Origin of the sequence: Paenibacillus brasilensis (genome assembly GCF_009363115.1) — a bacterium.
Taxonomy (GTDB): Bacteria; Bacillota; Bacilli; order Paenibacillales; family Paenibacillaceae; genus Paenibacillus; species Paenibacillus brasilensis.
Genome location: NZ_CP045298.1, coordinates 5,401,760 through 5,459,430 on the forward strand (window position 1 = coordinate 5,401,760; position 57,671 = coordinate 5,459,430).

A 57,671-nucleotide genomic window follows, 5' to 3' on the forward strand; every position below is an offset into this window, starting at 1 on the left:
GCAAATAGTGCAGATGATGATCAAAACGAACATCAATGCTGGAAAAGGCCTTATCCACCGCAGAATTACCGGAACGGTAATGTCTCATTCCGCCCTTTATTAATGCATAGACGGGGAAAGAGCTTTCCACAGCAGTTACCTGTCCTGAACTTCCGGTTCCAATTGAAAACAGAAGGGAATCCGTTCCAAGTCCTGCGGTGCAATCCAGCACAGTATCGCCCGGAACGAGCCTGGCGGCAGTCAACATCGGGTCAGGCTCACCTTTTAATACCCGTTTAGCACGAATGAAGCCCATACTCGGGTGAAAAGCCATCGGTGGCTGTTCCGGGCCAATCAGCCTCACTCCGCCCTGCACCAGTACCAGAGCCTGATGGACTCTATGTGCAGCGATTAGCTTAGCTACCGATATGCCACGGCGGGGGGCGTAGAGCACCCCCAGCTCGGCTGCAAGCAGCTCCGCTCGATGCACAACCTCAGCCGAGGGAGAATCTCCCGTCGTCACCAGTAATTCAGCTTGCTTCTCACGAAGCCTCGTCTGCTTCTCTTCTTCACGGTTTTCCCAATCCTGCAACATATTTATACTCCCTTACATTACTCTTTTAAACAATTTCTCCAAATCATACGTGGAAAAGGAAACGACGATAGGACGCCCATGAGGGCAAGTGTATGGCTGTTTGCACGCTGCCAAACGCTCTAGCAGAACGACGGCCTGTCGATCGGTCAGCTTCTGGTTGGCTTTAATCGAAGCTCTGCAAGAGCACATAACTGAAGCTGCCTCGCGCAGCTTGGCAAGATCAATGGCCTTTTCCTCCAGTACCCATCCGGCCATTTCCTCAATGACATCCGCTTCCTCCCCTTTGGGAAGCCAGTATGGATAAGAGGTGACACGGAAGGTTTGACCGCCAAAATGCTCCAAATACACTCCCGCCTGTTCAAACCAGTGTAGCCTCGTTTTCAGCTTTTCCGTCTCGGAAGGCGTAAAATCCAGTGTAATCGGCAGGAGTAGCTCCTGCGATACAGATTCGGGATTGCCGAATTTTTCATAATAAAACTCGTAATTGACCCGCTCATGCGCAGCATGCTGATCAATTAAATACAAGCCCTGATCGTTCTGCGCGATAAGATAAGTTCCGTGATGCTGACCGATCAAATTCAGCTCAGGAAAAGCGGGCAGCTCGGGAGCTTCACCAGACACCGCTGCCAACTGCTCAGCATTCAGCCGTGACTGAGGCTTCTGGTCGGCAAAATGGCGTGAATCCAGAGCGTTTCCCGCACTTGGAGACACAGAAGCATGATAGGCAGCAGAAGCAGCCGTTTCCTGAACGCCTCCGCTGTATTCTGAAGATGTGCCCATTACAGCCCCATCGCCTTGCATCTCTTGAGCACCGGGAGACTGCATAGCAGAATCAGGAAGTGACACGCCCCCGCTTCCATTGTTTTCATCCACAAAATCTGCATCCAGCTCTTCATCGCTGACATTTGTCCCTGAAAGAGCCTTTGCCCGATCAATAGCAGGAGCGCCATCCCTGTAAGGACGCTGTTCACGATCCGGGCTAACTCTGCGGCTCTCTTCATTTCCACTCAAGCGATTGGATTGACGCGGGTCCTGTCCCTTTTGCGAGGCCCCGGAAAGCGGCTGTGCCTGCCCCCGGTCTTCCCCGGAAGAAGCAGAATCTTCCGGATTATTTCCCGTGCCGTATCCAGTACCATGTCCAGTACCATGTACCTTCGAGAAATGGAACTGCTCTTGTACAAACGAGCCACTATCCTTGCCGCCGATTTCGCGTTTGACAGCCTTAGGAATCAGCACCTGTTGGCCTAAAACAGCTTTTACCGAATCCTCAACCAGCTGAAACAGTTCGGCTTCCTTGCTGAACCTCACCTCCAGCTTGGCGGGGTGAACGTTGACATCCACCAATGAGGGGTGCATCTCCAGCTGGATCACAGCCAGCGGATAACGATTGATTGGCAACAAGGTATGATAAGCCTTCAACAACGCCTGATTGAGCCCGTAGCTGCGGACAAACCGCCCATTCACTACGGTTGAAATCGCATTCCGATTCGATCTGGTCCACTCCGGACGGCTGACAAAGCCGCTTATACGGTAATCGAGGCTCTCTCCTTCCAGCAGCAGCATGGACTTGGCCGCAGAAGTTCCGTAAATCGCGGCAATCACCTGCAGCAGATCACCATTGCCCAGCGTTTGCAGCAATGTATTGCCGTTATGTCGCAAGGTAAAGGCCACTTCCGGGTGCGAGAGTGCCATTCGGTACAGTACATCCGAAATGTGACCAAGCTCTGTCTGGATCGTTTTCATATATTTCAGCCGTGCCGGCGTATTATAAAACAGCTCCCGAACGGTAAAATCCGTCCCTTTGCGGGCGGCTGCATCCTCGTGCAGTACCAGCTTGCCGCCCTCGATCACCAATTTACGCGCGCGCCCGTCATCTCCGGCTGCCGTAAGCAGCTCCACTTTCGATACAGCGGCGATACTCGGCAGCGCTTCGCCCCGAAAGCCCAGACTCGTAATCTGAAACAGGTCGCGGCCATGTCCGATTTTGCTGGTCGCATGGCGATAAAACGCCGTTTCCACGTCTTCAGGCTCAATGCCACTGCCGTTATCCGTAACCCGGATACTTTGCAATCCGCCTTCCTCTACCCACACGTCCACACGTGTACCGCCTGCATCAATCGCATTTTCCACCAGCTCCTTCACGACGGAGGACGGACGTTCCACGACCTCTCCAGCAGCAATCTGGTTCGCAATATGCTCATCCAGTACCCGAATTTTTGACATCCTCTGAACTCCTCCTGACTTTAAAGTGTGATGAAAAAAATTTAAACTGCTCAATTTTTTTACTACAGGCCGTTGGCCTTGTTTTTCAAGTCATTTAACAGCTGCATCGCCTGCAAGGGAGTCATGTTCATGACATCAGCATTTTTCACCTTGCGTAAAATTTGGCGCACAACCGGATTAGTCTCAGCCGTATCTGACTGCGACTTAACCGGGGCAAGCTCCTGCTCTCCGAAAATAGACAGCTGTATCACTCCGTTTGCTCCCTGCTCTAATGCGCTGAAATCTTCCGTAGCCTGCGCAGTATCCTCTTTTACAAGGGTGGCCTGCTGCGATAGAGACTCAGTCTGTGATACAACCGCTCCCTTTTCACGCAAAGTCTGGGCTGCATTGTCCCTGTTCACAGACGAAACAGCCTCTGTCCCAGCGAGTGTACGATGAGCTGTACCATCCTTCGCTCCCGCTATGGTCTCAGTGCCCGCCGTTACTTGAGCTGCAGCTTGCTCAAAGCCATGCAACAACCCATTTGCACGCTCAATAATGTTACTTGGCAAACCTGCCAGCCGGGCACAATAAATGCCGTAGCTGCTGCTAGCTGCTCCCTGTATGAGCTTACGCAGGAAGTTCACCTTGTCGCCGCTTTCCTGTACGGCCATGGAGTAATTCCGCAGCGAAGACAGACTTTGCTCCAAATGAGCCAGCTCATGAAAATGCGTAGACACCAGCGCTTTACAGCCAATGGTGTCATGGACAAATTCGATGACCGCCTGTGCAATCGCCATCCCCTCACTGGTGGACGTACCGCGTCCAAGTTCATCAATGATGATCAAGCTTCGTGGAGTGGCCTTCTCCGTCATCACTTGGATATCAGCCATTTCCACCATAAACGTACTTTGCCCGCCGATGAGATCATCCGCTGCGCCGATACGTGTGAAAATACGATCCAGCATCGGCACTTTAGCATGTGCAGCCGGGACGAAGCAACCAATTTGAGCCATAATTGCAATAAGTGCGACCTGACGCATATACGTACTTTTACCAGCCATGTTCGGACCGGTGATCAGTAAAATATGGGCATCCGCTTCCTCCAGTGCGGTACCGTTGGCAATAAAACTGCCATCCTTCATTACAGCCTCCACGACGGGATGCCGTCCCTGCTCAACCACGAAATCGTAACCCGTTGTCAGCTCAGGTTTCACGAAGCCGCGCTCCGCGCTCACGGATGCCATCGACTGATATACGTCAATTTCAGCTACCTGCTCTGCCAGCTTTTGCAGACGGGGGATTTCCGCGTTCAGCTTACTGCGAAGCTCGGAGAAAAGCGTGTACTCCAGGTCGACCATTTTATCCTCGGCTTCCAAAATCAATGATTCCTTTTCCTTCAGCTCTGGTGTAATATATCGTTCCGCATTCGCCAGCGTCTGTTTGCGTTCATACCGACCTTCCGGTAATGAAGCCAAATTGGATTTGGTCACCTCGATATAATAACCGAACACTTTGTTGTATCCGATCTTGAGCGACCGGATGCCAGTTGCTGCACGTTCCTTGGCCTCCAGTTCGGCGATCCAGCGCTTGCCATTCACACTCGCCTCACGCAGCTCATCCAGACGCTGATGGTAGCCTTCCTTAATGATTCCACCGTCCCTCACGGAGATTGGCGGCTCATCCGCGACCGCCTCCTCAATCAACGCACATAGATCTGTACAGCTATCCAGCGTTTGCGCTATCCTTCTCAGCGTCTGTGAGGGCGATTCAGCGCACAGCTCGCGCAATGCCGGAATCCGGGCCAGCGACAGCTTAAGCGCGACCAGATCGCGTGCATTAGCACTACCAAAGGCAATACGTCCAACCAAGCGCTCCAGATCGTAAATCTCTTTGAGCTGATCACGCACATCCTCACGGAAAATGAACTGGTGGTATAGCTTGTCCACCGCCTCCAGCCGTTCCTCGATCATATGGCTGTTCAGCAGCGGCTTGTCGATCCAACGGCGCAGCAGACGCGCTCCCATTGATGTCTCCGTCCGATCCAGCAGCCACAGCAGCGAGCCTTTCTTGGAGCGCTCGCGGACCGTCTCCACCAGCTCCAGGTTGCGACGGGTAAATGGATCCAGGATCATAAAGTGATTCGGCTCATACACTGAGATTTGGGTCAATTGGCCTAACGATCTTTTTTGCGTTTCATTCAAATAAGCAATCAGACGTGATACACACTGTCTGCGTTCTTCCGTAAGCCTTGCCCACGTGGCTTCGCCGAATTGGTCCCGCACAAGATCGTCCTTGGATTTGTCCCAAGCCGTATAGACAACTCGCCGTCCAACGGGTGACAGACGGGACGTCACGAAATCGAGCAGGTGACCATCCCCTAACATCTCGGACGGCTCGTAAATGTTAATTTCATCCAGTAACCATTCTTTTGAATCCGGCACGGAGGTTACATACAGCTCACCTGTTGACAAGTCGCACGCTGCCAATGCCAGCATCCCGTCCGTCTCCGTAACACATACCATGTAGTTGTTGGACTTGTCGCCCAGTGCCTTGCCTTCCATTACTGTACCCGGAGTCACAACGCGGACGATATCCCGCCGCACCATCCCCTTTGTAGCTGAGGCTTCCTCCATTTGTTCACAGATGGCTACCTTGTAGCCCTTCTCAATAAGGCGCTGTATGTAATTTTCCGCCGAATGATAAGGCACGCCGCACATCGGAATTTTTTCCGCGGCGCCACCCTCACGGCCGGTAAGTGTAATTTCCAGCTCTTTCGATGCAAGAATGGCATCATCAAAAAACATCTCGTAAAAATCTCCCAGGCGGAAAAACAAAAATGCATCTTTGGCCTGCTCTTTTATAGATAAATATTGCTCAATCATCGGTGTATATTTGGACATCGTTTGCTAACCCCCACACTTTGTTCCGTCTAAACGAGTAATAACTTTCATTATAGCAAAAATGACAGTCGATAACATGAAAGCATCCCGGTCGTCGTCGGCTACTTTTATGAAAGCTTCCAAAATGGGCGCAGATCCCGCGACTCATCCCATTGCTTTCCCTTGCGGAGGCTATCCAGCAAAGGCTCGATATAAGCTTCATATTGCGGATATACCTCTAGTGAAACGATATCGGGAATAAGAGGCTCCATATACTCTTTAAGTAAAATCTGGTTTCCTTCATAAAAGGCTCGATGAGCCTCCTCCTCCCCCAGCGGTTTACGCTGCAGACGCGGATATTGAGATGCGATGAGAAAAGCCATTCCTATCACGCCTTTTGCCAGCTGAGGTGAAACAAGAAAGCTGGGCAAGGTTCGATATTCAAACCCCCCATACGATTGACGGCGAAAATCGCCCAAATTGCCATAATGAGGCCTGCGACGGGTTGCACGCTTGTCTTCCAGCAGCGCCAAAGGCAATGCCAAATAGTTATCCAGCGTCCGCAACAGCGCCCCGTTCAGCGGAACTCCGCTGAAATGCAGATGTCCGCCGAGCGGAAAGCCCGGTTGTGGCATCCCCCCTGCCTGCCAGATGAGCGTTCGGTCGGCAATGCGCCTGGCTGCTGTTGCAAAAGCTTGACGCAGATGCTTCAGCAGAAGAGTCGGATCGCCACTCGGGGCAGGACGAAGTTCAGCCACTGGATATAGCGTCCGTCCTCGGCGTGATACGGCATCGCAACCTGCCACGCCAGTACGGCTCAAATACCTTGAGGCCGGAACAATCCGCCCCTCTGGCATTCGGACCAGCAAAAATTCGGGGTCCATGCCGATCAGCAGTCGATTTGTCCCGCTTTCTGCTAGAAAGCCCTCCTCCTGAACCTTTTCTTCACGCGCTGCAGCTTCATAAAGCGCATCCAACCGTTTATCGTTCAGCCATGGCTGTGCCGTAACATCACGCACCTGACAGCTGCGCTCCCCCAGCAGCGTCAGCACCACCTCGCCGCTGTCCAAACCAAGCGTGTACAGCGCACGCACTGCCAGTCGCTCCATCCGAATGTGTAGCTGTGAATTACGATCTAGCGCAGACGGATCATATGCGTGGACTTCGGAACGTCCTTCAATGGTACGTCTTCGAATTTCCAGCACCTGCAACTGATGGATCTGCACTGCATAGCCTATTGTAAAATCTGCTGTGCTGCCATCCAGCCAACGAACCGAAATTCCCGAACGCTCCAATCTACCCTTTTTTTCATCATTCGGCATTTGTCTAAAGCGTCTGAGCGCCTGCCCCGGCTGCTGCATCGTGCTCCCTCCCTACGGCTCATATATGGCTTACGTATGTATTATGTCTGCACAACAACAAAAAGGAGGGCCTTTGCCCCCTGCGCAGATTCAGCCGGCGCAAAGAGTAAAGCGGCCCTCTTTTTGTTTACCTCCGTCAGAGCTCGTCGTCAATGAGGTCGGGGTCGAGCTCCTCATAGTCCCCTTCTTCCGCTCCAAAATCATAATCCTTCTCAAAATCATCACTGCTGCCATTCGGGAATACTTCCACAACAATCTTCGTTTCCGCCACCAGCTCCACCGCAAATTCCCGCTCGACCCGGATCATTACGCTGCCGCCCCCGGAAGATACACTGGCCTCAACACAGCTCGGCTCCTGTGTAGCTTCGGCGGATACTTCCACTGTTGAAGCCCGATGCTTCGGATCAAGATACGAAAGCGGCACATTTTCCACGTACGACACCGTTTCCTTAGCCACATCGGTCTGCGAGTTTCTATCGTATGAGTACCAAATATTGATGTCATACGTCCCGACGACCTCAATGCCGTCCCCAGCCGCCACAGCTTCATACTGGTGGTTAATAATCCATGCCCCCAAAATGCTGGTCGGATTATTGGGCGGAGTTACGGTATGGGTTACGGTAGAGAATCTGCGACCTTTTCCACAGATCGCTTTAGTAATAATCTCTCTACGATTTTTATGACTCAATGCCATTCTTGAACCTCCTCCATACAATCAATCATTCCATACATATGTATGCAGGTTGTGGGCGAATGTTGAGTGAATAGGCGAAAAGGAAAAAATATTATTTGTATAAGCTTATGCCGCGATGGCTTGAACTCATGCACGCCAATGTGCTACATGCTGCTCTACGATCTGTAAAAATTCGCTGAGAGCCGGGGATTTCCACTTTTTCGTGTGATAAGCGACCTGGGTAGCCACCTGTTGCTCACTGTCATCCCACGCCAAGCGTGCCATTTTACCTTCACGCAGCTCATTTTGTACCGTAACGAGCGGAAGCAGCGCAATCCCCAAGCCTGCCATGACACACTGCTTGATGGCTTCAATGCTCCAAAACTCCAGACTCGGATCCGCAAAAATACCGTGTCTATTCAAATACTGCTCAAAAAGAATACGGTACGTACAGCCAGACTCCGTATGTAAAATGGTTTCATCCTTCAAATCGCCAGGCTCTACCCTTGTATAAGTAGCCAGCGAATGCTTAAGTGGCGCGACCAATGCCATCGGCTCGTGGATGAGGGTAGTTACATGCAGCTCCCTGTCCTCCGTCTCAGGCTGAAGCAAAAAAGCCAAATCCAGCTCGCCGGAGCGGACCATGTCGCGTAATTCCCAGCATTCGCCGGGTTTAAGTACGATTTTAACCCTCGAATATCTCTCCCTGTACTCACGAATCAGGCCCGGTAACCGAAAAGCAGCCAGCGACTCTGGCGCTCCGATTTTCAGCGTGCCCGTTAGCTCCGTTTCTGAACAAAGCGCATCCTTGGCCATGGCATGCATCTTGGAAATCTCCTGCGCATAGGGCAACAGACGCCGTCCAGCATCCGTCAGCATGATTTTCTTGCCAATACGGTCAAACAGTGGCGTACCCAGCTCGGTTTCCAGCGTTTGGATTTGAGCAGTGATACTTGACTGTGCATAATCCAATATACGCGCCGCTCGTGTAAAACTGCCGGCTTCAACTACATTTAAAAACGTAAACAAATGGCGCGATTCCATAATCCGCTCCTTCAATCGATTTTTCCGATGCAATCTATCATTATATTCCGTTTTTCCGATAGATTGATTATCTGATAAGCTGAAGGAAATGACAAGAGAAAGAAGGATTTTTTTGCATGTCAAATGAACACAAACTGCAATCCACCATTGGTCTTCCGCAGGCCATTGCGCTCTATATCGGAGCTGTGCTGGGTTCGGGGATATTGATTGTACCCGGTCTTGCCGCCCAAATGGCGGGGCCGGCATCACTGCTGGCATGGGGCTTTATGACCCTGCTCATCCTGCCTATGGCACTGTCTATGGGTCTTCTATCCGCCAAATTCCCGAATGCAGGAGGGGTATCGCATTTTGTCACGCTGGCCTTTTCACCACGTGCCGGTGCCTATATTGGATGGTTTTTTCTCATGTCCGTTCCGATTGGGGCACCAGTTGCCGCGCTCACCGGAGCTGGCTATATGACCGCTGCCATGGGCTGGGGAGAGGAAAGCCGCATTTTGCTGGCCACTGCCATGCTGACTGTGGGGCTGGTGATCAACTGGATCGGCATGAAGGTCGCCGGACGCATTCAGATTGCTGTCGTCATTGCTATCGTAGCTGTCCTGATATTCGCCATTGCCGCAGCACTTCCACAAATGAAAACCGTACACTTCATACCCTTCGCTCCTCATGGCTGGCTCCCTGTCGGTCAGGCGGCCGCGATTTTGTTCTGGTGCTTCATCGGCTGGGAGGCCGTCTCCCATATGTCAGAGGAATTCGCCAATCCCCAGCGGGCCGCTGTTAAAGGTGTAACCATTGCAGCCGTTATCGTCGGGCTGTTTTATTTTCTGACCGCACTGGCTACAGTCGGGACACAAAGCTATCTTGCCGGAGGCTCAGATGCTTCCCTTGTATGGGTGATCAGCCGGGCTATCGGTCCATGGGGCGCGGTAATCGCGGGCTTGACAGGTATCTTTATTTGTACGGCTACTATTATCGCTTATGCTGGTGCCGCATCACGCGTTGCGTTTGCTTTATCCCGGCAAGGACACGCCTTCCGCTGGATGGGCATGTTATCCCGACGTTTCCATACCCCTATCGGGGGCATCGCTTTTCTTACCGTTTGCTTCGTGATCATTATGTCACTGTACAGTAGTGGCGCCATTTCACTTACCAGCCTCATCCAGTTCCCGAATGCTACCTTCATTCTGACCTACCTAGGTGGCTGTGCAGCGGGAATTAAGCTTCTACGGGGCAGTCGCTGGGGTGTCGCCATCAGCTCAGTGTCATTCATCTCAACAGCGGTTGTTTTTCCCTTTGTCGGGTGGGCCATGCTGTACCCTTGCCTGATCAGCATGGCCTTATGGATCACAGGACGTATTCGGCGCAAACGCACCCTGTCGATTACAGCCTCTGCCATTACTGAACAAGAAAAGGCCACTGTCCATCATTAGACAGTAGCCGTTCAAGGCCTTTACTCTAATTTTTCACCGGAGTAGGGGCCTTGTCCTTTTTGGCGATTTTCAAATACTGATCCAGCTCATGCGTGAGCTGCAATAGTGCCGAACGAATCTCGAACTCCTCCCGTGTCGCGGGAAGCTCCATTTCTTTAAATTCCCCACGAACCTGTTGCAGCAGCTTCTCAGTCTGCCCCGTATAATGACCGGCCAAAACGTCATGGCTAAGCTGGTCGAACAGCTCGGCCAAAAGCTTGGCCTGCGGCATGTGCTGATACATTTGCGCGATCAGCTGCATCATGTTCTGAATCGAATCCAGCTGCTCCCTGCGCATATAAAAATACACATTCCAGCCCTCTTGGGGACGAAGCATCTGATTTTCCAATGAACGCCCCGCCTCAGTTACCCCTTTGGCGATGACGCTGTTCGCTTCAATAACTTCCTTGCCATCCCATATGTATGCCGGATTGCGCAGCGTATTGGCCATATTTGTGAATATCACGGAAAACTTCCGATCAACCTCCTGCCGAATTTGCTGCATCGTGTTATCTGAACGCGGCATATAGGCCAAATTGACGACCATGGCTGAGCCCAGTCCTATTACCAGCAAGGCCAGTTGGGTCAGAAGCACCTCCATATCAATCACACCGCCGCTGAATACACGGAAAACGACAACTGATCCCGTGACAATACCTTCCTTAAAACCTACTCGTACAATGACCGGGAACGCCGTCAAAATATATAATGCCAGAACCCAATCATGGAATCCGAAAACAACAAATAAAACACAAGCAAAAAGAAGCCCCACAACGGATGCAAAAAATCTCGCCGAAATGGTACGGAGGCTTCTCTTGCGTGTGACATCCACCCCCAAAATAGCCAAAAGACCTGCCGATGTAGCTCCATGAATGCCAAAACCATCCGCAATGAGTACTGCCATTAATGCGGCAATAGCCGTTTTAATTGTACGAAAGCCCATGAAAAAATTCTGTCCTCTCTAGTTGAAATCTGTTTTCATAAAATTTTAGTATTTTCATTTTCATGGTACTTTATTTTCACGTTTTACACAAATGTTCAGAAATTTTATTTTACCGGTGAGGACGACCGGACAACAGACGATGCTCCACATATACAACCGCCTGATACATCAGTGTAGCTACGATGGCAATGATCAGTAGACTGGACATCACGAGCGTAAAATTGAATACCTGAAAACCATAAATGATCAAATAGCCCAGCCCGTTTTTGGCGACCAGAAATTCACCAACAATCACACCAACCCATGCCATACCGACATTCACTTTCAGCGTAGAGACGATAGCGGGGAAGGATGCAGGTAAAATCACCTTTTGGAACGTATCGCGCCGCGATCCCCCAAACGTACGAACGACTTTGATCAAATTCGAATCGACTTCCTGAAAGCTGTTATACACGACCAAGGTTGTAATTATGACGGTAATGGAAAGAGTCGTCATGAGGATCGCCGTAAATCCCGCCCCAAACATGACGATAAAAATCGGTCCCAGCGCCACCTTGGGCATACTATTGAACACAACCATATAGGGGTCCAGTACCTTTGACAAAAAAGGTGACCACCAAATAAGCACAGCCAGCAGTGTGCCTAACAGCGTTCCGAGTAAAAAACCTGCCATGGTCTCTCCCACCGTAACACCGACATGCCCCCATAGTTCACCGCTGACCGCATCCTTGCCAATCTGAGAGAAGATTTTGCTTGGGTAGCTGAACAACAGTACATCAATCCACTTCATCCGGCCCGCGATTTCCCATAGTACAAATAAAAACAATAAAATAGCTGTCTGTACACCTGTCACCAGTCGCCGCTGCGAACGTCTGCCACGCCGATACTCATGATGCAGTTCTTGAATCCAGCGCCGCTCATCAAGCCGATCCGCTTCATCCCTCATGGTTTAACTCACTCCTTTGCTCCCGAAGCCTCCAGTTCACCCCATATTTCATGAAAAAGCTCATTAAAGCCCGGCTGCTCGCGTGCATAAAAAGGTTGAGCTTCTCGAATGGATTGCGGAATTTCGAAAGTACGCCGAATGTGGCCTGGGTTGCGGCCCAGCACAATAATTCGGTCGCTGACCGCAATCGCCTCAGCCAAATCGTGTGTAACCAAAATAGCCGTCTTTCTCCGCTCACGCAAGGTTTCGGCAATCAGGTCTTCCAGCTCCAGCTTGGTCTGATAATCCAACGCAGAAAACGGCTCATCCAGCAGCAGGAGTCCTGGATTGGTCGCCAGCGTTCTCACCAGCGCCACACGCTGACGCATTCCTCCAGACAGCTGAGACGGATGCAGATGCTCCTTACCTTCCAGGCCCATGCTCTTCAGCAGCAGCTGTGTCCGCTCGCGCGAAGCCTCATCAACCCTCTTGCCCAGCTCCAAACCCAACAAGGCGTTATCCATAATCGTCCGCCACGGAAACAGATAGTCCTGCTGCAGCATATAGCCGACCTCTTGGCTCGGGCCGCTTACCGGCTGTCCTTGCAGCAGCACCTGGCCTGCTGCTGGACGAAGCAGCCCGGCGATCATGGACAGAATCGTCGTTTTGCCACAACCGCTCGGACCGACCAAACTGACGAACTCCCCTGTCGCTACGGAAAAATCGATATGCTCAACCGCCAGCGAAGCTTCTCGATCCGTTACATACACATGTGTTACTTGCTCCAGCCTCACCATCGGAATTGTTACACTCGAAGGAGGAGTACTTCGGTCCCCGATCATGGCGAACCTCCAGTGTCGGCATCTGCATCCGCAGCTTCGGTCGTGCTCACTTTCGCAGACGAACCGTTGTTTTCAATTGCCTGCCGTGCAAAGCTCGAATTCACCAGCTTATCGAGTGCAACGGGACTTTTCAACTCTCCCGCCGAGGCCATGACATCCTGTAGATTCTTCCATTCCTTTTCCTCAATGATTGGGTTCAAAGCATAGGTACCTTGTTCCTTGTAACGCTTGATACTGCTCGTCAGAACCGCCAATTCTGTATCCTTGAAATAGGGGGTAATCGCCTCGGCAATCTGTCCAGGTGAATGTGTAGCAATCCACTGCTGTGCCCGGTATACAGCGTTTGTAAATTTTTGCGCGGTCTCGGCATTTGTGTTCAGATAGCTTTGTTTAGCCATATATACCGTATACGGCAGTTCACCACTCTCCACACCGATAGAGGCAACTACCCGCCCACGGCCTTCCTTTTCAAAAATAGATGCCTGTGGCTCAAACAACTGCACATAATCCCCTGTACCAGAGCCAAATGCAGTAGCCACGTTGGCAAAATCAATATTTTGAATCAGCTTCAGATCCTGATGAGGATCAATGCCGTGCTTGCGCAGCGTAAATTCCAGCGACATTTGTGGCATTCCGCCCTTGCGTTGCCCCAGAAAATTTTGTTTTCTCAGCTTTTCCCAGTTAAAGCTACCCTGCGTTTGACGAGCAAACAAAAACGTCCCGTCCTTCTGTGTCAGTTGGGCAAAGTTAATAACGGGGTCCTCTGCCCCTTGCTGATACACATAAATGGATGTTTCCGCGCCGATCAGCGCGATATCGGCCTGATTGGACAGCAGCGCCGTCATCGCCTTATCCCCACCTGGAATGGTCGCTAATTGGACATCCAGTCCCTCCTGAGCAAACATCCCCTGACTCAAGGCTACATACTGCGGCGCATAAAAGACCGTGCGGGCTACCTCACCCAGTCTAATCTCAATCGTCTGCTCCCCCTTGGGTGCGCACCCGCTGAGCAGCAGCAATCCGAGCAGTGCCGCAGCCACCACAGCTTTGCAACGAGCGCCGGTTTTCATCCTTGTTCCCTCCCCACCTTTTACATCGTTGATTTCATATATTGTTATGCAACTGTCTATATAATGGTTAATCGCATACAAAAACCCCGCGTTCGCCCAGGAACACGGGGTAGATGCATATCGGATCACATTAGAGCTCGTATATGGATGTATATTTTTCTTCCAGATAGTCGGCAAGATAATCCGGGTTCAGATCCTCACCCGTAATGGCTACGATCAGCTCAGACGGCGTCCGGCTCTTGCCATAACGGTATATCCGTTCGGTCAGCCATTGCTTGATCGGCTCAAGCTCTCCAGCAGCAACCAGTTCATCCAGGTTTGGCAGTTCCTTACGCAACGTCGCCAAAATTTGCGCCGCATACATATTGCCAAGCGAGTAAGAGGCAAAATAGCCGAAATCACCGCCGGACCAATGAACGTCCTGAAGTACGCCCAGCCCGTCATTGGGTGGGAGAAGCCCCAGATACTCCTTATATTTCGCATTCCACACCTCTGGAAGGCGCTTCACATCCAGCTTTTCATTAAACAACATCTTTTCAATTTCATAGCGGATAATGATATGTAAATTATATGTCAGCTCATCCGCTTCAATCCGAATTAATGAATTTTCCACACGGTTAACGGCCCGGTAGAATTGCTCTGCCGTAACCTTCGCCAAGCGATCAGGAAAATGCTTTTGCAAGTCTTCGTAATATCGATCCCAGAAAGCGCGACTGCGTCCGATTTTATTTTCCCACAACCGGGACTGGGATTCATGAATCCCCATGGAGGTTCCTCCGGACAGAAGCGAGCCTGCCAGCTCAGGGGCAATATTTTGCTCATACAGCGCATGACCGCCTTCATGCAATGAGCTAAAGATAGCACTGGTCACATCATCTTGCAGATAATGTGTTGTTATGCGTACATCACCCGGGTTTAATCCTGTTGCAAAAGGATGTACACTTTCATCCAAACGACCTGCGTCAAAATCATAACCCATCTGCCCCAAAATAAACAGGCTGAACTTCTCTTGCTGCTTGACATCAAACACACCGTCCAGAAAGCTCTTATCTGGCTGGTTGGGTGAAGCCTGGATTTTGGACAATAGCGGTACAAGACGCTTTTTAAGCCGATCAAACACGGCATCCAGCTTCTCTACTGTCATATCCGGCTCATATTGATCCAAGAGCGTATCATATTCCGTGTCCTTGATTCCCCAGTAACCGATGAATTCACGCTTCATATCAACGATTTTCGACAGATACGGTTCGAATCCGGCAAAATCGCTATGTTCCTTGGCTTCCTCCCATTTGCTCTCTGCCTGCGCAGCAAGAATGCTGTATTCCCGGTAACGGTCTGCCGGAACTGAACGATTCAGATCATAATTTTTACGGCATTCCTCTACCAATCTGCGATCATTGTCCTCCAATTGCTCCAGCTTGTCCTCTGCGGCAAAAAATTGCAGCAATTGTCCCATTTCATCCGAAATCATCAGCTTGAACATTTCAGTGGACAGCATACCCAGCGTTTCCGAACGAATGTCAACACCTTTACGTGGAGCACCTGTGCGCAAATCCCAGTGCAGCAGCCCTACAGCCTCGCCATAACTACTGATTTTGTGGGAAAGCTCCTTTAATGCCGTCAATTGATCCAACGTCTGTTGCTCCATCATTGAGTCACCTCTTTAACTAAAAATGGATAAAACTTTAAAAAGCTTATACTTGATGATAATGATTTTAAAAAGTATAATCAACACACAACATGCACGACCAGCTTCTGGTACACACTTTAAAGACGCCAGCCAGTACATATAAATGAAGGAGTAAAGCCTGATTTACGGCCTGTGCGGACCGGAATTAGGCTTCTTCCATGCTGGTCTATCGTCAATCATGAACCAAAAATAAATTGTATACGGAGGGAACAACCGTGGATCACATCAAAGAGATTTTGGAGTACAACCGTGTTTTCGTAGAAAACAAAGAATACGAGGCCTATCGTACGGGCAGGTTCCCTAACAAAAGAATGGTCATCATAACGTGTATGGATACTCGGCTCACCGAGCTGCTGCCCAAAGCTATGAATCTGCGCAACGGCGATGTCAAAATTATCAAAAATGCGGGTGCAATCATCTCCCAGCCTTTTGGAAGTGTAATGCGCAGCGTACTGGTTGCCCTGTATGAGCTTGAAGCGGACGAGGTTCTGGTTATAGGACACTATGAATGCGGTATGGCTGCGCTGAACGCTGACCATATGGTCAATGAAATGCTGGATCGCGGTATTTCGCAAGAAGTGCTGAATACGCTGGAAAATTCGGGAATCAAGCTGAACAAATGGCTGAAAGGTTTTGACAATATTGAAGAAGGGGTCGGAAGTACTGTAAAGCTTATTAAAAACCATCCTCTTCTCCCACCCAATACACCTGTTCACGGAATGGTCATTCATCCGGACACTGGAGAATTAACGCTTGTCGTTGACGGTCATCAGCAGTAAACCTTCCCTCTAAAATGGGGTAACAGCAAAGCCAAGACTGAATGTTATCTAGGTAGTTTAAGATCGTATTTACGATCTTAAACTACCCTTTTTTATAAAAAAAAGTATATATACGTGCCAAATGTTTGAGCTATTTGGAGCTGCCCTATGGACGGTCTGTGTGAAAGTTGTCAAACCATACAGTTTCAGTGTACACTTTTTATGAAGCAGCAGAATATCTGCCACACAGCTGTTACAACCATTACTATAATGGATGAAGGAGATAAGAATCGATGAATTTACTATCGTATGGTCTGTTGGGGCTTCTCGCCAGAGAGGAATCCTCCGGTTATGATCTGATGTTGCGTATCCAGCCCTTTTGGCAGGCCAAGCACAGCCAGATTTATCCGCTGCTGGCCCGCATGGAGAGCAAGGAACTGCTAGCCTCCCGATGGATTCAACAGTCCGACAAGCCTGATAAAAAAATGTATACCATTACCGACAAGGGAATCCATATGCTTCAGCAATGGTCCCAGGAATCAGTGGCCGCTCCGGTTACACGGGATGAATTAAGTCTTCGACTGTTCTGCCTTTGGTTGACGGACAAAAGCAGTGCCAACCGCATGCTGGAGGAACGCAAACGCCATTTCATTCAGAAAATCCGGCATTTGGAGGATATACTGGAGGGCATTCCCGCGGAAGATTTACATTTTGGCAGTAAGAACTTCGGTGACTACATTTTAGTGCAAAAAGGGCTTATGAACGCTAAAGCAGGCTTGGAATGGTGCCAGTTGGTTTTGCGCATGCTGCTTGCCGGGGACGTCAGACCGGACACCAATCCGTTTGCGCTTAAATCGCAAGGCTGAATGCATTAGTCAATCTAGGCATAGGATTTAGGTATCGTCATCTTTAAATTTTAAAAGGTTCAAATTCTTTGAAACCCTTTTCCATTCATTTCGTATTACGGGTAAGCGGTTGTTTGACCTATAACAAACCAAATTGCTGAGGGGGATTATATTTACATGAAGAAGGCATTTACTTTGAAAAATATGATGATGCTGATGATGGCTTTTACATTGTTGATTGCTATGATTGCACCGTCTACAGCTGATGCAAGGCGAGGTGGCGGATTTAAATCCGGACCAAGATCTTATCAATCTACACCAAGCAAGGCGACTGACAGCAGCGGCATCAATAAGTCTGATAGCGGAACCAAATCCAGTGCAGCTGCGGGCAACACAAGCAGAACCGGTGGATTCCTCGGCGGTGGCGGCGGGTTCCTCAAAGGTATGATGCTGGGTGGCTTGGCAGGCATGCTCTTTGGCGGACTGTTCGGCAACATGGGTGCACTGGGCAGCTTGCTCGGCCTTGCCGTCAACGTTCTTGCCATATACGTCCTGATCATGGTTGGTGTAGGTATCTACCGAGCCGTCAAAAATCGCCGCAGACCTGATGACTCTCGTGGAGGCCGTTACTAAGCTATGATTTTGAGTATGGACGAAATTATTAACGCGATTTGTCTGCATATGGCTGAACGCAAGGGCGTTCAGCCCACCGATGTGGTTGTAGAACTAAGCTGGGAAGAGGACACAGGCTATACGGCTGAGGTACATGTACAGGGCCGCAGTCAGTATTTGGTAGAGGCGAATATGATTGAGGCTATCCTCCGTTACCTGCATTCTGAATACAATATTCGCGCTTACCGCGAGCAATTAAGATTGGATCTGGATGAAGAAATTACAGCTATTGTCCAAACCTAAACGTATATCACACAGAATAGTCGTATGAAGCACGTTATAAAAATAAAAGAACCGACCTTTGCTTAATGCAAGGATCGGTTCTTTTTTTAGTACTCGTTTCGTTTCGTTATTATAGCTTGGGACTCCAGTATTTATCTGAAATCGGGAAGTCAAATTCACCTTACCTGCACCCGCGGCACCCTTTCGAGCAAGCCACTACCATACATTTCCCGAAAAGGCTGCTCCTCCATATGGATATAGCCGATATAGCAGCCGCATTCTTTCATCCTACACGGGCGTTTGGCGCTAAGACCTTCCAAACCATCCCTGTACAGATGCCCAATTACACGTCGATCCTGATAGCAATGCTTTACACGTCCATCGCCTTGAACATAAAATACTTCCTCTCCGGCACGACATGCTCGCCCCTGACTGCTGTAATCCTGCAAATTCCATTGAAAATAAGGGTCGATTGCGGCCAATTCATCCACCTCAGCATCCGTATAATAATGGGGTCGATCCTTGTAGGCGTTGATCCATATATAAACATTCTTTGGAAGTTGCGATCGTAAGGAACGAATAGCCGGAAATGCCTGTCTCAATCCGACTGTACCGACACTAAAGGAAATACCAAGTTCATATAACTTCATAGCCTGTGATATAAAGGCTTGCTCTTTTGTCTCTCCAGGGTGATATGTAGCCCACAGCGCAGCAGTGTCCGGATTCAGTTCCTTCGCCCAATCCAGCTTAGCCGATAAATTCGTCTGTACTGCCACTTTTTCCACATGCGCCATATGGGAAAATTCAATCATGGTCCTGCGATACCAGGAATGAATCAAGGCTTCTCCATACGGATTAAAAAAAATGGAAAGTCGATGTCCCAAAGCCCCCTGCTCCCGCACCCAATTGGCAAAACGCTCCAACTGGGCCCTATCCTTGTCCAACGTCTCCCGACTATCCACGTTTTTGCTGAACGGACAGTAAGGACAAGCATAGTTGCAGGAGGTCAACGAACCACGATAATAAAGGGTTGCTCTCATGCTCCTTCATACCCTTCCATGCGTTCACGTACAGCCGTGGAGATCAACCAGTCCCCAATCGCATCAGAATAGGCCATCCCTTCCTCCGTGAGTCGCAGTATGCCCTCTTCAACGACCGCCATATCCGATTCCAGCAGCAACGACATTCCTGTAAAATCATCAGACAGAGATACACCAAAGCGCTCAGCGTAGGCTGATAAGTTCAAGCCTTCCCGATGGAGAAGCGCTTTTAGAATAAAACGCCGTTTGCTTTCTTCCGCATTTAAAATAAATCCGTAGTCTGCCAGATCATGACGCTCCGCAGCAACGTAATCTGCGATAATACTGCGAGTCGCTGCCGCGCTAACACCGTACCGACTCGCATAGTGTACATTGCGCGTATAAGAGCGAGCACCACAACCCAAACCAGCCATGCCTTCCTCCTGACAGCTATATGGCAAAAGCTCCTTGTCAGACGCACCCTCATTTTTAGCAAAACGGCGCATGGAATATTGTATATATCCTGCCTGCTTAAGTCTTTCACGTGCCGCTTCATACAAGCTTAGGCGAATATCATGCTCCAGCCCGGTATAACCCGGCTTCAAAATCGTATTTTCTCGAATATATAGCGGATAAAGAAAAATCTCTCCCGGCGAGTAAGACAGAGCTTCTTCCAGAGAATATAGCCAGGTTTCCAGCGTTTGACCAGGCAGTCCATAGATCAGATCTACGTTGAGCAGAGGGAAATTATATTCCACCAGCCGCGCAAGCGCTTCACGCACCAGCTTAGGCTTCTGAGGTCGATAAATGGCTGTACTCTCTGATTCTACAAAGCTCTGGATTCCCATACTGACACGATCTGTCCCACGGCGCTTGAGCACCTCCAGCCGATCCTCAGTCACCGTATCGGGAGAGGTTTCCACCGAAATAGAAGCACGCTTAGGGTCTAGCCCCATTATATTTTCTGCAATGTTAAACAGGCGTTCGACCAAAGGTGCCTCCAGTAGAGTCGGTGTACCTCCCCCGATTGCAAACCGCGAAAAAGGCCGTCCGCCCATTATAGGCGCCCATTGCCGGGCTTGTCTTTCAAGCGCATCCACATACTCCTTATGTACATCCAGCCGCTTGTCCGGCAAGGTGAATAGGTTGCAAAATCCACAGCGAGCCGCGCAGAACGGAATATGCATATACAAAAAGTAGCTCTCCAGCTCCTCTTTCTCCCATAACTCCCGCAATGAAAGCGGTGTATCAAACGCTCGATAAGCCGTTTTGTGCGGATAAGAGTACAAGTAGGAGCGGTAGGGAGCCTCACGGATCGTGCGTGCCCATTCAGCAGGATTCTCAGGCCACGATAACCTGGGAGCTGCCGAGATCACATCCTTTCCCCAAAGGGTATCGGTAGTTGCTCCTGTTGGGTGCGGATGATTCGGATTTATGGCTTTCATTTCTGCTCCCTCCTCACGCTGGATTGATTTCTTAGCATTTTACCAGTGCAATTTATATTTCTTTGACCTTACAAAACAAATTCGCGATAAGGCACATTCCATACTACCTCATGCGCCAGACGATGCCCTTCGTAGCCATCCTCACCATAAGCCGTGCCATGATCTGAAAAAGCCATACAAAACGTCTTGCCCCGCTTCCGTAAAGCATCAAACAAGCGGCCAAGTTGCCCGTCCACATACCGCAAGGCCGCTCGCTGAGACTCCACTGAATCCTTAACAGAACCCTCTACAAAATAATGATTAGGTCCATGGATCGCTGATACATTCAGAAACAAAAACAAGCGCTGTGCCGGGTCTGCCTTTTCCAGCAGCTTCAAGGCATGATTCACCTGATGCTCCGTCGAACGGGGATTTGTAACACCAAAGGTCATACGCCAGTAGCTTTCTTGAAAATACCCAGGAAGCACCTTGGCCAGCTTATTTTTCTTCGTAAAAAAAATAACGCCACCGATGCAGATGGTTCGATAGCCCTCGTTTTCCAGCCCGGACACAATATCCGGAGCATCAAACAGCCAGGTGTATGGATGCGTGCGCAGTCCTGTGTCCTTTGTATGAAACAGCCGGATGTGTGATGCTTTATCCGGATTCGCAGGAGTCGGCAAAAATCCGCCAAAAAAAGCATGATGTGCGGCATAGGTAAAGCTGCCGGGTGTATGGCGCTTTTCCCACGGTCCGGAGCCGCATAAATTCGGACAGTTCTCTTCCTCCAGCTTCGCTACATCATATCGCAGCGTATCAAGCGTAATCATGACAATATCATGAGAGCCGACAATTTGGTTCATATCAGTCATCATTAGTCTTTCCTTTCAAAGCCGCACTTCTATTGGTGAGCTGGAGCATTTCCCATTCATACGGATTCCAACCCTTATATTGAACCCGGTACAGCAAGTCACCGAAGGGATTTACATCCAAAACGTAGGGACGGCCGCCATGAGCCGGAACCAGTACATCCAGTCCAGCGACACTGGAGGCCGGAAAAACACTCATGGCGGCTTCCGCAGTCGATTGGATCGCTTCCACCTTATCCGGTAACAAGCCGGCCTCCTCCAGCAAAAGTCGCTTATTACGCAAATGCAGATTCGTAATGGGACTGCGGCTCAAACGTAGAACCGCATGGCAAGCCTCTGCTCCACACACAAGCTGGCGTACATCATACACGCGCCCGTTCAGGGTCGCTTTGGGAATCCAGCGCTCCACATGTACCCCTTCCATGCACAGCCAATCCAGGATGGCATGAATGTCCTGCTTGTCCGTATAACGGCGCAAGCGTCCGGCATTGTAAAATACACGCTGACCTTGTACAATTTCCGTGCCAATTGTGGTCACTGCCAGCTCTGCCTGTGTCCGAGGATGTACCTGATAGGCCATCACTCCAGAAGCACCGGAACCACAAAATATTTTCACAAATATACGGTGAAATCTGCTTTCCTTTATGGTCCTATGCAGATCGGCAGCGTCACGGAATGCTCCATCTGATGGTAAAAGCACTGGTGGAACCCTTATGCCCGCCTTGCCTAACACGACGCTGCAACGCCGCTTATCGAACATCATCGCCACTTCCGCCGGATCATTCATCCAGCGTGACAAGGGCCATAGCAGCGCCGCTTCATGCCGCAGCCAGGCCAGCAGACGGCAATAGCCCCGGAACCATTGTTCCGGGTGCCAAATACGGCCGTGCTGCTCCTGCAGACGACGCGCTTCTGCTGCCGAAATACCTGTGCCTTGTGTCCATCCCGAGCTTGGCAGCAGAGAATCATCCCCTTCAGCATCCGGGGCGCCAAGAGCGATCAGCTCACGCTCTACCTCAAAGCTTTCGCCCGGCGCATCCAGACGAAGCAGCGGACTAATGTCCGCCTGCCTCGTTAGTACCTGAACGATGCTTTGTTGCACATGCACACTACCATTTACGCCATCTGGTGCAGCTTGTGCAGCGATTTGAGCCATCAGCTCACCCAGACTGCGTTTCTCTCGAATGGCTCGCAGCACTTCTGTATAGGTAACCTCCACTGCTGGCGACAGCTTCAACCTGCTACGCGCCGCTTGTAGACCCGTGGTCCGGCGATTCCCCGGATTACCGAACAAAATAAATGGCTCGCCGGCACTACTGTCTGATATTCCAACCATAAAGCCACCTCAAATAAGATTACTCAGTCAATGATGGATAACGCCAATCATCTTCCTCATCTGCTTCCTGCTGATCATCTACGTTCACAGATAGTCCAGAGCTTTTCCAACGTTGCATCATTTCACTGGACATATAATGATAGCTCAAATCCAGATGCTTCAACCCCTTGATACTTTCACTAGCCAGTAGAGCCTCTGCTCCTTTATCGGATAATGTACCCTGAGACAGATCCAGCACTTCCAATTGTTCGATGACTGGGGCATTAGCTGCTGCAATCGCAATTTCATCCTGTATTTCGCTATCCTTTAGCCCCAAGTATGTAAGTTTGGGAAATGGATTATTGTTCAAAAACGGTAAAACATCTTTCAGACTACCATCAAAACCGTATTGATCCACACCCAAATACAGCTCCAGCTTGCGCAGCTCTGGCAGCTCGGCATGATATATTTGCTGAAGGACGCTGACCGGCAGACCACCGCAAATAATAACCAATTCCTGAAGGCGGCTATGGCGAAGCGGCTCCAAGCTCAAGTCCTGGCTTCCTTTGACATAAAAAGACTCCAGTGCTGGAAACGCTTCTAACAACGGGGACAGATTCGTTTGATTTATCCATGAAACCTCACACTCATCATATTCCATATCGCCGATAAACAGCTTGCGCAACTTCGGAAATTGATCTTTATGCTGCACCAGCACCGGGATAAAATCCTCAGGCGAATTTTCATAGGCTCCGCCCCAATCGCCAATAATTAGCTCCGTAACCTCAGCACTCTCTGGCTTGGCTGCCAGCTCCTCAATGGATTTAGCCATCGTTTGGCCATCCTCATAAGCATCAAAATCAACTACTAATTTCACTTCCATTTTTACAATTCCTCCGATCGCTCATCTGAGAATGTAATAAATCCCATCTAGTAGACTATCTATTTCCAATTCAGTCTATCCTATCATACCAATGTTCGTCAAAAATAGCCTCTTTCCGACATTAATCCTATGTAAAATATGCGAAAAAATAAAAGCAGGACAGACCGATAAACAGCTGCGGTCTGTCCTGCTCATATTCTTTTTCATAAATCTCGCTATTATAAAGCACGAATATATAGTACGAAAAACAAAACTTAGTCTCTAGACCAATTTATTGGCTGATTGTAATTGGTGTATTGTCGGACAGCAATGCCAGGTTATTCACAATTACATTCTCATCATTGCTCAAGCCACTGGTAACCAGTGTTTGTGAGCCTGTCGTTTGAACGGTTTTCACTTCCTTGCGTTTTGCATGGTCTCCGTTTACAACATATACATATTCTTTACCTTGCTCCTTTTGAACAGCTGCGGTAGGGATGACAATGCCTTCTTGCGCATTGGCAGCGACGAAGCTGATATCTGCCAGCATGCCGGATTTCAGTTTCATATCCGGGTTCGCTACCGAGATTTTTACAGGATAGCCTTTACCGCTAGCGTCTAACGGACTGACATTTTTAACTGTACCAGTTGTCACAATATTGGATGCTGCTACACGAACCTGTACCTTGTCACCCACTTTAACATTGTTGATCTGTTCAGCTGGAACATAGATCAGTGTATTGACTGTACTCAGATTGGCAATGACCAGTGCAGGAGCCTGAGCAGATACCATTTCGCCTACCTCTGCATTTTTTGTCCCAACAATACCGTTGATTGGTGATGTAACTACAGTATCGTTCAGTGCATCTTGAGCAATACTTACATTCAACTGAGCCTGCTTGAGAGTTTGCTGGCTAGACTCAATGACCGCAGTATTTTGAGATACCTTAAGCTGATTTTGTGCATTGCTGTAGCCGTTGTTGGCATTACTATAGCTATTTTTTGCTGTATCATAGGCGTTACGGGCTGTAGTGAGTGCCTTTTGTGCAGCTACCAGCTGATCTTGAGCATTAGCCTGTGCATTTTGTGCATTTTTGTAGGCCGCTTCCGCGTTCACGGCAGCTGTTTTTGCTTGTTCTAGTTGAGCTTGGGTGCTTGCACCTGCATCAAACAGGCTTTGTGTACGTGTCACATTCTTCTGAGCGTCTGCCAAGGCTTGTTGTGTTTGTTTTACTGTATTGGCCGCCGTGGAGACACCATTTGTCGCTTGTTCTAACGCTGTAGTGGCCTGGTTAATAACGCCCTGCGCCTGATTGATTGCACTTTGGGATTGAATCATACCGCTCTTGGACTGTACTACGCCAGAGTTGGCTTGAACCAAGGACGACTCATGGGATGCCTCAGCACTGCTTACCCCGGCAGCCGCCGCCGCTGCTGCTGCACGGGCTTTCGCAACATTGTTGCGCATATCCTTATCATCAAGCTTGAACAGCACTTGACCTTCTTTGACCTCCGAGCCAATATCTACAGGTAATTGAACCACTTTACCGCCTACTTTAGGCACGATATTTACCGTCTCCGAAGGTGTGACCGTACCTGTATAAATGTTCCCCTGTCCGATGATACCCTGCTGCGCTTGGCTGATCTTAACCGGAACAACCATGTCCTGCGCTGCTCCGCTGTTACTAGAGCAGCCTGCCAACACTGCGCCGCTGAGGACCAAAGCCGCTAATGTACTTTCTACTCTCAATATTTTCATGATAATTCCCTTTCTTTCTGTCCGTGGAAATAATGTAAGCCATCCAGTCGATATTTTTGTACTTCTCTTTATTAAGCTTCCGGCTGTGTCTTTGCTTTCTTCCTCTGAATAAACAAAAAGATGAGTGGAATCGTGCAAAACAGCGGTATGGATGAAATAAGGAATGTATCCCCAATTCCTCTCGATGTGGCATCCAGTGTAATTAAACTACTTATGGATGACATCCATGAGTTGCCCAACGTCGCTTGTAGCGTATGAGCCGCGTCCGGTGTAACAGTCTCCGAAATTTGTTGGGCATGAGCTGCCGAACGACTTTGCATGATCGAGGTCAGCACCGCGATAGCCATAGATGAAGCAACAGTACGTACCAGATTGGATGCAGTAGATGCATTGCCTACCTTGCTCGGATGAACAGCGTTCATACCGACCGTGGACAATGGCATCATACAAATACCAATTCCCAGCCCCCGTAATGACATTACCGTTTCCAGCCAGGCATGCGAAGTATCTGGCGTAAGTTGATGAAGATGATACGTCATAAAGCTGGTTAGTGTCAGACCGACAAGTCCCAAAGGCACAATACCGAACTTATCGAACAGCCGCCCGGCAATAGGCATCATAACCGCCATGGCAATGGCTTGTGGAATGAGGATAATACCCGTATCAATTGGCGACACACGCTGAATATTTTGCAAAAATAACGGTGTCAAAAACGTTCCTCCGTACATCCCCATCATGACCAGACTGGAGGCAATAACACTAATCGTAAATCTTGAATTCTTGAATAATGAAATTTCAATTACAGCATTATCCTTGCCGCTTTCTACATAGATGAGAAAGACAAGTGCCCAGAAAGAAATAAACAGCAGAGATACAATTCCAAAAGAAGTCCAGCCATCACGCTGACCGTTTGTCAGTGCGTACAACAGTGTTCCAGCACAAGTTGCGGCCAGCAAAAAGCCCGGTAGATCAAACGGCTTTGGCTTTACTTTAGGCGGCTCTTTGATGAGGAGGATAACCATTAAAATGGCAAATAAGGCAATAGGCAGACTGACAATAAACAAAAAACGCCAGTTAAACCATTCAATTAAGTATCCGCTCAGCGTAGGTCCTACAGCTGGCGCCGCCATTGCAGCGATCCCCCATATACCAAGGGACATCCCAATTTGTTCACGCGGCATGATTTTGTAAATAATCGTCATACTCAGCGGCATAATGACACCGCCTCCCAGACCAGCCAGCACACGCGCCGCGATCAGAGAAGAATCACTCCATGCAAAAATACATATTCCTGTTCCCAGCGAGAACACGCTGAGGGCAAGAATCAAAAACTTTTTGTAGCCGATACGCTGCTCCATATATCCGGTAATCGGGACGATTACGCCGGATGCAAGCGTGTAACCTGTAATAACCCACTGAATACGTGTCGTCGTTGATCCTAAATCCGTCGTCAATCGGGGAATGGCGACATTGATCAGACTGTTGTTCAGAATGGCGACAAAGGCGCCTAAAACGATAGCAAAAAAGGCAAGCCAGCGTTCTTTGGAGGAATCTGTCGAAGGAGCAGCAGCAGTTTCATTGGCAGCCACATGGACCCCTCCTTTTTAAGATGTATGAATTTTTACTTCCACGTTCGTTCCAGGAATGAGCTTCAAATCCTTTGGCTTGTTCACGGCGATTTCTACAGGTACACGTTGAGTTACCTTATTAAAGTTACCACTTGTGTTCACTGCAGGAACGAGCGAGAACACTGCATTTGAAGCTTCACCCACTTTGCGAACCTTACCTTGAATGACCTGATCACCTGCTGCATCAAGCGTAATGTCAACAAGCTGCCCTGGTTTAATCCGGTTAATATCGGTTTCTTCAATATTCGTGGACACATACAGGCTGTTCATGTCAACCATAGTCGCTACAGCACTACCTGGTGTTCCGATTTCATGCTCCTTGGAATAAATCTTAATAACAGTTCCGCTGATCGGCGCACGCAGTACAGACTTGCTGATCATACTTGCATCCAGTCCCGATACATCCTGCTCGGCAATCGGTTCATCGCGCTGCAGTACATCGCCTTCTTCCACGTCAATGTGGCTAATCTCTCCGGAGATTTGCGGCATCACCTTATACTGATCGGCTTGAATGCGCGCATCGTCACTTTTAACAAAGTGTGTTGCCTGATACCAATAATAATAGCCAATAGCTCCACCGCTCAGAATAAGCAGTACGATGAGAATCGGCAATACAGTTTTCTTACTCACTTGCTCCACCCCTGTTGTCCAAAAAATTTTTTTATTATTCAACGCTAATATTTTAAAATTGAAATATTAGGCCATTAAACCAAATTTAGAACGTAAATAACGCATGGCTACATACCATGCAAAAAGACAGGTCTTATTCTATGTACATAGGACAAGCTGATCCATGCTCCACAACCCGTCTTCTTGATATTTAAATATTTTCATATAAATATCGTACATTGAAATATTATAGATACATTTATCTATTCAGGCAATACAAATTTTCATTTATTTCATAATTTTTTTTCACAAAAAAGAACCTTGTTTCCAAGGCCCTTCATGAAATGGAATAACTCGGTTTACGATTTTTCGCCTCCTGCTCCTCTTTTTTGTTCTTATTCGTTCCGTTATCCTGGGATATTTGCTGTCCTATACAATTCCTACAACGGCAGCGTTCTGTTCTCCTATGGATATCGTCCATAGAATCCCGCAAAAGCTGTACGTAATCCAATGATTGCTGCAAAGAGGCAGGCCCCGGCATACAGCGAATCTTCTTGCCTTCCAGCAAACAATAGACCTCAATAAGCTGTGGGAGATCTCCAAATGCATAATGACAGAATACATTCGTCAAATGCTGAAATGTAAAAATAACATTAGGATTATAATCCACAATATACTTTTGAATCAGTAAGGAATCGGCTCCAGCTGATAGCTGCCAGGCAGCCTGGACAATAAGCGAAATATCAACCTTGAGTTCAGGCACTGACGTGCAAAATTGTTCATACAGCATCACTGGCGTGAGCAGGTCCTTGTTTAAAGCACATATTTTAGACAACTCACCTGACACTTTATTTTTGATGTCCCAATAGTGGAACAACGATTCAAAGCCGTTTGGCTGCTTGGGCCACCACTTCTCCAGCACATACTGGACGGGTACTTCCCGCCGCACCTCTACTTCCATTCCAAAGTATTCGTTCAGCGCATGGCCTACCGCATATTGAACCCGTTGCCGCCAATTCCAGCCCTCACGCCCGCGTTTTGCCTGTGACGGATGGATTGGCTGCGGCGTTCTCCACATCTCCTCAAGCTGATAGTCGTGCAGAAGAGGATAACCGCTTAAGCTATCGCTATTACGCATACCTATCCCTCACTCTCATCTCAGGACACTCCAATACCCGCCTGTGCAAATTGTCTTCCATAAGCCCGGCAATTTTCCTTGTCATCATCCAATGGGTTGAATTCAATCTTCAGGCTCTCCTGAATCACTGAAGCCCCGCGTTCTTTAACTTTTTCTTCCACCAAATCAACCGCACCACAGAATTGCTCATAAGAAGTATCTCCACTGCCAAATACAGCCGTCTTTTTGCCTGACAGATCAAGTTCGTCCATTTCCTCATAAAAATCTAAAAATTCATCAGGAAGCTCACCATCTCCCCAAGTATATACACCCAGCAAGAAACCATCATAATCGAGCAGTTCCTGCGCGTTGCAATCATACGAAGCCTTTAATTCTGCCTCATGACCCGCTTGGCGAACGCCCTCGGCAATCAATTCCGCAATTTCCTCAGTATTACCTGTCAAACTGGCATAAGCAATCAAAATTTTACCCAAGTTCATCCCTCACCTTTACTTGAAATATGGGATGCTTTCATTCCCTATTACCCAAATAATATTTGATAATGATTCTCACTGTCAAATATATTTTCAGAAAAGAGTCTTATCCATAGTAAAAACATACGCAAAACAGCCGCATCACATGCGGCTGTTCGCTGATCAAACCTATGAGTAAGCAGCTTTTATAAGGAGCTTGCTTATTGATAGCTTTTACTTATTTATTTCTCCAGCACAATTCATTCCATTGCAGCTCCTGACGGAATTGGCGAATATTCGTGTTGTTATCAATAACAACAGCTTCTATGCCTGTCAGTTCAGCATAATCCAGCAATTGCTCAGTGCTTACAGCATAGGACAATACCGTATGATGCGCTCCACCCGCATGAATCCATGCTTCTGCGGATACCTCGAGCGAAGGCTCCGGCTTCCACAAAACACTGGCTACAGGCAGCTTAGGCATTTTATTTTTATTTTCCACAGCCTGAAGTTGGTTAATGATCAGGCGGAAGCGGCCTTTCAATTCAATGATGGACGCCGCAAGTGCGTTACCCGGTTTACCTTCAAAAATAAGACGAGCCGGATCGGCTTTACCGCCAATACCCAACGGTTGAACATCAATACGCGGTTTGTTTACAGCAATGGTAGGACACACCTCCAGCATATGTGATCCCATAATCAGCTCATTGCCCGGCTCCAGATGGTAGGTATAGTCTTCCATAAAGGAAGTATCCACATTGTTAGCCATCAGCTTCATCAGGCGTGTCAATGCTGCTGTTTTCCAGTCACCCTCACCGCCAAAGCCATAGCCTTGAGCCATCAAACGCTGAACAGCCAAACCAGGCAACTGCTTCAGTCCATGCAGATCTTCGAACGTTGTTGTAAAAGCTCCGAAGCCCCCATCCTCCAGAAACTTCTTCATGCCTAATTCAATACGAGCCTGTTCCAGAATGGAATCACGAACCGCTCCCGGCTGCTTCGCTGCTGCAGATAATTCATACAGGTCATTGTATTCTTCGAACAAGGCGCTAATTTCGCCTTCTGTCACGTTATTAACGATTTCAACCAGATCACCCACGCCGTAGCCGTTGATCGACCAGCCTAATTGGGCTTGAGCGGTTACTTTGTTACCTTCAGTAACGGACACCTCACGCATATTATCACCAAAACGTGCTACTTTGAGGTTTTGGCTTTCGCTATAAGCAGCCGCGGTAGACATCCAGCTGCCAATTCGCTTTTGAACTCCTTCTTCCTCCCAATAACCAACAACGACTTTGCGGGTTACACCCAAACGGGCACCGATAAAGCCAAATTCGCGGTCACCATGTGCGGATTGGTTCAGGTTCATAAAATCCATATCGATGCTATCCCAAGGGATATCACGGTTAAATTGAGTATGCAGATGCAGCAAAGGCTTCGACAAACGCGTCAAGCCGGCAATCCACATCTTCGCTGGAGAAAACGTATGCATCCAGGTAATAATCCCTGCGCACAGGTCATCCCCATTCGCATCAATGATCAAACGACGGATTGCGTCGGAATTCGTCAGTACAGGTTTCAATACAACTTCAAACGGCAGATGACCGCTACGGTTCAATCCTTCTACTATTTTGCGGGAATGCTCTTGTACCTGTTCAAGCGTTTCAGGTCCATATAAATGCTGGCTTCCTGTAGCAAACCAAAATTTAAACGGTTTCATAATTCAAAATTCCTCCTGTCAGGAAATAAGTATAATTGCAGCTGTATAATATATAGAACTATTATGTACGTACAATCTATCTCATTTTTTCATTATTATACTGAAAAATAGATAGTTGTACGTACAAGTGAGATTGACTTCATTTTAATATGGAAGCGCTCTAATTACAAGTACATCTGAAAAAAATATTTTCGCCCTCCTCACCAGACTGTTACTTTGATGGAATCATTCGATTGTTGCTAAGGTTTGTTGTACAATAGATTCCATATGGGGATTTTGTGCAGTGTGCTGCCAAAATCCTGAATTGACTGCTGAAGGATGGATTGTACATGTATGTAGCACAAGGATGGAAAGACTATGAAGTTATGGATACTGGCGGTGGCGAAAAACTGGAGCGCTGGGGCGATATTGTCCTGCGTCGTCCCGATCCGCAAATCATATGGCCTTTGACCCAGGAAACAGCTGAATGGCGTAATGTTCATGGGCATTACCACCGCAGTTCTTCCGGGGGCGGTCAATGGGATATGAAGAAGCCTATTCCCGATCGCTGGACGATCAGCTACGGCCCCCTTAAATTCCACATCAAACCGACCAGCTTCAAGCATACCGGTCTTTTTCCGGAGCAGGCAGCGAACTGGAGCTGGATGATGGATAAAATCAAAGGTGCAGGCAGACCGATTTCTGTACTGAACCTGTTTGCCTACACAGGTGGAGCCACTACGGCCGCAGCATATGCCGGAGCCAGCGTAGTTCACGTGGATGCCGCCAAAGGCATGGTACAGTGGGCAAAAGAGAACGTACATTTGTCCGGTCTAGCCGACCGTCCGGTACGCTTTATTACAGACGACGTGTTTAAGTTCGTGCAACGTGAACAGCGCAGAGGCAACCGTTATGATGCGATTATTATGGACCCTCCTTCTTACGGACGCGGACCGAACGGAGAAACATGGAAGCTTGAAGAAAGCCTGTATCCGTTTCTGGAATCCTGCATGAGCATCATCTCGGATCAACCATTGTTTGTGCTGATCAACTCCTATACCACTGGTATTTCACCTACCGTACTGCATAATATGCTGAGCATGACCATGCAACAAAAATACGGCGGGCAAATTAGCGCTGGTGAAATCGGCTTACCGATCACGCGCTCGGGATTGAATTTACCTTGCGGTATTCTCGGACGCTGGGAGGCTTAATTCCTCTTATGACTCCAGATGAACTTACCCGACAGGGGCCTGCAGAGCCGAACATTCCTGTTTTATATGAGGACAATCATGTTTTGGCGGTTGTAAAGCCCGTCAATGTTCCGACACAAGAGGATGCCAGCGGAGATCCTGATCTGCTGTCGTTACTGAAGGAAGACCTTAAAATCAGACACCATAAGCCTGGCAACGTCTTTTTGGGTCTGGTTCACAGACTGGATCGCCCTGTAGGCGGAGCCATGATCTTTGCCAAGACGTCCAAAGCTGCTTCTCGGTTGTCAGAGTCGGTTCGAGGCCGCCATTTTCGCAAAATGTATACAGCGGTCCTGAATGGTGTTCCCACAGCTCCACAAGGCCGTCTAACCCATTACCTGCTAAAGGATAGCCGCACGAACACCGTTCAGGCTGTCCGTCCCGGCACGGCTGGCGCCAAGGAAGCTATTTTGGAGTATCGCGTGCTTGGGCAAGTAGATGGACTCAGTCTGGTGCAGATTAAACTGCATACCGGACGTTCGCACCAGATACGTGTGCAGATGCAGGCAATCGGCTGTCCTCTCTACGGGGATCAAAAATATGGCGGCAGTCTGAGCCGCCCCGGTCAACAGCTTGCTCTCTGGTCCTTGCTTGCCGGTGCACCGCATCCAGTCAGCAAAGAGGATATGAGCTTTCACTCATTACCTCCCGCCCAATTTCCGTGGAGCGAGTGGCCCGTTTCGCTTTATGAAAGCATGATTATGGCTGGAAACTGAGCAGGCAAGTCCTGTCCCATATAATTTTCAATAGTGTCAAACAATACGCAAAAGAACCCGCAATGCATGTATCAAACAATCATGCATTGCGGGTTCTTTTGTGCAGAAAAATTTATATATCCCGCAGCCTTATGATGAGGAAGCCACGGTTTGCCCCTGCTTGCTGTTCACCGGCTGCTGGTGTGGTTGAGCGTCCTGAGCATTCGTGTTTTTGATGAAAAACGCTAAAATCAGAGCGGCCACACTCAGCAAAGTTGCAATGATAAAGGCCGAGTTAATACCATAAATCGTAGCCTGGTTGCCTACGGCCAGCATCTCCGCTTTGTTTGTAACCTTGATTCCCTCGGATGCAACAAGCGTTGTCAGACGGCTGCTGCTTAAGGCCGACATCACTGTCACCAGAATTGCCGTCCCTATGGAGCCGGAAATCATACGCAGCGTGTTACTCATCGCCGTACCATGCGCATTTAATCGTTGCGGAAGCTGATTCAACCCGGCTGTTTGGATTGGCATCATCAGCAATGACATCCCCAACATCCGTACCGTGTAATTAATTAACAACGTCATATAGGCGGTTGATTCGGTCAACCTTGTAAATTCCCAAGTCGTCACAACCATAATCAACAAGCCGATTACAGACAACCAGCGCGCTCCGATTCGGTCAAAAATGGCTCCCGTAACCGGAGACATAATCCCCATCAGAATCGCTCCTGGTAACATAAGCTTACCGGATTGGAGCGGCGAAAAACCGCGAATATTTTGCAAATAAATCGGCAGCAATATCATACCGGCGTACAATAAACAGAATAAGCGCAATCGTCCCGACGATAAGCGTAGACAAAACCGTGATACTTCCCCAGCCTGATGTTCCCGCATCACTAAAGCCATATAACAATCCGCCGAACCCGAGTGTGGATAAGATGATGCTCGGAATATCCAGCTTGGGTTTAGACTGCTCCGTTACATTTTTCAGAAAAATGGCTCCAATTATAACTGAAATGATTGAAATCGGCAGAATGATCCAGAACAATACTCGCCAATCATGATTTTGAACAATATAACCTGAAAGGGTTGGTCCAATGGCTGGAGCAAAGCCCATTGCAATCCCGAGTGTGCCCATCGCCCGTCCACGACGTTCTATCGGAGAAATGTTCAAGATAACGACCATCATTAAAGGCATCATAATGCCTGCACCCGCGGCCTGAATGAGCCGTCCGATCAGCAGGATGCTAAAGCTCGGTGCTATAGCACATAACAATGTACCCAATGAAAAAATAATCATCGCGCTGATAAACAATTTACGAGTGGAGAAACGGGCAATCAAAAATGCGGTTACCGGGATCAATACTCCGTTTACGAGCATAAAACCCGTGCTAAGCCACTGAGCCACATTAGCATCTATATTCAGATCGTTCATCATTTTTGGTAGAGCCACACTAATTAATGTCTGGTTTAAAATGGCAACAAACGCGCCAATCAACAGAGCGGCCACAATCGGTGCCCTGCGTACGTTACCCGATAGAGTATTTTGAGAACTACTCAAGTTGATTCATTCCCTTCGATGTCAGTTTCATAATCATTTGCTTGTGGACATCCAAAACCATGTCCAGTTGCTCCTTTGGAATGTCCAAAATAGGTAGGATGCGTTCCATCCACATCGCATCCACTTTTTGCATAATATCTTTTCCCGCAGGCGTCAGGGACAGCACCAATGATCTGCGATCATGCTCATCTCGTGCACGAACGACATACCCGGCCTTAATGCTGAATGGCTGTCAGATCCAAATGCCGTTCTTCATTCCAGAAAGCATAAAATATCGTTTTGTTAACCTCCCTTACCGATTGGATAATCCGGTACACCTCAAATCTCTCTTCCTCTCTTCCATCCATTTGAACCATCCTTCTTCCTACTGCTACTTCACGTTTCATATATATAATCGTGCAACTATTCGTATACAAAATGTTATTTATTTATAACTATTATTTTATCATCTCTTTTTTGAATGTCAACATTCACCCAAACAACACCTATGCTTCAGCACAAAAAAGCGCGGTATGAATACCACGATAGGTATTTATATCCGCGCATTCCTATTCACCTTAAAGAGATAACCAACAGCGTACAGCTAACTACTTTTCATGTATTCACAATTCTCGTTACTCTGCTCGCTCTATTTGTTCCCTTTCTGTCGCTGTTTCACTTGTCGATACCGAAGTTTTCGTCTTTGTTGTGATTTTACCCAACAAATAGACCAGCAAATTTTGATTATGCTGAGAAATCCGATTTAGTGCGGAGCCCAAAAAATCATCCCGGATTTGCAAACCGCGTTCCGCCTCTTCTCTACCTTGATCTGATATGACAATCCATACAACTCGGCGGTCCTTTACGTCTCTGAAACGGGTGACCAGTCGATTCCGCTCCATCCGATCCAGCAGCATCGTAACCGCCGCAGGAGTGGTGGCGAGATACGGGATCAATTGAGACGGCTTCATGCGGCCGTATTCGTTTAGAACCTCCAGCACCGTAAGTTGAGCCTCAGTTAGTGATGGAGCCAACTGCTGCTCCATATGAACCTTGTAATCCTTAGCCATTCTGGACCAGATTTTCGCAAATTCGGTCGTTTGCATTTTGCCTCACTCCTTTGAATAACAGGATCGGTAAAAAAACAAAGTTACCGCATCGGCCACCGTTCGGGTTGTATTTCATCACATTAAATTTTCGCCATTTCCCCCTGGTTTCCTGCTGTTTTTGGGGCATTCATTGAAAAGGGGAAGGAAGTCTCACTCCGGTTTTGGAGGCTTTTCAAGGTTCGACAGCATGACGGCAAAAAGGTCCTCATTCGTGCCGGATTGGCACGTGAGGACCTCTGTTTTTCGAGCTAATAAGCGCTTGACTTTTACCATTATTCTACTGACTGTGAAGTCTGCGGCTCACGATGCGGCAGCACGTTCACAATTTCGTCTTTCTTTTCCACAGGAGCCAGCAGTTTCCCTGTATCCTTGCGGTCAGCCAGCGGAGCTTTTTCAGAAAGGAACGATAGCATTTGCCCTTCGGCAGTGATGACCTGTAACTGAATAGCTTCACGGCAATAGAAGGCAGCCACGATGCGAGTTCCGTTCGAACGTACCCGCTTGCCTTCTTTGAATTCGAAGGTGGCGATACCTTTACCGCCTCTTCCCTGAGAAGGGTAATCCAGCAGGAGCGTACGCTTGCCGTAACCGGACTCGGTTAGCACCAGCACTTCTCCTTCATCCTCTTCCACCCACAGCGCTGCGACAATTTCATCGCCTTCCGCCAGTTGTATACCTTTGACACCCGCCGAGACGCGGCCCATGGCATTAACCTCTTGCTCCTTGAAGCGTATGCTCATTCCCGCACGGGTGATCAGCATAATATCTTTGGTACTATCGCTCAGCGTGACTGATAATATCTCATCATCTCCTGCTACCTTGCAGGCTGCTACGGCACTCGAACGTTTTGTAGCATATTCTTCCAATTCTGTCCGCTTGACTTGCCCTTTCTTTGTGACAAACACCAGACTTTGACCGATTTCCTCGATGTTTTTGATCGGGATAACGCTCACGATACGATCTTCCCTGGATAGCGAAATGACATTGACAATCGGAGTGCCAGGCTCTTTCCACTTATACTCCGGCACCTGATGAACAGGCAGCAAAAAGTATTGTCCACGCTGGGTAAAGACGAGCAGCACATCCAGTGTATTCACATCAAGGAATTGGGTAATGCAGTCCCCTTCTTTAACACCGGCACTTGAACGATCCCCGCCGGAACGAGTGAACGACAGCATACTTGTACGTTTCACATAGCCATCTTTTGAGAGGGTTAGCAGCACGTCCTCTGCTGCAACCATGACCTCCAGATTTACCTTAATCTCTTCTACCTCACCCTGTATCTCCGAACGACGGTCAATGCCGTACTTTTCGCGAATTTCCAGCAGTTCCTTGCGGATCAGACTGACCAGCTTGCGGTCACTTTCCAGAATGGAACGATATTGGGTGATCTTTTTCTGAATATCAGCCAGCTCTTTTTCGAGGGTGGTAATTTCCAGATTCGTAAGACGGTACAATTGCAGAGTCAAGATAGAATCCGCCTGACGTTCACTAAAGCCAAACATCCATTGCAAATTATTTTGCGCGTCTTGACGATTTTTAGAAGCTTTAATAGCCGCAATGACCTCATCCAGAATGTTCAGCGCCTTGACCAAACCTTCCAATACATGGGCGCGGTCCTCCGCCTTCTCCAGTTCAAACTGGATGCGGTTTGTAACAACTTCGCGTTGATGATTGATATAGGCTTCCAAAATGGACTTTAATCCAAGCTGGTGCGGTGCCTTGTTCACAATAGCAACCATATTGAAGTTATAAGCCACCTGGAGATCGGTTTTTTTCAGCAGATATGCCAAAATTCCTTCCGCATCAGCTTCCTTCTTCAGCTCCACAACAATGCGCAAGCCATTTCGTCCACTCTCGTCACGAACCTCGGCAATTCCTTCTACCTTTTTCTCCAGACGGATATTTTCCATTGCGGTTACGAGTCTGGACTTAACAATCTGGTAAGGAATCTCTGTAATGACCAGCTGCTGCTTACCTCCACGCAAAGACTGAATTTCCGTCTTGGAACGAACATAAATACGTCCTTTGCCTGTCCTGTAAGCTTCCTTGATGCCTTCGCCACCCATAATGAGTCCGCCAGTCGGGAAATCCGGACCTTTAATAAAGGTCATAATCTCTTCCAGTTCAATCTCCGGTTTTTCCATCACTGCGATGGTGGCGTCAATCACCTCGCGCAAACTATGCGTTGGAATTTCAGTCGCAAATCCCGCGGAAATTCCGCTCGAGCCATTCACCAACAGATTTGGATAACGGGACGGCAGTACAACGGGTTCCTTTGCCGAGTTATCAAAATTATCCTTGAACAAAACCGTACGTTTTTCAATATCACGCAGCATTTCCATTGCGATCGGGGACAAGCGTGCCTCCGTGTATCGCATAGCTGCCGCCGGATCGTCGTCCTGGGAGCCCCAGTTGCCGTGACCGTCCACCAGTACGTGGCTCATTTTCCAAGGCTGCGCCATACGTACCATTCCATCGTAAATAGATGAATCACCGTGAGGATGGTAATTACCCATAACGTCCCCAACGGTTTTGGCGGATTTACGATATGCTTTATCCGGCGTATTACCCGAATCGTACATCGCATAAAGAATCCGACGTTGTACGGGTTTTAAACCGTCTCGTACGTCCGGTATCGCCCGGTCCTGAATAATATATTTGGAATATCGGCCAAAGCGGTCACCGACCACTTCCTCCAGAAAAGCTGGCAAAAATTGCTCCGATAAGCTCATGTCTACACCTCATTTAATAGCACTACTCTACGTATTCCGTGAAATCCACGTTTTCCACAATCCAGCGTTTACGTGGATCTACCTTGTCGCCCATCAATGTGGATACACGGCGTTCAGCCTTGGCAGCATCCTCAATCTGAACGCGCAACAGGGTGCGTGACTCGGGATTCATTGTCGTTTCCCATAACTGATCAGGGTTCATCTCTCCGAGTCCTTTATAGCGTTGAAGCTCAAAATTCCGTCCAAATTCTTTTAAGTAATTTTCAAGCTGCTCATCAGTCCAGGCATAGCGTACTGTTTCGAGCTTACCCGACTTGCGCGTTATTTTATACAATGGCGGCTGAGCAATAAATATGCGTCCTGCATCAATCAGCTCTTTCATATACCGATAAAAGAACGTCAAAAGCAAAACTTGAATATGTGCACCATCCGTATCTGCATCGGTCATAATGATGATTTTGGAATAATTGCTGTCTTCGAGTGAAAACTCGGTTCCTACCCCCGCACCAATCGCTGCTGTAATAGCACGGTACTCATCATTTTTCATGATTTCTGCCAGCTTGGATTTTTCCGGATTCATCGGCTTGCCCTTTAACGGTAAAATGGCCTGAATTTTGGAATCCCGTCCCTGTTTGGCCGAGCCCCCGGCTGAGTCACCTTCCACGATAAACAATTCATTGCGTGTAAAATCCTTGGACTGCGCAGGCGACAACTTACCATTCAAATTTGAGCTTTCACTGCGCTTCTTACCCGAACGCATTTCGTCTCGCGCCTTACGTGCAGCTTCACGCGCCCTGGAGGCCTGAATGGCCTTCTTGATCAAGGTTTGTGCTATCTGCGGATTCTCTTCCAGAAAACGCTGCATCTGCTCAGATACAATGGCATCCACTGTACTCCGTGCCGAAGCGCTGCCCAGTTGATCCTTTGTCTGACCGACAAATTCAACCTCAGCCATCTTGACACTGATGACAGCCATCATGCCCTCACGCAGATCATTGCCCTCCAGGTTCTTGTCCTTTTCCTTCAACATCACTGTCCGGCGCGCATAGTCATTCATGACCCGAGTGTAAGCGGTTTTGAATCCTGTCTCGTGCGTACCCCCGCCGCGTGTCGGAATAGAGTTAACAAACGAAGCAATCGTCTCTGTATAACCCGCATTATATTGAATGGCAATTTCCACTTCAATGTCTTCTTTTTCAGCATTAAAGTGAATAACATCATGCAGTACATCCTTGCCCTCATTCAGAAAAGCGACAAACTGACTTGCTCCACCCTCATAATAGTATTCATCTGACTTCCCGCTGCGTTCATCTTTAAGCTGAATACGAAGTCCTGAGTTCAAGAAAGCAATTTCCTGAAGACGCTCAGCCAGCGTATCGTAGTTAAAGTGAATGCCTGCCTGGAAAACGCGAATATCCGGTTTAAATGTAATTTTAGTGCCCGTCTTGTTGGTATTACCCAGCACTTCAAGGCCTGTGGTCGGTTCCCCGACATGCTCCACGCCTTTCTTGTCCTGCCAATATTCGAACCGCTGACGGTGAATCTTGCCGTCTCGGTAAATTTCCACTTCAAGCCATTCCGAAAGAGCGTTCGTTACAGACGCACCCACACCGTGCAGACCTCCGGATTTTTTATATCCCGAACCGCCAAACTTACCCCCGGCGTGCAAAATGGTGAATACAACCTGAGGCGTGGGAATTCCCGTTTTATGCATTCCGGTCGGAATACCGCGCCCGTTGTCTGTTACCGTAACGGAACCGTCTTTATGCATTGTGATATCAATGCGAGAGCAAAACTTGGCGAGATGTTCATCCACCGCATTGTCTACAATTTCCCATACCAAATGATGCAGCCCCGAAGAGCTGGTGCTCCCAATGTACATGCCCGGCCGTTTGCGAACTGCCACAAGCCCTTCGAGCACTTGAATGTCGTCCGCGCCATATTCCAAAGCTCCGTTCTGAGTGCCGGACGCTTCCGCAGACAAGTCGATTTTGTCGACCATTCATGCTCCCCCTTTGTCTAATCATAACCGTGTTTTGCCTTATTCTTGATGATTTTCACCAAAAATGCAAACAGATGTTTTCTTTTACCTTGTCCATTTTAATTCAATATATCCCGTTTCGTAAAGACGGCGAATGAAACAATCAACGCCACAGCCCCCCAAATGCCCAGTACAGTTAAAGAAAACGGCAAGTTCATTCCCTCAATCGGAGCGGGGCTTCCAGATAAATAATCGGTTAATTCGAGGTTAACCATAAATAAATATTTTGCGCTCTGCCAAGATGAAGCCATATTGGTTAAAATCGTGCCCGAAATGAGCGCAGCCATCATGACCACGATGCTGGCCGCCGTACTGCGTACCAAAACAGATACCATAAAGGCCAGCGATGCCACCACGAGACTGACAAACCAGATCAAGCCGGCTTGCAGCATTAGATAATGCCATTGTGGAATCGCATGAACTGCAGACACATCCACCGTCGAGCCGACAATTTGAAAACCTGTAAATACTGGCACGTTAAAACCGCGAAAACCAAAAAACAAGCCTGATATGAGGTAACTAATCACGAATACACTCAAAATGATGAGCGAAACGAACATGTACAGTGTCAGCAGCTTGCTCAGCAGTATTTTCCACCGCCTGACAGGACGGGTCAGCAGCATTTTTATCGTGCCTGTCGTCCGTTCTCCTGAAACCAGATCGGAGGCAATCGCCATAATCAGCAATGGAACAAACAGATTGATAGAATTATCCATAAACTCTCTGGTAAAGGTTACACCACTCGGCTCATTTGGATTCACGTCATTTTCCAGATAGTATTGCATCTGCTGGACAAAAACCCGTCGGTAGGTCTTCCATTCCTCGGGAACCCGGTCGCTGCCAAGCGAGTTTTGATTATCCGTAATCGCCTGACGCAGCTCCAGCCGCCAATCATTGCCGAATTTTTCACGATTATTTTCTGCCACTTTCAATTGAGCGTACGTAAAAATCGGCACTAACACAAGCAAAACAAGTAAAATGACATAAAATCTTTTTTTCTTGATAATTTTCAGTGTTTCATTTTGTATGAGCGGTAAAATGTTACTCAAGTATCTCACCTTCCGTCATTTTCAGGAATAGCTGCTCCAGTGTAGGGTTAATTTTGGTTACACCTTTAACGGAAATACCGGAAGCTGTCATTTGTGCAACCAGCTCCGCAATATGCTCTTCATCCATTTCTGTAAAAATGGCATTGTCTCCGCTGGCTGCAACAATGCTGTCATCAATTAATTCATCGGCGTTTGTAATGATGTGCACATACGGTGATTTTTGCAATAGGGCAAGACCCTGATCATAAGGCTCCAATTGCCATACAGCCATGTGCGAATGCGTCTCAACTAATTCTCGCACACCGCCGACAGCCAGCACCTTTCCCCGACTTATAATCGCCACACGATCGCATAACAACTGGATTTCGCTGAGCAAATGACTGGAAACAAACACGGCCATGCCCTCGGAAGCCAACAGACGGATAAAAGCTCTCATTTCCTTAATTCCCTTGGGGTCCAAGCCGTTCGTCGGTTCATCCAGAATAAGCAGCTTCGGTCTGCCAAGCAAGGCTTGAGCTATGCCAAGACGCTGGCGCATCCCCAGTGAATATGTACTTACTTTGTCATGGATACGCCGATCGAGCCGAACCAGCTCAACCACCTCGCGAATACGCTGTTCATCTACACCAGGCTGCATCCGGGCAAAATGCTCGAGGTTCTCCCAACCTGTCAAATAGCTGTAAACCTCTGGATTTTCCACGATAGAGCCGATATGCCGTAAAGCCTGCTCCGGATCACGGTTCACATTGTGGCCGTATACCGTAATCGTCCCTTCCGTAGGCTTAATTAGGTCGACCAGCATACGGATCGTCGTCGTTTTTCCAGCTCCATTCGGGCCGAGAAAACCAAAAATCTCACCCGCGCGAACGTCGAATGTCACATCATGAATAATCATTTTACGTTTGATACGTTTCTTGACGTGCTGAACAGAGAGAACCGTTTCGTTGTCGCTTCTGCCCCGGTCTACGCTGCCAAGCTGGCTCGCGGAATGGAAGCTGGACGCTACATCCGCAGATGTTGAATCCGTTGCTACTTCAGCACCGGTCTTGTCAGCAGATTGGATGCTCATTACTTGTCCCCTCCCTTCTTCACTTCAGCGGACTGGCTGCTTGTAGATTGTTGACTATCTGCACGATCAGTATCCTTTGTCGCTGCAACTGCAAACCCCTGCGCTATCCGTTCAGCAATCGCTTGATACCCTTGTCCGTTGGGATGAAAATGGTCCGATGACAAGTAGACTGGAAGATTTTGCTGGAATAAATCGAACGTTGGAATCAGCGTCATGTTACTGCTTTGGTTGGTAATCGCCATGGCTGCCAAATTCCATTCTGTTACAACAAGATTGCCGGGAATCTTCATTTCAGGCAGGTCACTGAATGGATTATATAACCCAACATAGATAATTTTAGCCTTCGGATTGATTTTTCCGACTTTGGTCAGTACTTCTTGCAGACGTTTGGAGGCATCAGGCAAGGCTTTACGTAAACCATTAAGTGTAGGAGGCTCTTTACCTGTTTGGACAGCCTGTGCACCCTGAAATAAATCATTGCCTCCAATCGAGACAATAATAACGTTAGCCTTCTTTAATACATAAGATACACCAGGCTCATCCAGCTTGGTTAATAGTCCTTGAGTCGTCAGTCCATTAATCCCCAGATTATTGATGAACTGCGCCTTATGACCTTCCTGGGCGTTTAACAGGTTCACCGACCGACGTACAAAACCACTGCCGGAGTCATCCCCCGTTCCTTTGGCCAGCGAATCTCCAATTGCAGCTACCCGAAACTCTCCCGTCTGTGTAGCAACAGATGGCGCAGCTGGTGTCTGCGATGAACCGGTATTTACAGGTTGATTACTAACCATCGGCTCTGGAGCCGTGATACTTTGTACTGCGGCAATAAATCCGTATAATAATAGCAGAGTGGCGGCGATGGAAATGGAACCGACAGACCGCCATATCCATTTTGATGAATTCACTCGTGTTCCCTCCTGATAGCTTAGTGAAATAAACATAAAGCTTCTCATATCATTTTGCAAATAAACTGTGACGAAAAGCTATTTGCTGTCAGGTATAAAACTCCTGATCCATTGGCCGAAACTGCCTGGATTTCGACTCTGGATCAACACCGTTCCTTCACCACGGAACCGGCATACAAGCGCTTCTCCACTCGTTACGCTGGACAGCCATCCTTTCGATGCTTTCTCAATTTTATAATCCATATAGTCTGGCCATGCCACCAGATGAGCATTATCAATAATACGCTCCTCTCCTGGTGCGACATACAAGGGATAAATCGCCCCATAAGAAGATAGAAACACCGTACCCCGACCACTGATTTCAACGATAAAAAAGCCTTCGCCAGAAAACAGTCCTTTCATTAGGTTTTGCATTTTGGTACTAACCTCGATACCTTCAGTACATGCCAGAAAACCGTCCTTTTGGACGAGTAGTCTGTATGAACCGTCCAGTTCCACGGCTTGTACATCCCCTATACTGGCTGGGGCGAGCAACACTTCTGCCGGCCCCCGAGCTGCCCTCAGCTCTTGAAAAAAGAATTTTTCCCCGCTCAGCATCCGACCCAAACCACGCAACAGTCCACCATCCACTGTTCCTTTGATGTCCACACTGGAAGACATGGAAACCATCGCTCCCATTTCCGCTTTAATGGTTTCTCCGGGGCTCAATTGCACCTTGAGCATGGCAAAGGCACCTTCATGCACGATTTCGTAGCTCAATTGTTCACCTGGCTTTCTATAAGTAGTATCTATCTATGCTGCTTGCTGCTATCATACTATATTGATGTCCTTTATGCCTGTTTTTGCATCAAGCAATGGTTCTATACTATTCGATAAATAATGACATCAAAGGCCCGCTGAACGTGTCAGCAGGCCTTTGGATTAACGCGATGTCGCTTTATATAAGTGCTACAAATGGGTCTTGCTATCGTTTTTAGTTACGTGTGAACTCCTGTACCCAATATCCATTATAGTAAGCCACACCGATTTGCGTATATTCTGCCTTCAGAATATTTTCACGGTGTCCCTGACTGTTCATCCAGTCCTTCATCACTGCTTGTGGTGATTGTTGTCCCATTGCAATATTTTCACCCGCATACGTATAACTTACGCCAAATTTCTTCATCATATCAAAGGGTGAGCCGTAGGTCGGAGACGTATGATCAAAGTAATTATTAGTACTCATATCCTTCGCTTTAGCCAAAGCCACTTCGGTAAGCTTCGCATCGGAAGTCAGTGGTTTCAGACCATTTTTGCTGCGCTCGTTGTTTACCAGCTTTACAACCTCTGCTGCAAATTGAGACTTACTGACCTGTGCATCCGATCCTGCGGACTGGCCTGCACCTGTATTGGTGTTCTGAGCTTGATTCTGCTGCTTGTTAGCTGACTGTGAAGCGTTTTGGTTCCCCTGTTTGGTTCCTTGCATGCCCGCGAAAGGATTGGCTGTTTGAGTGTTAGCATTGCCCTGTCCAGAACAATCCGTAATTGCGTTCTTCGAAGTTGTGTTCTTCGTAATTGTCGTCGTCCCATTGGACAATTGAACGTTATATCCGTTATTTTGTAGCCACTGTTGTAGCTGCGCTGACAAATCGTCAGCCGGTGCTGCCGATGCCGGAACGATGAATCCTGCGGATAAAACGGCGCTTAGACTTCCCATCACCAGTGTTTTTTTCAACATATTCTTCATTTCGTCATCTCCTTGTTGTATTCATTTCTTGGTGCGTTACATGTTCGTATTGAACATGGGCGGTTACAACTTTGTAATCTTTACTCTAGCAGTATAACATGTTTCATAGAAGGATCAATGGTATAAAAGTTGGAAATAAAAATAGCCCCGCTTGGCAATAGCCAAACACGGGACTGAAATACGGTTAATAAGACTTTATATAATTTTCGCTTTAACCAGACAGCTATTTGAGCTTTTTGCTGAAACGGTAGCCTTGCTTTTCAAAGCCGATTCGGTTGTAGAAGGCTCTGGCCTCTACTTGTTTGATGCGATTATTCGCTCCGGTTATGAATAAATGATAGCATCCTTGCGCACGTCCCCACTCTTCACCACAAGACACCAGACGTTTGCCAATGCCCTCGCCGCGATACTCCCCGCTCACGACCAGCATAGTGATTTGTACAGCAGGATCAGGATAAGCCAAGCTTTGAGCCGTATGCATGCCGATTACTCCGACAACACGACCATCCATTTCTGCAACCATCATATTCGCCTGACTGTCCTCCTGCGTTGTTCCCATAACTTCTTTCATTACGCCACAAGTCATCGGATATCCGACTTCTCTTAGCAGTCCAGTTACGGCTTCGCAATCGCCAAGCTCTACGGAACGAATTGTCAGTACTGGAATCATCACATTGTTAGACATGATTTACCTCCACTTTCAGCATATTAGCAGCCTCTTTGGCCGTCTTCCGTGCTGTCTCCACATCTCCGGCAGCGCTAAGCGCTACAGCCATCCGGCGTCCCGGCTTGGTTTCAGGCTTCCCGAACACTCGCACCTGTGTCCGGGGTAGTAATAACGCATCATTCATACCACTTATTTCGAAATCCCGCGTAGTCACTTTGGACTTCAAGGTAGCTGAAGCCCCTGGTGTAAGCAGCGTGACTGACGGCACCGGAAAACCGAGAATGGCTCGCACATGAAGCGCAAATTCCGACAAATCCTGCGTAATCATTGTTACCATTCCAGTATCATGCGGACGAGGGGATACTTCACTGAATATGACGCCATCAGCCGTTAAAAATAGCTCAACGCCAAACAATCCGTAACCACCCAATTCATCCGTAATCGTACGGGCAATGTCTTCTGCCTCTGAAAGCTGCTTGTCCGTCATACCATGAGGTTGCCAGGATTCGACATAATCCCCATCTTTCTGAACATGGCCAATCGGTGGGCAAAAAGTCGTACCTGAAACCGATCTGACGGTCAATAAAGTAATTTCGCTCTCAAATGGGACAAAAGCTTCAACAATGACACGTGTTGTTTTGGCACGTGCGCCTTCCAGCGCCGTATTCCAGCAAGATTCTGCATCTTCAGGTGTCCGGCATACAGACTGCCCTTTACCCGATGAGCTCATCAATGGCTTAACCACATAGGGCGTGCCAAGCTCATGAACCGCTGACCGCAACTGCTCAAAATCATCTGCAAAACGGTAAGCGGCAGTCGGAAGTTGCAATTTCTCGGCAGCTAGCCTGCGAATACCCTCCCGGTCCATCGTAAGACGGGCGGCCCGGGCAGTTGGTACTACGTGAAATCCCTCTTGCTCCAATTCTTCCAAAGCACCCGTAGCAATAGCTTCGATTTCAGGTACAATTATGTCGGGCTTTTCCTTCCGAATTAGTGCCTTCAACGCCTCAGCATCCTGCATATCCAGACAGTGAGAACGATGGGCCACCTGCATTGCTGGAGCCAGTTCATACCGGTCCACAGCAATACACTCCACGCCAAGCCGCTGAGCTTCAATAATGACTTCTTTTCCCAATTCGCCGCTGCCCAGCAGCAGCATCTTCTTAGCGTTGGCAGAAAAAGGAGCACCCCACATCTTGAACTCTTCCCCCTCTGACGATATTGCTCTGATCTCTTTTCATCTTTATTTTCAGGGTTTAGCTTCAAGAATGCAATAGTGCTCGGCATTAAAATTTACAAAAAACGCGATTTTTTGATCTTTTTTTTACAAAAATCTGAACTGTGCTTCCACCAGCCCCCGATATATTCCATGTTTTTTCATCAATTGCTCATGATTACCACTTTCCTGAATCTCTCCATGGTCCAGTACAACAATATGATCGGCATTCCGAATGGTAGACAAACGGTGGGCGACCATAAAAGACGTCCTTCCTTTCAGCAGGACCTGAAGGGCATCCTGAATTTTCAGTTCTGTTTCCGTATCAATGCTGGCTGTCGCCTCATCCAAAATAAGAATTCGCGGATTAGCAAGCAAAGCCCGGGCAAAGGATAAGAGCTGGCGCTGGCCCATGGACAGCATACCGCCCCGCTCCTCCACCTCTGTTTCATAGCCGCCCGGTAATTGAACGATGAATTCATGAGCATTAACCGCCTTCGCAGCCATTTCAATTTCCTCATCTGTTGCATCTAGACGGCCAAAACGAATATTATCGCGAATCGTACCTGAAAATATAAACGTATCCTGAAGCACGATGCTAATCTGGCTACGCAAGCTCTCCACCGTCACCTCACGCACATCATAACCGTCAATGGTAAGCCGACCTGATGTAATGTCATAGAAACGGCTGAGCAGGTTGATAATTGTACTTTTACCTGATCCGGTATGACCCACAAGTGCAATGGACTGGCCCGCCTCGACAGAGAGATTAATCCCTTTCAGCGCCTGACGGCCTTTTTCATATTCAAACACAACATTTTCAAATTGAATATCGCCCCGAATAAGCGGCAACTCTTTGGCTCCCGGCTTGTTCGCAATATTCGGCTTTTCATCCATAAACTCAAATATTCTTTCCGATGAAGCCATCGCAACCAGCAGCTGATTGTACATTTGACCCAGGCGATTAATCGGCTCCCAAAAGTTCCCTACATAGTTGGCAAACGCAACCAGCAGACCTACCGTAAGCTGATCTGTCTGAATAAGATGCGCCCCGAACCAGAACAGCACCAGCGTACCCAGTCCTCCTGTAATATCAATAAGTGGACCAAAGACCTGATTCATGGCGGAGGCTTTATCCCACGACCTTTTGCTGGAGCTGTTCATGTCATCGAAATAAGCCATGTTTTCCTGCTCCTGCGTGTATGCCTGTGTCACACGGATTCCCTGAATGGACTCATTCAGATGAGAGTTGATACGCGAGTTCTTCATGCGTACTTCCTGCCAGGCGCGGCGGATACGCACGCGTAGCTTGGTCGAGATTAAAAACATGATAGGAACGGTCACAATGACCGCCAAGCCGAGCTTCCAGTTAATAAGCAATAAAATGACAATAATCCCCATGAGCTGAACGCAGTCGATCAGGACATTTACTGCACCATTTGTAAACAGATCCTGGAGCGAGTTAATATCATTCGTAACGCGTACTAATACAGAACCGGCCGGTCTTTTATCAAAAAAATTGAAGGAAAGCTTCTGAATATGCTTAAACAGATCCTCACGCAGATCATAAATGACACGTTGACCAATAATATTGGTGAATTTAATGCGGTACGTATTGGCTGCCCATTGAATCAAATATAGCAGCAATACCGCACCTGTTATAAGCAAAAGTAGTTTTACGCTGGGCAGTGCTGGCCCTACGGGAGCAATTGCCTTATCAATGGCCAGACTGATCAAATAAGGAACCGTCAGCTTGGTGATGGTACCTAGAATCATCATCACCAGGAGGATCGGCAGGATCTGACGGGCATAAGGCTTCATGTATGCAAGCAAACGTTTAAATTCTGACCAGTTAAACGGTTTGTCAATGACATCATCATCCTGGTACACAAAACGTTCATTTTTCGACTTTTTCAACGGATGGGCTTTTTCTACGGGCATATTCATGGCCTCACCTGCCTTTCGGATACACCCTCTGGAGTCTGGTCTATGTAGTCGGCGTATTGAATATGATACACATCCTGGTATGGACCTGGAGCGACAATAAGCTGCTCATGTGTTCCTCGCTGGACGATTCTTCCTTCCTCAAGCACCATAATTTCATTGGCATGACGAAGCGACGAGATTCGATGGGCAATAATAAACGTTGTGCGTCCACGCATTACCTCTTGAAAACCGGTCTGAATTTCATGCTCCGTCTCCATATCGACCGCACTGGTAGCATCATCAAGTACAAGAATTTTCGGATTTTTGAGCAAGGCACGTGCGATGGCAATTCGTTGTTTTTGTCCCCCAGATAGTCCCAGTCCACGTTCACCAACGACAGTATCGTAACCGAGCGGTAGCTCGGTGATGAATTCATGTGCCTGAGCCAGCTTGGAAACGCGTATGATGTCATCCATGCTAACATGGTTTAAACCATAAGCAATGTTGTTACGAATGGACGATGAGAACAAAAACGTCTCCTGAAACACAGAAGAAATTTGAGCACGTAAATCGCGAATTTTCAAATGACGTATATCTGTTCCATCCAGCTTGATGCTTCCTGCGTTTACGTTGTAAGCCCGCATAAGGAGCTGGATAATGGTCGATTTCCCTGATCCTGTTCCACCCAAAATCCCAATGACTGATCCCGGTGGCGCATCCAGATTGATGTCAACAACAGCGGGCAGCTTATTCCCGTAAGCAAATGTGACATGTTCAAACGTAATATGTCCCTTGACCTGATCGGTATTGAGCGTAAGAGCATCAGGTTCATCGGTTACATCTACGGACTGATTCAACAGCTCCAGGACCCGTTCACCGGAAGCTTTAGACTGCGTATAGTTATTAATATGAAAACCAACGCTCCAGATCGGACCGATAATATACCAAATTAAGCTAAAAAAAGCGACGAGCTGTCCCAGAGTCATCGACTTCACAATGACCAGATATCCTCCCATGCCTAAAAGAAGGACCACACTGATAGAAGCAATAAGCTCCATGGCGGGGAAGAAACGACTCCATAAGGAAGCAGCCTGAATTTGATTACTTTTGTACTGTTCATTTCGTATTGAAAATTTTTCAACTTCATAGGATTCACGGGCAAAAGATTTGACGGTGCGGACCCCTGTAATATTTTCCTGTACCGCTGTCGTCAAGGCACTGAGCGCAATCCGCATTTCCTGAAAGGTGGGATGAATTCGGGATTCAAACTTGAATGTGACGAAGAGCAGCAAAGGCATGCTGATCATCGTAAAGAGGGTGAGCTGCCAGTTGATATACAGCATCATTATAGAGCCGAATACGACCATCAGTACCACATTGAGGAGCTGGGCAAAACCAAACCCGATAAAGTTGCGAATCGCCTCCAGATCACCGGTCAAACGGGACATCAGATCCCCCGTTTTGGCAGTGTCATAATATCTGAAGGACAGAAATTGCAGCTTTTCGTAACAGGCATTGCGGAGTCGATACGCCAGAAAGTTTCCTAGCCGTCCACCAAAAAAACCATGTAAAAATTGCATAAACCCTTTGACGATCACAACTCCCAGTACAGTCAGAGCCAGCATCGGGACTTTCTCGAAGTCACCGGGAATGATAGCGTTATCAATGAGCCTTTGGAGCAGGTTAGGATACACCAGTCCCAGGGCCGTCGCTATCGCAAGGCATAGAATGGAAAGAAACAGATAATGTCTCCTCTCACGAAAAAAAACTTGCAGTTGCCTGAGCACTTCCATGTCAATGTCCCTCCATTAGTTGCACGACGTTGTTATATGGCTTAGTGAAGTTTACCATTCGCATTCCAAGGGGGCAAAGGGGATAACGGACGGTTTTCAGGCAGGTTCGCAATTGGGGGTTGATTAAGTAAATTAAATCGCTTTCTTATCATCGAATATGGCTATTTCCTCAGTTTTCCTTTCTTTTTGAAGCATGCGCAAAACACCGGGTTGTCCCACAACCCGGTGTCCTGAAGCATCCAGCAATCGTGTATAGAGTTACATACATAACCATGTTGATGGGATTACGTCAGCGTTTCTTCCTGCTCCAGTTCGGCAATACGACTTGCCAGCTCTTCCCAAACCTGCGGCTGCTCATCACCTGCGAGTGCATGCTCCATACCGTCAAGCGTTTCCAGCATCTGCTCACGAAGCTGTGCCGTCTGCCACGTTTGCTCCTCCTGCATTAGCTTAACGTAAAAAGAAGACATTCTTTCCCCTTGTACCTCCACAGCTTCGCCAATTTTCTCGCGTAGTATTGGCTCCAAACTGGATTGCAGATTCACCCGACCAGCCCCTTCAAAAAAGAGCTTCGGATTTTTAAAGGTATTCCAATACTCCTTCCAAAGGACGGAGTCCTGCAGCGAAATTTCAATCAGTTCAGGAACAGACCATTCTCTGGCTTCAGGTGCTGTGCAATCCAAACCTGTCAGCCGCTGGTTCATCTCTTCCGCACACCCTTGTATAGCCTTGCCTACCAAGGATTTTCCCGTTTTTTCCAGCCTGAGAGTGGTTGCCAATAATTCCTGAGACAGCTCCAGCTCAAATAATCGCATCAGTTCACGACCACAAGAGGCAAAGGCCGAACGAAGATCCCCTGCTCCTTCGCGTAAAACAGATGGATGAAACGCCTCGGACATAAACTCTCCAATCCGGTAGGCAAGCCGTTGACGCACATGATACAGCAGTTCATCGGTTTCACCTAATAAAACAGCTGCACCGCTGCTGTCAGACAGGTTTTGGAGCAACTGCTCCAGCTCGCTACGAATGCCTTGTAATCGCTCTAATCGAAGCGCACGTTCTTCTACGCCAAACCGGGCATCAGCGGCATGCTGCTCTATCCGGTTTCGCAGCCGCCCCAGCTCCTGCATGGCAGAAGCAATGGACAAGCCCGCCAGCTCATCAGCTGCGAAGTCCGAAAAATCTTTTTCAAACCCTTCAAAACGTGAAGCCGCACGCAGCGAGGGCTCTCCCTGTTCGGCTGCTTCCAGTGCCAGCATACTGGACAGCGGATAAATACGTGGCTTACGGATTCCGTTCGTCTGTAGTTGTTCCTGTACATGCCGGGTCACGGACTGCAATTCTTCTTCGGATGAAGCCAAATCTGAGGCATTGACGATAAAAAAGGTTTGGTCCAGCGCCAACGTCTCTTTAACGCGGCCCAATTGGTTCAAAAATTGCCGGTCTCCTTGGGTAAACGCATGATTGTAATAGGTGATAAATACAAGTGCGTCTGCATGCTTCATATAATTGAAGGTCACACCCGTATGCCGTGCATTCACAGAATCCGCTCCAGGCGTATCCACTAGCACAATACCCTGACGGGTCAAAGCGCAATCATAATAAAGGTCGATGCGCTCCACGAAGCATGACTTGTGCTCAGACGCGACAAAATCCCGATACTGTCCCAGATTTACCTGAAGCTGCTGACCCAGCAGGTTTTCAGCTTCTTCCCATCCGGCTGCGGCAGCCTTTAAAAAGCTGTAATGCGGCCTTCCGGCAGGATGTATTCCTTCTGGAGATAATTCACGTACGGCTTCCTGCCAGCCTATTGCCTCCGGTTCTCCCAATCCCAATAACCGGAACGAATATTTAAGATCGTCCCGCAACGCGTCCACTGATTTCATGTGGACGTCAGCCGTGGCATGGCGCTCAGGAGCTTCAGGCGCCATAATACGGTTAATCGCCGCTGTCGTTGGATGCGGCGATACGGGTAACACCGCTTCGCCCAGCAAAGCATTGGCGAAGCTGGACTTCCCGGCGCTGAACGCTCCAAACAGCGCCAAAGTAAACCGCCCGCCCTCCAGCGCAGCCGCGCGGGCATGTAAATCCCGTACCGTTGCCTGCATGGCAGGGTACGGATTGATCAAGGCAGCGGCTGTTTTCAGCCGAGCCGCTGCTGCATCCAGCCGCGTGCGGCGCCCTCCGGCGGCAGGCTGTGCTGCCGCCATGCTCGCTTGCGGCAGCGCCGATCCGGCGCGTGTGCCAGCGATGGCGGGCCGCATCGGATCTTTTGGCGCGACTGAAGCCATCGGAGAAACAGCGGCAGCTCCAGCCTTAAGCGCAGCTACGCGAGGCAGTGTGCCTGGCGCGACGGCTTGCGGCAGCAGGCTGCGGAGCGCGTTGGCCTGTGCGGTCGAGGCGCGCATACGGGCACTGTAGCGGCTCGCTGCGTCTGCTTGCGCCAACAGCGCGTGACGAGTGGACGCGAGAGCCGCGCGACGATCCTCGGCCTGCAGCGCAAGCTGGGCCAGCAGGCGGTCTGCCAGCGCCAGCGCCTTGCGGCGACAATCCGCCGTGACTGCGGCACGAAGGTCCTTACAATAGTTCAGCGTATACTCCGGCGACAATGCCGTTTCCTTGACCGTCTGCTCAATCAGCTCCCGATTCGTCACTGGACGAATGCCATCTAGCTCTTGCTCCATCGCAGCAGACCACAGCCCATGACCTTCGCCCCAAGTTCTCAGCAGCTCCCGCACATGCGGAAGCAGTTGCCCTTCCACCTGATCTGTCAGCATCCGTGTCAGCCGTTCCAGGCGATGCTCCTTTTCTCGCTCCGTCTTGCCTCCGGCAAACAACAGCCCCATCTTGAAGCCCGGCTTGCGGCTCTCCAAATATTCGCCCGCTGCTTCACGCAGCTCCGCAGGCGTCAAATGCACTTGCTCCAGCAGACGATCCAGCTCTTGACGCAACCGTTTATGCTCCTGCTCCGGGAGTATCCGCCACTGCTCATCCTCTTGCTGTAGGGCTTTCTGCTCCAATTCCAGGCGGGAAATGGCCTCTTTTCCGCCCGCCTCTTGCAGCAGCGTGTTCAGCTCCTCTTCTTCAGCTGCCCGCACATCCTCCACATGTTGCTCTACCAAATGGTGCATGGAGGATATCAGACTGTAGGCTAACAGCTCCGTTTTCCGCTTCAGTAATTGTTGGATCAACGACGGCAACTGTTGCCACTGGTTCCAAGGGTGATTTGGCTCTTTTAAGGAAGTAAACAATATATCTGTATAATGGACCTGCCACGCATGAAAGCTGGTCTCTACCTCATTGCGGTAATGTGTAAATGAAAGCTCACGCTCCCGGTGTTTATCTATTTGATTGATTATCAAGTATAAGGGCTTGCCCCAATCCGATAAGCTTTTAGCAAAGGACAAGTTATTTTCAGATTGGACATGGTTGTAATCCATCACATAAAAAACAATGTCCGCCCAATGTAAAGCGGAATGTGTCGCCAGCGCATGCCCTTGGTCTGTGGAGTCTACGCCTGGAGTATCCAGCAGCACCCCTCCGCCGGATAGCATCGGAATATCCTCCCATACCTGAATGGATTCATAGGCCCCGCCATTTTTACAATATTCAGCCAGTTCGGCCAAGGAGGTCTCCATGATCTCCTGCTCCGGATTTTCCAATGATGTAACTGGATGAATGAGTGCTCTTGAATGTCCATGGCGGATGGACACCACATTAGCGCTCGTGGGCACCGGTCCGGAGGGCAGCACCGTTTTACCGCACAGGCTGTTAATCAAGCTTGATTTCCCCGCCGAGAAATGTCCACAAAAGGCAATGGTCAGCTCCTCCGCATTCGCCTTCTCTAGTAAATCAGTTAAAGCGTTGGCTCCCGACCTATTCCCTGCTTTATGCAATGTATCTCGTATCTGTTCAATGGTATCCGACCACTTTCCTATATCTCCTGTAATCGTTTGCATCATAAGCTGCGGTTCCACTCCTTGTCTCTTGAGCATCAAATAGCTATATTGTAGCACTCTTGTGCAACTGTGAGAATCATCACATTAAAAAAAACTAAAAAAGCGTCCCCCTCCAATAGCTGACTTTGGGGAACGCTTTTATCCAAATCGGATTATTACAGCAATGCTAGAATATATCTTCCATACCAGTATCTTGGCAACCGAATGTGTTTTATCAAAGCCCTCAAAGGGCAACGACGAAACAAGATATGTAAACAACGGATGAGCCTGCTTATCACTCTGAAATATAATTAAAAATCCCAGAATTAATGATGTGGAATCGTCCATATCCAGCATTTGATGATGGCTTTCAAGGTTCGTGCAGATCATGCGCCTCCAGGCTGGTTAGACCAGCCGGGCCGCCTGCACCGGAACATGCAGCGCATGTCCGCTAATAACACTTAATTTGCTGCTGTCTCAAGCACAGGCAGCAAAATTTCAAACACTTGACCATGCTGCAAAATCGTAATTCCGCGGGATTTGTCCTTCATTACGACCACTTCCGGCTTTTGAGACATGCGCTCCAGGTAGTGCTCAGGTACATCTCCGGAATGGCTGACCGTAATTCCCTCAAGATCGCGCTCTTCGTTTTCAGCAAACTCAGTTGTTACAATTTGCTCAAAAATATCAGAAAACGCCTCAAAATTGTCTGTATATACCGAAATGCACTTCATTACTCTTCATCCTTTTCTACACATAAATGGTTAAACCCTTTGTAAACAATATGGGTCTTTAAGCTCTACGTTCCTTATCTTTTCTGATAAGAGACGTTTTCATACGTTTCTTGCCTTCCCTGCACACATCAAGTAATGGACATACCTGACATTGAGGGTTTTGAGCTTTGCAATGGTAGCGACCGAAAAAAATAAGCCTGTGGTGGGTCAAAGACCATTCATCCCTAGGAACTCTTTTCAACAGCTTTTTTTCCACCTCAAGCACAGAATCATCCCATCCTGCAAAGCCGAGTCGTTTAGAAACGCGCTCTACATGCGTATCCACTGCAATAGCCGGCACATTGAAAGCGGTAGATACGACGACATTAGCCGTCTTGCGCCCAACACCGGGAAGCTTGACCAGTTGATCGTGCTCAGACGGTATTTCTCCCCCGTACTGGTCTATCAATATACGGCACAGGTTATGAATATGCTTGGCCTTGTTTCGGTACAAGCCGATTCTGCGAATATCCTGCTCCAGTTCCTCAATGGGAACAGCCAAATAATCCTCGGGTGTCTTGTATTTTTGAAACAGGTCTGCCGTTACTTTATTGACCATCTGATCGGAGCACTGAGCCGACAATAACACGGCAATCGTTAATTCAAAAGCATTGTCATGGTTCAGCTCACAATGGGCATCCGGATACATCGTACCGATGGTGTCCAATATATGACGTGCGGTTGCTGCATTCACGGAATTCTACCTCCCACCAAAAAAAACGTCCTGATACGGGATAGCCCGCATCAAGACGGTCACTCTAAATAATCATCCGGAAAGAAACGAATACTATTTGTGCATGACTGCCTGCATAGGCGAGAAATACACTCCTATATTATCATTATCTGTCACAAATTGCACGAGAAAAGTGTGCAATTTGCCAAGAAATTTTCCTACCATCTGATCTGTTAACGGCTCATTGGATGATCCAAATCTACGTGCCCCATTAAGGATTCCAGAGATTGACCATCTACGAGCAAATCCAGTGTTTTGATCTCATTGAATTGGAACATCGTTTTCTTTAAGGCATCAATAGCCAATTCCTCGCCACCAGCACCCAAACGTGCCTCGTCCGGCAAAGAAATATCAAAGGTCAATGCTCCGTTATCCAATTTGATCTTATGCACGGAAATTTTATCCGACCACAGCGGTATCAGAGTAGAATTCCCACTTTTTTGCAGAGCTTCAAACGCCTTTTGGTATTTTTCTAGCTCGCTTGGGTAGGTAATTTCCTTTTTCTCTTCTTTTAAGCCATTCTCTTGAGTATCTGTGTAGTAGACTGTGATCTGCTGCGTTTGATGATCTCCTGATTTTTCCGTTTCCGTCTTGGTTTTTGTATGTTCCGTTGACGGGGATGTCGGGGTCTGAGCCGCCCCGTTATTTTCAGTAGGCTGAGCCGATGGATCAGGGGCCGTTTGCTCAGACGTACTATGTGGTGCAGCAGGTGTTTGTGTCTCCTGAGTCGGAGCAGCTGTCTGCTTGGAGGCACAGCCTGCACCTGCTATGGCAAACAGTGCCAGCAAACCTGCGATTACAATTTTCTTGTTCATATGTCCCCCTCCTTGCTTTACGTTGGCAAGCGACTTGTTGAAGATTTATTTTACACCAAGATACTCTGTGATGCCATCTGCAATCCCCTGAGCTACCCGGTTTTGAAAATCTTCATCAAACAGTGTGGCTTCCTCTTTTGCATTACTCAAATATCCCACCTCAAGCAAAACGGCTGACATAGTCGTTTCCCGAATCACATGGAAATTGCCATAACGAATGCCTCGGTCTGTCAGACCTGTCGCAGGAGCAAAGTACTTATGCATAACGTTGGCTAACGCTTTGCTGGCACTCCGCTGGTAATACGTCTCTGTACCGTTGGAAGCTGAACTGCCGCTGCTGTTAGCATGAATGGACACGAATACGTTGGCATGAACATTTTCAGCTACTTTTACTCGCTCTTTAAGCTCCAGGAATGTATCGTCGCTGCGTGTCAGTATGACCTCAAGGTTGGGATTTTGCTTTAAGATGCTTTCTACTTTCAAAGCCATAGCCAGGTTGAAGGCCTTCTCATAATTTTTTCTTGAGGCCCCAACTGCTCCAGAATCTTTTGCTCCATGACCTGCATCAATAACAACGACCTTTTTACCACTACTGTTCACTGGTGATGTCTGTGTATCATCTGGTGTTGAACCATCTGGCAGCGTGGCATCAGGCGTTGTATTAATTGAATCCTTGGATGCCAGATCGACGATAACATGATTGGATCCATCATTGTATGTCGAGTAGTTCATAGCA

Annotated in this window: 46 protein-coding genes and 2 pseudogenes (2 of these 48 running past the window's edge); 7 read left to right on the top strand and 41 right to left on the bottom strand. The window is 48.3% G+C overall.

What is annotated here, in order from left to right; all coding sequences use genetic code 11:
- From GCU48_RS25690 to GCU48_RS25715, 6 genes are all read right to left on the bottom strand, one after another.
- A protein-coding gene (locus tag GCU48_RS25690; protein WP_152381930.1) for a class I SAM-dependent methyltransferase crosses the window boundary here: on the bottom strand, positions 1–574 show its 5' portion. The gene continues 278 nt to the left of window position 1, outside the view; the window shows 574 of its 852 coding nt (coding positions 1–574); it begins with the start codon at positions 572–574; its stop codon lies beyond the left edge, outside the window.
- 12 nt (positions 575–586) lie between these two features.
- Positions 587–2,797 (bottom strand): DNA mismatch repair endonuclease MutL, encoded by a 2,211-nt coding sequence (mutL, locus tag GCU48_RS25695; RefSeq protein WP_152381931.1) that lies wholly within the window; start codon positions 2,795–2,797, stop codon positions 587–589.
- A 62-nt stretch (positions 2,798–2,859) separates the two neighbouring features.
- Positions 2,860–5,679, bottom strand: coding sequence for a DNA mismatch repair protein MutS (gene mutS / locus GCU48_RS25700; protein WP_152381932.1), 2,820 nt, complete (start codon positions 5,677–5,679; stop codon positions 2,860–2,862).
- A 107-nt stretch (positions 5,680–5,786) separates the two neighbouring features.
- On the bottom strand, positions 5,787–7,019 hold the full coding sequence (locus GCU48_RS25705) for a putative amidoligase domain-containing protein (protein WP_152381933.1): 1,233 nt from the start codon (positions 7,017–7,019) through the stop codon (positions 5,787–5,789).
- A 136-nt stretch (positions 7,020–7,155) separates the two neighbouring features.
- Entirely contained in the window at positions 7,156–7,713 is a 558-nt protein-coding gene (locus GCU48_RS25710) for an outer spore coat protein CotE (protein WP_025718186.1), read from the bottom strand.
- Between the two features lie 126 nt (positions 7,714–7,839).
- The gene (locus tag GCU48_RS25715; protein ID WP_152381934.1) at positions 7,840–8,736 is read right to left on the bottom strand and encodes a LysR family transcriptional regulator; all 897 of its coding nucleotides are present in this window, start codon (positions 8,734–8,736) and stop codon (positions 7,840–7,842) included.
- A gap of 116 nt (positions 8,737–8,852) precedes the next feature.
- On the opposite strand from GCU48_RS25715, the gene GCU48_RS25720 reads away from it, so the two are divergent.
- A complete protein-coding gene (locus GCU48_RS25720) occupies positions 8,853–10,166 on the top strand; it encodes an amino acid permease (protein ID WP_152381935.1) in 1,314 nt (437 codons plus the stop codon).
- A gap of 25 nt (positions 10,167–10,191) precedes the next feature.
- On the opposite strand, the gene GCU48_RS25725 is transcribed toward GCU48_RS25720, so the two are convergent.
- The 5 genes from GCU48_RS25725 to GCU48_RS25745 all read right to left on the bottom strand — a co-directional run bounded on the left by GCU48_RS25725 (position 10,192) and on the right by GCU48_RS25745 (position 15,633).
- Entirely contained in the window at positions 10,192–11,148 is a 957-nt protein-coding gene (locus GCU48_RS25725) for an aromatic acid exporter family protein (RefSeq protein ID WP_152381936.1), read from the bottom strand.
- Positions 11,149–11,257: 109 nt separating this feature from the next.
- Positions 11,258–12,094: an ABC transporter permease gene (locus tag GCU48_RS25730; RefSeq protein ID WP_025718178.1), complete on the bottom strand. Its 837-nt coding sequence runs from the start codon at positions 12,092–12,094 to the stop codon at positions 11,258–11,260.
- 8 nt (positions 12,095–12,102) lie between these two features.
- Positions 12,103–12,915 carry an ABC transporter ATP-binding protein gene (locus tag GCU48_RS25735; protein ID WP_152381937.1) on the bottom strand — a complete coding sequence of 271 codons (813 nt, stop codon included), beginning with the start codon at positions 12,913–12,915 and terminating at the stop codon, positions 12,103–12,105.
- A complete protein-coding gene (locus tag GCU48_RS25740; protein ID WP_152381938.1) occupies positions 12,912–13,985 on the bottom strand; it encodes an ABC transporter substrate-binding protein in 1,074 nt (357 codons plus the stop codon). The genes GCU48_RS25735 and GCU48_RS25740 overlap by 4 nt, the downstream gene beginning before the upstream one ends.
- Positions 13,986–14,115: 130 nt before the next feature.
- Entirely contained in the window at positions 14,116–15,633 is a 1,518-nt protein-coding gene (locus GCU48_RS25745) for a carboxypeptidase M32 (protein WP_152382269.1), read from the bottom strand.
- 257 nt (positions 15,634–15,890) lie between these two features.
- Here GCU48_RS25745 and GCU48_RS25750 point away from each other — a divergent pair, with 257 nt between their 5' ends.
- The 4 genes from GCU48_RS25750 (at position 15,891) to GCU48_RS25765 (ending at position 18,193) form a co-directional block, all read left to right on the top strand.
- A complete protein-coding gene (locus GCU48_RS25750) occupies positions 15,891–16,454 on the top strand; it encodes a beta-class carbonic anhydrase (protein ID WP_025718170.1) in 564 nt (187 codons plus the stop codon).
- A gap of 272 nt (positions 16,455–16,726) precedes the next feature.
- Positions 16,727–17,299 (top strand): PadR family transcriptional regulator, encoded by a 573-nt coding sequence (locus GCU48_RS25755; protein ID WP_152381939.1) that lies wholly within the window; start codon positions 16,727–16,729, stop codon positions 17,297–17,299.
- A 156-nt stretch (positions 17,300–17,455) separates the two neighbouring features.
- On the top strand, positions 17,456–17,911 hold the full coding sequence (locus tag GCU48_RS25760) for a hypothetical protein (protein WP_025718166.1): 456 nt from the start codon (positions 17,456–17,458) through the stop codon (positions 17,909–17,911).
- A gap of 3 nt (positions 17,912–17,914) precedes the next feature.
- Positions 17,915–18,193, top strand: coding sequence for a YxcD family protein (locus tag GCU48_RS25765; protein WP_152381940.1), 279 nt, complete (start codon positions 17,915–17,917; stop codon positions 18,191–18,193).
- Positions 18,194–18,348: 155 nt separating this feature from the next.
- On the opposite strand, the gene GCU48_RS25770 is transcribed toward GCU48_RS25765, so the two are convergent.
- From GCU48_RS25770 to araA, 11 genes are all read right to left on the bottom strand, one after another.
- On the bottom strand, positions 18,349–19,212 hold the full coding sequence (locus GCU48_RS25770; RefSeq protein WP_152381941.1) for an STM4011 family radical SAM protein: 864 nt from the start codon (positions 19,210–19,212) through the stop codon (positions 18,349–18,351).
- Complete coding sequence (locus GCU48_RS25775) at positions 19,209–20,636, bottom strand: STM4012 family radical SAM protein (protein WP_152381942.1); 1,428 nt, start codon at positions 20,634–20,636, stop codon at positions 19,209–19,211. Before GCU48_RS25775 ends, GCU48_RS25770 begins: the two co-directional genes overlap by 4 nt.
- 68 nt (positions 20,637–20,704) lie before the next feature.
- On the bottom strand, positions 20,705–21,487 hold the full coding sequence (locus GCU48_RS25780; RefSeq protein ID WP_152381943.1) for an STM4013/SEN3800 family hydrolase: 783 nt from the start codon (positions 21,485–21,487) through the stop codon (positions 20,705–20,707).
- Positions 21,480–22,820: an STM4014 family protein gene (locus GCU48_RS25785; protein WP_152381944.1), complete on the bottom strand. Its 1,341-nt coding sequence runs from the start codon at positions 22,818–22,820 to the stop codon at positions 21,480–21,482. The genes GCU48_RS25780 and GCU48_RS25785 overlap by 8 nt, the downstream gene beginning before the upstream one ends.
- 19 nt (positions 22,821–22,839) lie before the next feature.
- Positions 22,840–23,682, bottom strand: a complete 843-nt coding sequence (locus tag GCU48_RS25790) for an STM4015 family protein (RefSeq protein WP_152381945.1) — start codon at positions 23,680–23,682, stop codon at positions 22,840–22,842.
- A gap of 271 nt (positions 23,683–23,953) precedes the next feature.
- Positions 23,954–25,420, bottom strand: a complete 1,467-nt coding sequence (locus GCU48_RS25795) for an efflux RND transporter periplasmic adaptor subunit (RefSeq protein WP_152381946.1) — start codon at positions 25,418–25,420, stop codon at positions 23,954–23,956.
- 71 nt (positions 25,421–25,491) lie between these two features.
- Positions 25,492–27,009, bottom strand: a complete 1,518-nt coding sequence (locus tag GCU48_RS25800; RefSeq protein ID WP_152381947.1) for a DHA2 family efflux MFS transporter permease subunit — start codon at positions 27,007–27,009, stop codon at positions 25,492–25,494.
- Positions 27,010–27,024: 15 nt separating this feature from the next.
- Positions 27,025–27,678 carry an HlyD family secretion protein gene (locus GCU48_RS25805; RefSeq protein WP_025718734.1) on the bottom strand — a complete coding sequence of 218 codons (654 nt, stop codon included), beginning with the start codon at positions 27,676–27,678 and terminating at the stop codon, positions 27,025–27,027.
- A gap of 316 nt (positions 27,679–27,994) precedes the next feature.
- Entirely contained in the window at positions 27,995–28,795 is an 801-nt protein-coding gene (locus GCU48_RS25810) for a hypothetical protein (protein WP_152381948.1), read from the bottom strand.
- 20 nt (positions 28,796–28,815) lie between these two features.
- Complete coding sequence (locus GCU48_RS25815) at positions 28,816–29,274, bottom strand: flavodoxin (RefSeq protein WP_152381949.1); 459 nt, start codon at positions 29,272–29,274, stop codon at positions 28,816–28,818.
- Positions 29,275–29,485: 211 nt separating this feature from the next.
- Entirely contained in the window at positions 29,486–30,967 is a 1,482-nt protein-coding gene (araA, locus tag GCU48_RS25820; protein WP_152381950.1) for an L-arabinose isomerase, read from the bottom strand.
- A 329-nt stretch (positions 30,968–31,296) separates the two neighbouring features.
- Between araA and GCU48_RS25825 the strand changes: the two genes are divergently transcribed.
- Positions 31,297–32,160, top strand: a complete 864-nt coding sequence (locus GCU48_RS25825) for a class I SAM-dependent methyltransferase (RefSeq protein ID WP_025718729.1) — start codon at positions 31,297–31,299, stop codon at positions 32,158–32,160.
- Positions 32,161–32,168: 8 nt separating this feature from the next.
- Entirely contained in the window at positions 32,169–32,915 is a 747-nt protein-coding gene (locus tag GCU48_RS25830; RefSeq protein WP_025718728.1) for an RluA family pseudouridine synthase, read from the top strand.
- A gap of 129 nt (positions 32,916–33,044) precedes the next feature.
- Here GCU48_RS25830 and GCU48_RS25835 read toward each other — a convergent pair.
- From GCU48_RS25835 to GCU48_RS25930, 19 genes and pseudogenes are all read right to left on the bottom strand, one after another.
- Positions 33,045–34,458: pseudogene (locus tag GCU48_RS25835) on the bottom strand (MDR family MFS transporter).
- Positions 34,451–34,805 (bottom strand): annotated as a pseudogene (locus tag GCU48_RS28960) (MarR family winged helix-turn-helix transcriptional regulator). The pseudogenes GCU48_RS25835 and GCU48_RS28960 overlap by 8 nt, the downstream one beginning before the upstream one ends.
- Before the next feature lie 267 nt (positions 34,806–35,072).
- Positions 35,073–35,543: a MarR family winged helix-turn-helix transcriptional regulator gene (locus GCU48_RS25845; RefSeq protein ID WP_152381951.1), complete on the bottom strand. Its 471-nt coding sequence runs from the start codon at positions 35,541–35,543 to the stop codon at positions 35,073–35,075.
- 275 nt (positions 35,544–35,818) lie between these two features.
- Positions 35,819–38,281, bottom strand: coding sequence for a DNA gyrase subunit A (gene gyrA / locus GCU48_RS25850; protein ID WP_152381952.1), 2,463 nt, complete (start codon positions 38,279–38,281; stop codon positions 35,819–35,821).
- Positions 38,282–38,303: 22 nt separating this feature from the next.
- Entirely contained in the window at positions 38,304–40,283 is a 1,980-nt protein-coding gene (gene parE / locus GCU48_RS25855; RefSeq protein ID WP_025718724.1) for a DNA topoisomerase IV subunit B, read from the bottom strand.
- Positions 40,284–40,381: 98 nt separating this feature from the next.
- Positions 40,382–41,371: an ABC transporter permease gene (locus GCU48_RS25860; RefSeq protein ID WP_152381953.1), complete on the bottom strand. Its 990-nt coding sequence runs from the start codon at positions 41,369–41,371 to the stop codon at positions 40,382–40,384.
- Positions 41,364–42,440, bottom strand: coding sequence for an ABC transporter ATP-binding protein (locus GCU48_RS25865; protein ID WP_152381954.1), 1,077 nt, complete (start codon positions 42,438–42,440; stop codon positions 41,364–41,366). The genes GCU48_RS25860 and GCU48_RS25865 overlap by 8 nt, the downstream gene beginning before the upstream one ends.
- Positions 42,440–43,384: a GDSL-type esterase/lipase family protein gene (locus tag GCU48_RS25870; protein ID WP_152381955.1), complete on the bottom strand. Its 945-nt coding sequence runs from the start codon at positions 43,382–43,384 to the stop codon at positions 42,440–42,442. Before GCU48_RS25870 ends, GCU48_RS25865 begins: the two co-directional genes overlap by 1 nt.
- Before the next feature lie 42 nt (positions 43,385–43,426).
- Positions 43,427–44,107 (bottom strand): TIGR00266 family protein, encoded by a 681-nt coding sequence (locus tag GCU48_RS25875; protein WP_025718718.1) that lies wholly within the window; start codon positions 44,105–44,107, stop codon positions 43,427–43,429.
- Positions 44,108–44,321: 214 nt separating this feature from the next.
- Positions 44,322–45,074: a CAP domain-containing protein gene (locus GCU48_RS25880; RefSeq protein WP_152381956.1), complete on the bottom strand. Its 753-nt coding sequence runs from the start codon at positions 45,072–45,074 to the stop codon at positions 44,322–44,324.
- A gap of 223 nt (positions 45,075–45,297) precedes the next feature.
- The gene (locus GCU48_RS25885) at positions 45,298–45,759 is read right to left on the bottom strand and encodes a GNAT family N-acetyltransferase (protein ID WP_152381957.1); all 462 of its coding nucleotides are present in this window, start codon (positions 45,757–45,759) and stop codon (positions 45,298–45,300) included.
- The gene (purT, locus tag GCU48_RS25890; protein ID WP_152381958.1) at positions 45,752–46,936 is read right to left on the bottom strand and encodes a formate-dependent phosphoribosylglycinamide formyltransferase; all 1,185 of its coding nucleotides are present in this window, start codon (positions 46,934–46,936) and stop codon (positions 45,752–45,754) included. Before purT ends, GCU48_RS25885 begins: the two co-directional genes overlap by 8 nt.
- Positions 46,937–47,065: 129 nt before the next feature.
- Positions 47,066–48,904: an ABC transporter ATP-binding protein gene (locus tag GCU48_RS25895; protein ID WP_152381959.1), complete on the bottom strand. Its 1,839-nt coding sequence runs from the start codon at positions 48,902–48,904 to the stop codon at positions 47,066–47,068.
- Entirely contained in the window at positions 48,901–50,676 is a 1,776-nt protein-coding gene (locus tag GCU48_RS25900) for an ABC transporter ATP-binding protein (RefSeq protein WP_152381960.1), read from the bottom strand. The genes GCU48_RS25895 and GCU48_RS25900 overlap by 4 nt, the downstream gene beginning before the upstream one ends.
- Before the next feature lie 284 nt (positions 50,677–50,960).
- Positions 50,961–54,638, bottom strand: coding sequence for a dynamin family protein (locus GCU48_RS25905; protein ID WP_152381961.1), 3,678 nt, complete (start codon positions 54,636–54,638; stop codon positions 50,961–50,963).
- Between the two features lie 437 nt (positions 54,639–55,075).
- The gene (locus GCU48_RS25915; RefSeq protein WP_007430739.1) at positions 55,076–55,348 is read right to left on the bottom strand and encodes a hypothetical protein; all 273 of its coding nucleotides are present in this window, start codon (positions 55,346–55,348) and stop codon (positions 55,076–55,078) included.
- A 58-nt stretch (positions 55,349–55,406) separates the two neighbouring features.
- Positions 55,407–56,081, bottom strand: coding sequence for an endonuclease III (gene nth, locus GCU48_RS25920; protein WP_152381963.1), 675 nt, complete (start codon positions 56,079–56,081; stop codon positions 55,407–55,409).
- A 212-nt stretch (positions 56,082–56,293) separates the two neighbouring features.
- Positions 56,294–56,935 carry a GerMN domain-containing protein gene (locus GCU48_RS25925; RefSeq protein ID WP_152381964.1) on the bottom strand — a complete coding sequence of 214 codons (642 nt, stop codon included), beginning with the start codon at positions 56,933–56,935 and terminating at the stop codon, positions 56,294–56,296.
- Positions 56,936–56,980: 45 nt separating this feature from the next.
- Positions 56,981–57,671, bottom strand: the 3' portion of a protein-coding gene (locus GCU48_RS25930; RefSeq protein WP_152381965.1) for an N-acetylmuramoyl-L-alanine amidase family protein. Its footprint extends 809 nt past the window's final position; the window shows 691 of its 1,500 coding nt (coding positions 810–1,500); its start codon lies beyond the right edge, outside the window — the gene reads right to left on this strand; its stop codon occupies positions 56,981–56,983.

Excerpts from the sequence above, each read along its gene's own strand:
- purT (WP_152381958.1), bottom strand. The coding sequence starts at position 46,936 with ATGTGGGGTGCTCCTTTTTCTGCCAACGCTAAGAAGATGCTGCTGCTG.
- GCU48_RS25830 (WP_025718728.1), top strand. The coding sequence starts at position 32,169 with ATGACTCCAGATGAACTTACCCGACAGGGGCCTGCAGAGCCGAACATT.
- GCU48_RS25740 (WP_152381938.1), bottom strand. The coding sequence starts at position 13,985 with ATGAAAACCGGCGCTCGTTGCAAAGCTGTGGTGGCTGCGGCACTGCTC.
- GCU48_RS25715 (WP_152381934.1), bottom strand. The coding sequence starts at position 8,736 with ATGGAATCGCGCCATTTGTTTACGTTTTTAAATGTAGTTGAAGCCGGC.
- gyrA (WP_152381952.1), bottom strand. The coding sequence starts at position 38,281 with ATGAGCTTATCGGAGCAATTTTTGCCAGCTTTTCTGGAGGAAGTGGTC.
- GCU48_RS25710 (WP_025718186.1), bottom strand. The coding sequence starts at position 7,713 with ATGGCATTGAGTCATAAAAATCGTAGAGAGATTATTACTAAAGCGATC.
- GCU48_RS25900 (WP_152381960.1), bottom strand. The coding sequence starts at position 50,676 with ATGGAAGTGCTCAGGCAACTGCAAGTTTTTTTTCGTGAGAGGAGACAT.
- GCU48_RS25770 (WP_152381941.1), bottom strand. The coding sequence starts at position 19,212 with ATGAGAGCAACCCTTTATTATCGTGGTTCGTTGACCTCCTGCAACTAT.
- mutL (WP_152381931.1), bottom strand. The coding sequence starts at position 2,797 with ATGTCAAAAATTCGGGTACTGGATGAGCATATTGCGAACCAGATTGCT.
- GCU48_RS25905 (WP_152381961.1), bottom strand. The coding sequence starts at position 54,638 with ATGATGCAAACGATTACAGGAGATATAGGAAAGTGGTCGGATACCATT.
- mutS (WP_152381932.1), bottom strand. The coding sequence starts at position 5,679 with ATGTCCAAATATACACCGATGATTGAGCAATATTTATCTATAAAAGAG.
- GCU48_RS25870 (WP_152381955.1), bottom strand. The coding sequence starts at position 43,384 with ATGTTTATTTCACTAAGCTATCAGGAGGGAACACGAGTGAATTCATCA.
- GCU48_RS25880 (WP_152381956.1), bottom strand. The coding sequence starts at position 45,074 with ATGAAGAATATGTTGAAAAAAACACTGGTGATGGGAAGTCTAAGCGCC.
- GCU48_RS25815 (WP_152381949.1), bottom strand. The coding sequence starts at position 29,274 with ATGAACTTGGGTAAAATTTTGATTGCTTATGCCAGTTTGACAGGTAAT.
- GCU48_RS25865 (WP_152381954.1), bottom strand. The coding sequence starts at position 42,440 with ATGAGCATCCAATCTGCTGACAAGACCGGTGCTGAAGTAGCAACGGAT.
- parE (WP_025718724.1), bottom strand. The coding sequence starts at position 40,283 with ATGGTCGACAAAATCGACTTGTCTGCGGAAGCGTCCGGCACTCAGAAC.
- araA (WP_152381950.1), bottom strand. The coding sequence starts at position 30,967 with ATGAAACCGTTTAAATTTTGGTTTGCTACAGGAAGCCAGCATTTATAT.
- GCU48_RS25720 (WP_152381935.1), top strand. The coding sequence starts at position 8,853 with ATGTCAAATGAACACAAACTGCAATCCACCATTGGTCTTCCGCAGGCC.
- GCU48_RS25765 (WP_152381940.1), top strand. The coding sequence starts at position 17,915 with ATGATTTTGAGTATGGACGAAATTATTAACGCGATTTGTCTGCATATG.
- GCU48_RS25705 (WP_152381933.1), bottom strand. The coding sequence starts at position 7,019 with ATGCAGCAGCCGGGGCAGGCGCTCAGACGCTTTAGACAAATGCCGAAT.
- GCU48_RS25725 (WP_152381936.1), bottom strand. The coding sequence starts at position 11,148 with ATGGGCTTTCGTACAATTAAAACGGCTATTGCCGCATTAATGGCAGTA.
- GCU48_RS25755 (WP_152381939.1), top strand. The coding sequence starts at position 16,727 with ATGAATTTACTATCGTATGGTCTGTTGGGGCTTCTCGCCAGAGAGGAA.
- GCU48_RS25780 (WP_152381943.1), bottom strand. The coding sequence starts at position 21,487 with ATGACTGATATGAACCAAATTGTCGGCTCTCATGATATTGTCATGATT.
- GCU48_RS25845 (WP_152381951.1), bottom strand. The coding sequence starts at position 35,543 with ATGCAAACGACCGAATTTGCGAAAATCTGGTCCAGAATGGCTAAGGAT.
- GCU48_RS25795 (WP_152381946.1), bottom strand. The coding sequence starts at position 25,420 with ATGAAAATATTGAGAGTAGAAAGTACATTAGCGGCTTTGGTCCTCAGC.
- GCU48_RS25810 (WP_152381948.1), bottom strand. The coding sequence starts at position 28,795 with ATGCGTAATAGCGATAGCTTAAGCGGTTATCCTCTTCTGCACGACTAT.
- GCU48_RS25825 (WP_025718729.1), top strand. The coding sequence starts at position 31,297 with ATGTATGTAGCACAAGGATGGAAAGACTATGAAGTTATGGATACTGGC.
- GCU48_RS25775 (WP_152381942.1), bottom strand. The coding sequence starts at position 20,636 with ATGAAAGCCATAAATCCGAATCATCCGCACCCAACAGGAGCAACTACC.
- GCU48_RS25915 (WP_007430739.1), bottom strand. The coding sequence starts at position 55,348 with ATGAAGTGCATTTCGGTATATACAGACAATTTTGAGGCGTTTTCTGAT.
- GCU48_RS25735 (WP_152381937.1), bottom strand. The coding sequence starts at position 12,915 with ATGATCGGGGACCGAAGTACTCCTCCTTCGAGTGTAACAATTCCGATG.
- GCU48_RS25885 (WP_152381957.1), bottom strand. The coding sequence starts at position 45,759 with ATGTCTAACAATGTGATGATTCCAGTACTGACAATTCGTTCCGTAGAG.
- GCU48_RS25790 (WP_152381945.1), bottom strand. The coding sequence starts at position 23,682 with ATGGAAGTGAAATTAGTAGTTGATTTTGATGCTTATGAGGATGGCCAA.
- GCU48_RS25745 (WP_152382269.1), bottom strand. The coding sequence starts at position 15,633 with ATGGAGCAACAGACGTTGGATCAATTGACGGCATTAAAGGAGCTTTCC.
- GCU48_RS25785 (WP_152381944.1), bottom strand. The coding sequence starts at position 22,820 with ATGGTTGGAATATCAGACAGTAGTGCCGGCGAGCCATTTATTTTGTTC.
- GCU48_RS25730 (WP_025718178.1), bottom strand. The coding sequence starts at position 12,094 with ATGAGGGATGAAGCGGATCGGCTTGATGAGCGGCGCTGGATTCAAGAA.
- GCU48_RS25760 (WP_025718166.1), top strand. The coding sequence starts at position 17,456 with ATGAAGAAGGCATTTACTTTGAAAAATATGATGATGCTGATGATGGCT.
- GCU48_RS25925 (WP_152381964.1), bottom strand. The coding sequence starts at position 56,935 with ATGAACAAGAAAATTGTAATCGCAGGTTTGCTGGCACTGTTTGCCATA.
- GCU48_RS25895 (WP_152381959.1), bottom strand. The coding sequence starts at position 48,904 with ATGAATATGCCCGTAGAAAAAGCCCATCCGTTGAAAAAGTCGAAAAAT.